The sequence below is a fragment of the Thalassospira sp. SM2505 genome (assembly GCF_054901115.1).
In genome coordinates this window covers 4,266,095-4,323,765 of the sequence record NZ_CM142731.1, presented here as the reverse complement: position 1 = coordinate 4,323,765, position 57,671 = coordinate 4,266,095, and the positions used below count along the sequence as shown (strand labels likewise).

Genomic DNA, 57,671 nt, shown 5'->3' with positions numbered 1-57,671 from the left:
GGCGAACGCCTTGTCTTCGCAGGAAAGAAACGCGGCATTATTTGGATCCTCCTGTTTTCAGGTATCGGGCCATCCAGGCAGCTTCGCTTTCACTGATGATTGCGCGCCACGGTGGCATCGCCGTTCCCGGCAATCCGTCAAGGATGATGGAGCTCAGATCTTCGACGCTGTAATTTTCAAGATTTTCGGGCAGCAATGGCGATCCGAGTCCGCCTTTGAAAGTCAGGCCATGACAGGAACCGCAATCCTGACGCACCATTTGTTCCAGAGCAGATGGCGTCCGGGCATGCTCCTGAAGCTCGGACGCGACAGCCGGGCCCGCGACAAGAAATGTCCATCCCGCCACAAGCGTGCCTATGGTTTTATGCCGTTTTCGCATAATGCAGGGCTTTGTCAGAAAGAACCGATATCGACTGATCGGTGTCATCAACCATGTATCTGGTAGCGGGCAATGACAGCCGGTCTGCCAGTGACAGCACCCGTCCGATGACAATCATGCAGGGCGGGTTTACATGCATGCGGTCAAGGTCTGTACACAGATGATCAAGCGTGGTTTGAAAATGCCGCTGTTCCGGGGTGGCGCCATTTTCGATGATCATTGCCGGGGTGTTTCCCGAAAGACCATGTTCCATCAGCTTGTCGGCGATGAGGGGCATTGTTTTTACCCCCATGTAAATCGCAAGCGTCGTGTTGGGATCGGCCAATGATCGCCAGTCATGCGTTGGCATTGCGTCGGCCTGCATATGTCCCGTAACAAAACGGACACCGGTTGCCAGACCTCTGTGGGTCAGTGGCAGGTTCAGCTTGGCCATACATCCGGCCGCAGCTGTAATGCCGGGCACAACTTCAAAGGGAATTTCATGAAGGCTGAGATGCTCTGCCTCTTCACCACCACGTCCGAAAATATAGGGGTCTCCCCCCTTTAAACGGACAATGTGTTGGTGGGAATGCGCCAGATGCACCAGCAATGTGTTGATTTCTGATTGTTTGAGGCTATGACGCCCGGTTGATTTGCCAACATAGATGCGTTCGGCAAACGGATTGACCAGATCAAGAATATCTTCGGAAACAAGCCGGTCATAAACGACAACATCCGCGCGGTCCAGAAGACGTGCGGCCTTGAGTGTCAGCAATTCCGGGTCTCCTGGCCCGGCCCCGACAAGATAGATGTATCCCGGTTTGCTCATGGCGGATTTTCCTTTTTACCGGATTGACCAGATGTGCAGAAATCCGGGGGCTTTGCAGCCCCCGGATACACGGTCAGTAGACGTCGTGCTGGGTGTTGTAGAGGTTGAATTTCCCGGTCGGGGTCACAAGACGATCATCCTTGATGACCTTCTTGAGCTTGCGGGTTTTGTCGTCAACGACAACGATAGCTGATTTCTCGGCTTTGCCGTTCCAGACAGAGAACCAGATTTCAGTTCCCTGCTTGTTGTATTCACCCTGAACGACACGTTTGGCGCCTTCACCGACATCGGCCCACTCTGCGATCGGGAGAATGTCATATCCGGCTTCAAGATCGTTGATGTTGAACACGGCAACCGACTGGTAGATTTCAGCATCCGAGTTCAGCGGCGTATCCACCCAAAGGTTGGTCGAATTCGGATGGGTCTTGATGAACAGGGAACCACCTCCTTGACCATCAATAGACGCTGCCATTTTCCAGGCACTGTCCGGGTGTTTTTCCGGGTCCGTTCCGATCAGGGCAATGGTTTCGTCGCCCAGATGGCTGGTAGCCCAGACCGGTCCGAGTTCAGGGTGAACAAAGTTCGCCCCGCGCCCCGGATGCGGCGTTGTTCCGACTTCAACAAGTTTGGTCAGAACGCGGTCCTTGGTGTCGATCACCGCGACGGTGTTACGGGCGTTGGCTGCAACAAGGAAATAGCGGCCACTGGCATCGAATCCGCCGTCATGCAGGAAACGTTCTGCATCAATTGCGGTGACCTGCAGGGCATCCAGATTTTCGTAGTTTACCAGAAGAACCTGACCGGTCTCCTTGACGTTAACGACGAATTCCGGGTTGTAGTGCGACGAAACGATCGCTGCAACACGTGGTTCTGGATGGAATTCCTTCTCGTCGGTGGTCATGCCACGCGTCGATACGATTTCAAGCGGTTCCAGTGTTTCGCCATCCATGATCGTGAATTGCGGTGGCCAGTAGGAACCCGCAATGGCGTATTTGTCTTCCCATCCTTTCATCTTGGATGTTTCAACAGAACGTGCTTCAAGGCCAACCTTGATGGAGGCAACCACGATCGGGTCTTTCATCCACAAATCGATCATGTCGATTTTGGCATCGCGGCCGATCACGAAAAGATAACGTCCGGATGCTGATACGCGTGAAATGTGAACAGCGTAGCCAGTGTCGATTACATATTTGATTTTGTAATCGTTACCATCAATCAGGGCGATCTGACCGGCATCGCGCAATGTTACCGAGAACAGGTTCTCGATATCGAGATCATTCATCTTTTTGGTCGGACGCTGGTCAACCGGAACGACGACTTTCCAGCTTTCCTTCATTGCGGCCATACCCCATTCCGGGGGCTGCGGCGGGTCCTGCATGACATAGCGTGCCATGATATCGACCTGTTCTTCGGTCAGGTCACCCGAGGTGCCCCAGTTCGGCATCCCGGCTGGTGATCCATAGGTGATGAAATCACGAAGATAATCGTACCCCAAATCACGGGTCCGATCGGTTGTCAGTGCCGGTCCGGTTGCGCCATTGCGCAATACACCGTGGCACCCTGCACAGCGCTCGAAGAAAATCTTGCGCCCCTGATCGAATTCATCAGATGTCATGGTCGGCACGCCTTCATGAACACCGGGTTGATCCCCCGTGCTTGGAATGGATTCCAAGCTTGGTTCATAAGTACTTTCGCCTTCCGGATGTTTGTCCTGTGCAAAAGCCGCTGTTGTCAGAATAAGGCCAAAGCCAAATGCAAGCGGCGCTGCAGTACGTCTTAGTCGGGTTGTGAGTGTCATGCGTCCCTCCTTAGGAAAATGAAAGCCCTCGCTCCCGGCTGCGGAGAGTTTACCTTTCGAGGATGGTCAGCCTTGACGATGATCAAATAACCATACGGACATTATGGGTTTCGGTGGTTCGATCCTTGACCGGAATCAATACGGGACCACCAAAATCAAAGAAAATCGGGAAAAGAGAGATCAATTAATGAGGTGACGGCATGTTGATCCGTGATCCGGTTCTGATCATTGTTGCTCACGGAACGCAGCGATCAGGTGCATTGCCAGGAGAAGTCTTTCAGGGACGTTTGCAACAGCTCTTGCCGCATTTTGAGGTTCGGCTGGCATTCTTGCACAGCTCTCCGGATATTCAGGCTGTTCTGGAAGATGTTCTCAAGAACCAGCCGGCAGATATTCTTCTGTTCCCGCTTCTGTTTTCTCAGAGTATTGACACCGTCAATCTCTTGTCTCCGACGACAGAAAATATTGAAGGCAGTCGTGCTCAGATATTGCCCGCTGCCGGATGTTTGCCGGGGTTTGGCCGGATGCTGACTCATCGAGCAGTCGACTCGACCTTGCCCTTGAATGGTAAAGTCAGAAACCCTGCGGTTTTCTTGGTCTCGCACGGACGCAAAAGCGATAGGCGACCGGCGCGAAACTTCCTTGAAATCAGAAACGCAGTTGCCCGATCTCTTGGGCATAATGAAGTATATAACGTGCAGCTCGAAGGCTGTTTCCCGCTCGATCAGTGGCGGGAAAGGACGCAAAACCGCAAGGCTGTTTTCATTCCATTGATGGCGGGGGATGGCTTCCATTGCAGGGTCGATATTCCGGCTGCTGTTGATATGCGTCCAGACGAAAATCTCCGGATACTTTCTCCTGTTGGAACCTGGTGGGAACTGTCGGTATTGCTGGCCGAATATGTCAATCTTCGCTGGCTCGATGGTGGCTCTGAATATTCTGGGCCGATATCCCGCAAACTGACGAGGACGTGCAGATGTCTTGTCGAAAAATAACCAGTGCGGATATTGATCTGATCTCAAAAATTCCGGTGATGTCCGCATTTGCGCGCACCGAAATTCCGGCCATTGTCCGCGGCTCCTTTGTAACTATTTATCCGCATCGGGAACTGCTGTTTAGCGAAGGAGAAGACGCTGATCAGTTTTTCATTCTGTTAAAAGGGCAAGTGCGTCTGTTCCGGGTTCTTGATGATGGTCGGGTTCCCTTGTTCCATCTGGTCGGGCCAGGAGAATCCTTTGCCGAAGCGGTGGTACTGGCAGGTGTGCGTTATCCTGTCTCGGCCGAATGCGAGGCAGGATGCGAGATTGCGGCTGTCAGTCGCTCGCAATTGATCAGCCGTCTGAAGAATGATCGCTTCATGATTGGTCGAATGATGCAGTCCCTGATCGAGCGTGAGCGATTCTTCTTCAAGGAACTGAACGGTTTGCGGCAACTCAATCCATCGCAGCGACTGGCGGAATTTTTGCTTTCCCAGAATGATCAGCCACAGCATGTACCAAAACATGTGATTGCCAACCGGATCGGGGTGACGCCAGAGACCTTCTCACGGGCATTACGGAAGCTTGAAGAAGACGGGCTGATCGCGCGCGATCCCAAAATGAGCATTCTTGATCTCGACCGACTGCAACAGTTCACCCGGCAGTAGATATTTTCGGTCGCCATATTGACTTGGAGCAAATCTAACCCCTCCATCAGATGTTAGATTGGTTCCAGTAAGTAACTCACTGCTCCGTTATCACCATGGACAATGCCATGACGAACGATATTGAGCGCATTTCGGGCGTCCTTCGCTTTGCGCGTTATTTCAGAACCTGGCCACAGGAAGATATTCTTGAGTTGGCAAGTCTATGCCAATGGGTTCGCCTCGATACCGACACTGCGATGATTACGGCAGGGGAACCTGCCTCGGCGCTTTATCTGATCGTCAATGGTCATGTCGAGCTGTCTTACAAGGACGGGGACGGCAAGGATGGCGTCATTGATCTTATGGGCGACGGACAGCTGGTCGGGGAATGCGCACTTGTCCCGGACGGTTATTATGCCGTGTCACTCAGAACGCTGGAGGCCACAACGGCGATTCGCATTGATGGCCTGGCATTTTCGGAATTCCTTTCGGCCCATTTCGACAGAGCCCTGACCATGATGTCTGCCATGACCGAGCGGTTGTGTCAGATGTTACGTCAGGCCGAAGAACTCAAATGTCGTTCTGCGGCTCAGCGATTGGGTATTTATCTTCTGGCGGATGCTGTCCCGATTGATGGCGTACATGAAACGCCGCTGACCATCGAAAAATCGGCCCTTGCGCGCAAGCTTGGCATGACGAGTGAAACCATTTCCCGGGCACTGAAAAAGCTTTCCGAAATGGGTGTGTCACAGCATTCCAATGGTCATATCATCCGGATTGCCGATGCTGAAATGCTTGCTGAATGGTGCGGTCTTTCGAGCAATCAGGGCAAAGAGGAGCAGGAAGATGCGTTCAAAGCCGCTGTCTGATTCCGACCGCGAAATCATGATGAATGTGCCGTTGCTTTTTGCCCTTGGTGAAGACCGCATTGAAGGTCTGATCGCGAGATGCAGGGTTGCATGTCATGCGCGTGGCGAACATCTTTTCCGTGCCGGTGATGTCGCAGAGAATTTCTATATATTGTTGTCCGGTCATTTGCGGCTTGTGAAAACGTCGCCGCTCGGGGAAGAAACCGTCATGCATTTTCTGACCCAGCCGGGCGCATTTGCCGAAGCGGTTTCATTTGCCGGTCGCCCCTATCCTGTGGATTGCGAGGTGATGGAAGATTGCGAGATTGTTGAAATTCCGCGCGCAGCCTATCTGTCCATATTGCGAAGTGCCCCGGATGTTCTGGGCGATGTATTGAGCGGTCTTCTGCGGTGGGAACGTTTCTTCCTTGAGGAAATCTACAAGATTCGCCACACACGACCATTACAAAGAATCGCATCCTTCCTGATCGATTTCGAAGAACGCAGTGGTGAACCTCTTGATGATCAGGGAGGCACGAGCTTCCCGGAAAAACGTCAGATCGCAAGCCGGATCGGCATCACACCCGAAACCTTTTCGCGTTCCTTACGGAAGTTGGAGGCATCTGGCGCAATTGCTGCTGGGCCTAAACTTCAAATTCTTGATCGTGCTGCGTTGATCGAACTGTCGCGCTAACAGGTTGTCAGAAGATCGGCATGGAGATGAGACATCAGGAGCGGATCGATACGTATCCGTCCGGATCAGTTTGTCTTTTTGAACCGCCATATAAGGGCGATCAATGTGAAGACAAATCCGGCAAATGCGAGTTCCCAAAGTAAGGCTGACATGACCAGGAGCTCAGTTGTGCCTGTATCCTGAATTGCCGCCATTCGGGTAAGGGAAGCAACCGCCACACAGGCGCAGGAAATACGCATCGAGACCGGCAAGCTAAGAGAAAAGCGAAACCGTTGTAAAACGGTGCGGCACATGACGGTGATGGAAAGTAGCGCAAAACCGCCGATCATTGCGCCATGAAATCCAATCAGCCCCTGTCGGCCAAGGATAAGCGTCAGGACAGAGTTAAAGCACAGTCCGACCGCCAGCATCGCATATCCCAAATGCAAGGATGTCAGGTCAAAGCCATCTGCGACCAGCCAGACGCGCCAGTTCCAGAGACGACGCATGATGACCATCGCCGCCAGCAGCCCGAGCAGCGCGCTGAGGGGGGGAGGCAATCCGGCAAGGTCACTGACGGCTGCAAGAATCAGAGCTGAGAGACCATAATTTTCCAGTCGGCCTTGCGCCATATAGGGGCGGTACATATCGCGTTTTTGCAGCGCCCCTGATGTGGCGGCGGCAATTATGCGTCCCCCCATCAGGAACAGCAACACAATCAGCAACCATATCATTGCAAGCAAGGCTGTTTCTGAAAGGGCCCGGTTCGCAAGAATCCCGCCCGCCTGAAAAACGGCTTCGGAAGAAAGAAGTAGAAATATGATCAATCCTGGCAGGGCAGATTTCAGACGCTTGGCGGCACGGAAAAATGCAAGCCCGGCGTAAAAGAACAACAAGCCGAAGGTCGCAAGGTTTCCAAAGGCACCAAGATAAAGACCGGCCAGACCCGGGACAAAGATCGAAATACGGGCGACAAGCCAGAGCATGATCAGAAAGCGGATGGTTCGCTTTCCCGGACGCGTTAGCAAATAGCCGCCCAGAACAAGTTGTCCGTAACCTGCCAGCAATTCATGACCATGCCAGAAATCCCGTTGCGGAACGGGCAAAAGGGTCAGGATTTCATCGCTGCCAGGAACCCAGAACAATAATTTTAGCGGAACAGCAACAAGGGCAAGCAACCCGGCCAGTATGAATAATGTGACAAAGTCTGAGCGGATTGTGCGCATATCATGCCTTACCAACCCGGCGAGAGGCAGGTTCCTTTGTTGCTATGCTGGGCTTCAACAGGCTGAGGTATCTCCAGGCAAGGGGAAATGCCCCGCCTAGACCAGTTTTGCAGCCGGAAACTGCCCAAGAAGTTGTGCGCATTCTTCATCATTCATCAGGCACATGGCCGTGCTTAATCCATCTGCGAGGGCGGCCTTTGGTGCGGTGACCGTGATGCTTTGGCGACGTGCCTGTGCGGGCAGGCCGGAGCGGGGATCAAGAATGTGACCGATCAGGCCTGCCTGATCAAAAAACGTTCCGGTTGGCAACGAAGTGGCCAGAGCATTATCACGCAACATTTCCCGATCTTTTCTGATACCCGAACCGGTATCAATGGAAATCGGCCAGGGATTGCCGTCAGGATGGCCGCCAATTGCGTAAAATTCTCCGGTATTGACGAGCACGTTGGTCAGTCCGTTGCTGCGAAGCAGTGATGCAATCCGGTCGGCAACATATCCTTGGGCAATGCCGTTCAGGGTCAGGGCCATGCCAGGACGATCAAATGCAATCCGGTTTTGGGAGATCGACAGTTTTTCCCAGCCGGTCAGGGTAAGTGTGTCTTTGATCGCAGAAGTTTCAGGCCCGTGACCTTGCGCATAGCTTGTCGCATAGAGCTGCCACAACGGCTGTATCGTCGGATCGAAAAGCCCGTTGCTTGCACGGTTGATGGTGCCGCAAATCCCGAGGCATTCCAGAAGTTCGAATGGTGGGGTGTCAAGGCTTCCTGCACTGTTTAACCGGGAAAGTGTCGAGTTTTCGCGATAGAGGCTGAAAATATTTTCCAGTCTGTCGAGCTCCCGGGTCGCACTTGCAAGGATCTTGTCGGCATCAGGATGGGACAATGTGATCGATGCAGCAGCACCCATTGCGATCCCTTTCCAGCTTTGGACCGGAGTTTGCGCATGGGATATGGCAAAAGGCATACTGCTGATTGCGCCAGCCGCAGCAGAAATGGTCAGAAACCGGCGTCGTGAAATAGCGGGCATGGCGGACCTCATTTTTTGCGAAGACTTTCAAGACGGCTGCGATAGTCGGTGTCTTCGGGCAGGTTTGCAGTTTCAGGGACGTTTACTGGTGCATCAGGGGTGGTGTTGCTAAAGACCAGCGCATCATCAACATCACCAAGCGTCATGACCTGACCCCCATACTGATCGGCAAAGGCCCGGGCATCATCCGGGCTCGAAAAGGGAACAAGTTCCGGTGATCCCATCCCCCCGGCCATGCGCGATCCAACGACATAATGTGCCGACACCGCCGGTATCCAGTTCTGCTCCCCGACATTGTCCCAGTCGGTGGTCTTTGACATGTCCGTGACATATATGACGCGGATTTTATAATTCTGTTCGGGCATGCGTTCATAGGCAATGCCGTCGCGAACCTGACTGAAAAACAGGGGATAAGGCAGGCCTTCAAGATGAATTTGTGCCTTGGGGCCGGGATGTTCGAGAATATTCATCTGGCAAAAATGCCCAACTGATTCCTCGGTCATTGCGAGCGGGGGTGGCAGGGTTTCTGCAACCTGTTCCTGACAGGCAGCCAGTCCCAAAAGACCACCAGCGACCACAAGTACAGACAGGTTAAATTTACGGGGTTTCATGGTGTAACCCTCCGAAACGCCAAGAGCGCGATACCGATGGCAGCAACCGGCCATGCCAGAATGGATATCAGGGCATGGACAGGCGGGATGCTGTTGGCGGCCCCTGCCAGTCCGGCGGCAGCCGCGGTCGCATCAGATGCGGCAAGGTTATATAAACGAAAGGCATCGGCGGGATTGCCAAGCAGCAACCACTGGAAATAGTCATTGGTAAAGGTGCCGCCATCATCTGCAACAATGGCAGCAAGAAGCCCAAGATCGTAAAGCACGATCAGAACAAGCCACAATCCAATGACCAGTCCGGCTGCGGCACCGGGCCGTCGTGCAAAGGCCGAAATCCCGTACCCGATACCGATAAAGGTCGCCCCAAGCAGAAGTGACGACCAGAACAGCCGCAGCAATGCCGGCAAACCCAGAACCGCATTCTGATCGGTTGCAACAGCCGCAATGGCTGCGATGCCGTAACCAGCCGCAATCGCAATGGCAAGGATGGCAAGATGTGCGGTGAATTTGCCCAGAACTAGCTCGCCGCGTTTGACGGGATAGGTCAGAACAAGGGGCAGGGTGCCACGTTCAATCTCACCGGCAATGGCGTCAAAGGACATCAAAAGCGCAACCAGTGGCACCAGATATACGGCAAGCGATGTCAGGCTTGCGACTGTGACGGAAAGCTTGTCTGCGCCAAGTGCGCCGGTCGGGGCACTTCCGGCCGCAGAAAGAACAAGTGAAAACAGCACCATCATCGCGACGGAAATGGTGATCCAGCGATTGCGCAAGGCAATGATAAATTCGGTACGGGCCGATGCCAGAATGCGGTTCATGCGTCACCTCCCTTGCTGAAATGGCTGTAAATATCTTCCAGACTGGGCTGAATGACGTCGACATCCTCGATCAGGGAGCCAAGTGCGGAAATATCGCCAAGACGTGCGAGTTTTTCATCGGATCTGCAAACCAGATCGACCATCACCCCGTTACGGCGATCCCCCGAAAGCTTGCTGGCGACTTCATCGGCCTTGCCGACAGACGCAGAAACCTGCAAGCGGATCGGCAGGGATGCCTGCCGTCGCAAACTGGCCAGCGTGTCGTTTGCCACCATGACCCCGGATGAAAGTATAACGATACGGTCGGTTCTGGCTTCAACTTCGGTAAGGGCATGGGAAGACAGCAAAATGGCAGTTCCCTGAGCCGCAAGTTCATCAAGGATGACATAGAATTCCCGCCGCGAAACAGGATCCAGCCCGCTGGTCGGTTCATCAAGGATGAGAAGTCTGGGTTTGCCAATCAAAGCCTGTGCCAGTCCGACACGTTGCCGCATACCTTTGGAATATGTGCCGATCCGTCGTTTTGCGGCCTGTGCCAGCCCGACGCGCTCAAGCAGCGGCATGGCCTGATTGGTGTTTTCGCCACGCAGACGAAGATAGTAACAAAGCTGTTCATAACCGCTTAGCGCCGGGTGAAAGGCGGCATTTTCCGGAAGATATGCCGTGCCTGTTTTGGCGATATTGCTGCCGGGTTCGGTGCCAAGCACCTTTATCGTCCCCTTGTCGGCCGGAATAAGGCCCAGGATAATCTTCATTAAAGTCGATTTTCCTGCGCCGTTATGGCCAAGCAGAGCGACACGTTCACCGGCCGCGACGTCAAATCCGACCGCGTTCAGAACGGTATGATCATCGTAGCACTTAGTGACTTGCGAGAGGGTCAGACACATCTTCAGTCCTTTCACGCAGCCAAACAGGGTTGGTGCGAGCAGCCATTTCAAGTGTTGCGATCTTATCGGAAACGGGAATGTCTAATGGTTCCATCAACGGATAACTGTCGATGACGCCACCGGGCAGGGTTGCGGGAAAATGTGCCTGGCTCCACCGGATCAATTGCACGGCGGGTGACCCCAGCAACATTCCCGCTGCTGGTTGTGACCATAAAATATGGTCCATCAGATCGTTGGGACGGAACCGGCTATCGGCAATCCCGTTGCCATCAAGATCAAATGCCGGATGATCCGACCAGAAGTTTCCCTGCCCATCGAAACTCCATTCCACGTCGCGCGTGCCGACATATTTGACCTGGGTCTGATTGGCGACAAAGGCATTACCGGTAATGGCATTGCTTTCAGAACCGGCTGTAAAGTGAATGCCGATGCCGCATCCTTCAAATCGGTTGTCGCTGACCAGATTGCGATGGGCATTATAAAGGAACAGGCATTTTTCCCCGGTGCCGCGGACGAGATTTCCGACCAGATCGGCATTGTTGGTGTAATTCAGCATCAGCCCCTGATCACGGTCGGCAAGCGACATATTGTCGCGCACTGTGATCCGCTTTGAATACATCAGCGCAAAGCCAAGATGATTGCCAACCGATATGTTTCCCGACACTTCTGAATCGTGGGCATACATGTAATGCACGGCAAAACGCAGATCGCGCATCAGGTTGTTGCGGAATGTTCCGCGATTGGATGTGTTTACGAAAATGCCGTCACGACCATATTGAATGTCGTTTTCTTCGATCAATGTCCCGGGCGAATTCCAGATATAGATACCATTGCCGCGCGAATTCATTCGGTGATCACGACGCCCGACAATGATATTGGCACGAACGGTTGCGTTGCGGGCACCATGAACGTCGACACCATACAAGTTGCCCAGAAGCCGGTTTTCCTCGATCAGGATACGGGCAGCAGTGCGTTCAAGCTGAATGCCTGAATCAATGGTTTCATGTGACGATCCGGAGCCGATAACTTCAAGGCCACGAACGGTAATATCCTGTCCGGTGATCGTAATGACGCTACCGGTTTCATTGCCGTTCAGTGTCGCCTTGTTCTGACCGTCAAGTGTGATCGGTTTGTCGAGTAATACCGGACCCTGATGTTGTCCGGGTTCAAGGACAAGCACATCGCCGGGGGCTGCCCCGGCGATGGCTGAGGCAAGCGCCCCGTTCGTTGCGGGCACGGATCGGGTTGCCGCAAAAACATTCAACGGCAAGAAAATCAGGGCCAGTACTATCAGAACGGGACGCAACATGATGGTTAACTCCGCGGTTCAACAATCATGCGACCGCGCATTTCCATGTGCAGGGCATGGCAGAACCACTGGCAATAGTACCAGTAGACACCGGCTTTCGACGCAACGAAGGTTGCTGATGCCGTTGCCTGCGGGGCAATTTCAAAGGCAACCCCGTGATCGCCCATGGTAAAGCCGTGGGTAAGGTCGTCGATATCATCCATGTTGGTGATAATGACCGTGACCTCGTCACCTTGTTTCACAGTAAAGGATTCAAGGCTGAAAGTCGGTGCCGACGAACTCATATAGACGCGGACCTTGTTGCCGTCGCGAACAATGGTATCGGCCCAGTCGTCAATATTGACGCCATCAGCTTCGGCTTGTGCACGGGTTTTTGCCCACATCGGGTCCTGACGGTTCCAGACGCTTAGCGGGTTGACCACAGAACGATGAACAATGATCGAGTCATGAGGTTCGGCAAATGTCGGGCCATCATGGACCAGAACAAGATCATCGCCTTCCATCGAGAAGAGCTGTTCGTTTTCCGGCTTGAGCGGGCCGACATTGAGGAAGCGGTCCTTGGAGAATTTGTTCATCGAAATGAACCATTTTCCGTCGGCTTCCAGTGTTTCACCCATCGAGGTCGAGTTGTGACCCGGCTGGTAATGGACGTCGACCTTCTTGATGATCGGATCAACGTTTTCACCGGCATAGGCCCGAACGGCTTTTTCGATATTCCACTTTACGACCTGGCTGTCGAGGAACAGGGTGGTCAGAGCGTTACCCTTGCCGTCAAAGGCAGTATGTAGCGGACCAAGACCCAGTTCCGGTTCGGCAACAACGGCTGAACGCGGTTCAGCACCGTCATAGAACACGGCATCAAGTTTGGTGACATCAATCACCGAAACGGTCGGGGACAGTTTGCCCGCGATGCAAAGGTGTTTTTTGTCCGGTGCCATGTTGCAGCCATGCGGGCTGTTGGGGATCGGAATATAGCGGGTGTAGTTCTTGTTCTGACCTTTGCGGCCGTCAATGACCTTGACGCCGTTCAGTTCAATAAAATCGCCCGCAGCAATGCCTTTTTCGATTTCCTTGATGTTGAAAACAACAACATGGTCGAGCTCGGATGCGGTCATTTCCGCAAGGTTCATACCCATTTCCGAGTTGTAGCTGGTCGAGAAGGCATATTTGCCTTCATAGTCGGCATCGGTATTGTCAAGGTTACCCGAAACCATAACCTGCCAGGCAACCTGCATCTTGTCCGCGTCAATAGCGGTATAGAAGTTGACGTATTTTGACGGATCATCGAGCACCGAACCATCATTGACCATCGGGGTCTCGTCTTCGCCATTGGCAAAGACATAGTTGGTGCGCGGCCATTTTTGCGGACGCAGACCGTGGATGGCCTTGGCATTCGGAATTTCAAGGATTTTATCTGTTTTCATGACGTCGCAGCGAACACGCGCAACACGGGTGTTTGCCTTGTCATTCATGAACAGATAGCGCCCGTCATACTTGCCCTCGGTAAAGGACATATGAACGTGGTGCAGGTCGCCATTGTCGTGGACTTTCTTCCCGTTTGCAGCGAGAAAATCCTTGGTTTTCGGCAGCATGTTCTCGGTCAGAACTTCCAGACTTTCGTTGGTTTGACCCCAACCGGTTGCTGAACAGCGGTTGAAAACCGGGACGCGCATCAGTTCGCGCATCGACGGAATGCCCAGAATACGCATTTCGCCGGTCTGGCCCGATGACCAGAAACCGTAATATTCATCAAGCTGCCCAGGGGCAAGGTTCACTTCCGAGCCGGCTGCAGCCTGTGCACTTCCAACAGAAAGCGCGGTTGCAGCACCTGTTGCCCCACCAACCATGGCCAGACGTGCTGCACCAGCAGCGCCGGCAAAGGCAGCACCACCTGCGGCGGCAGTCAAAAGGCCACGGCGGGTTACGCCGGTTTTTTCTGTATTGTCAGACATCACGAATTCTCCTTGGGATTTTGCTTTGTCGTCTGGGTCCGGTTCAGTGCTTTTTTCGCACCTTCCATGCTCGCCAAGAGGCTTTCTTGCCGCTTGAGTTTCTTGATCACGACCGGACAAATTGTTTTGCTTTGATACAGCACCTGGCAGTGAAGACAGTTGTGACACTCGTTCGGGTTGATTTCTCCTGTTGGGTGGATGGCCTGGACCATGCATTCATGCGCGCAACTCTGGCAGGGGCTGCCGCATTCCTTGTAGCGTTTGAGCCAGTCAAACATCCGGATGCGTGCCGGAATTGCCAGCGCTGCACCCAGTGGGCACAGATAGCGGCAATAGAAACGCTCGACGAAAAGTCCGGCACCAAGAAGGACAAGGGCATAAAGAACAAATGGCCAAGCCCGGTCGAATTTAAGAATGATGGCGGTTTTGAAGGGTTCGACTTCGGCAAGTTTTTCGGCCTGGTCAATCGAAGCCAGCATGGTGCCGAAAAGGCCGAGGAAAATGATGTATTTGACCGCCCAAAGACGTTCATGCAGGCCCCATGGAAGGGTCCATTGCGGCACATGGAAGAACTTGGCAATCCGGTTGGTCAGTTCCTGCAGGGCACCAAACGGGCAAAGCCATCCGCAATAAGCCCCGCGTCCCCAGAAAATAAGTGCAGCCGCAACCGAGAACCACAGAATGAAGGTCAGCGGATCAAGCAGGAAGGCTTCCCAGGTGAACCCGGTCACCAGTGAACTTGTCAGCGCCATCAGGTTGACGACGGAAAGTTGGGCGTTTGCATACCAGCCGAGGAAAACAAGGGTGACTGTCAGGAACGAAATGCGGAACCAGAAGGTAAATTTCGCAGAGCGCGTCAGAATCCCCTGGAAGAAGAAGGCCGTCGTCAAGGTCAGCAGCATGATGCTGAGAACGATGATTTCGAGCGACTTGTCGCGCCAGATCCGCTGCCACAGCGCTGTTTTGGCAGCCTGTTCGTCGCTTTCAAGCGCAGGTTCTTCTGTTGGTGCTGCGACCTGTGCCGGGGGGGCTACTTTTTCAAGATAGTTTTCTGGCGGCTGCCAGCCCATGTCAAAGGTCGTATAAAGACGCTCGATAGCCCCGATATCACGATGGACAAGAAGCTCCAGCCGCCATGGTTGTGTCGGGTCAAAATTGTTCGAAGCCGGAATCTTGAACAGATCCATCTCGGTCAGTTCCGGTGCACCATCGGCCATGATGTCACCGACACGCCGATGGTTACGATCACGGAAACGTACCGACATGTCGCCCTGGATCAGCTGGATACGATCAAACAGGCCGCCACGGACATAACCGGATCCCTTGAAGGAATATTGTCCGCGTGCAGTCACAAGAATGGCCTGCTCGCCTTCCTTGAGCCAGTTGCGCAAGTTATTGTAACCGCGCTCGCCCAGCGTTGCCTTGCCAATTGCGGGGATGCTGACAAGGGTTGCATACATATCGATAAAGGTGTCTTCGGCCAGAGCGGTGATCGGACGTTCGGTTGCGCGTGGATCATCCATCGCGGCAAAGGCATCATTGATTTGCCCGACATCCAGAGACATCCGGCGAATGGTGCCGTCCCCGACCAGTGTTAGCCAGTCGGCCGGTGCGGTGGCGTCAGGATTGATTTTGAATTGTTGGGCTGTCGAGGCCTTAGGGGCAGTAAGTCCCCCCAGTCCAAGCGCGCGCGCAACCTTGATCCCGGAACGAAGGATCGAGTCATCAATCACCATGATGGTGACAGTCGCACCGGAAATAATGTTCAGGTCATGGTCGGCATTTTGGGTCGCCGCAACAAGGTCAAATCCGACATATCCCTCGGTCAGGGCAGCGATGCGCGCTTCGGGGATACCGATCAGAACAATCGGTTCAGAATGCTTGACCAGTTTGACACCAATGATTTTGGCATCCTGACCAACAGCAACCATGACATGAATGGGTTTTCCGGAATAACCGGTTGTGCCGACGAAATCCGATGTGATGAATGCCCAACCGATCTGATTGCCCTGTTTGAGAATCGGTGCAACGGGAAGATCATCGCGAACAGGGCCATAGGCCTCGGCGCCATTTACAAGCGATGCGGCAGGAATTTTGTCGATGAATTGGGCAAGGACGGGTTTGTTTTGTGCCCATGCCGGAGATGCCGACAGAAGAACTGGCAGAAGACAGACAATTGCCAGAATCAGTAGTCTTGTCAGACGGGCACGCGGGCGACGCGAACAAGTGATTGTTTGAGGACAGCATTGGTAAGATGGCGTTTTCATGAATTCAAACCTTGTGCGGGGGGCGCGCGTGCTGTCGCAGGCGCAGTCGAAGCTGCGCCTGTGATGTCAAATGACTGCGGGATGACGGTCAGAATGACTTTGCGGTCATGCCCGATTTCACCGATTGGAAGCGGAAGTTTGAATGCAGATCCGATCAGACAGTTCGGGCATGTTGGGCAGTCGCATTGGGCAGGTTCGGGAACCTTGTTTCCGTTCTGATCAATCAGTATCGTTTTAGGAGTTTGTTCCGCGGAACAGATCGTGATTTCAACAAGATCTGCACGAGAAGAATGCTTCGCCGTTTGCGCAAAGGCCTGATTTGTCCCGGTGCCGATCACGGACAGGACAATCAGAAGCGACAGGAGTGTGCGAAGCATGTTTTTCATAGTTTTTCTCGTACTACAACGAGGAGGGCAAACTATTGATAGTGATCAAGTGGAGGCTTCTTTTTATTTTGATGGTTGGCACCCGGCCCGGGGCCAGGTTGAGTGCACTCAATGATGCGATATAATTACGCGATGATTTTCTATCAAGGGTTGAATTTTATGTTGCAGTTCAGCCTGACTTTGTTGTTGAGGTATCCGCAAGACAGCATTGGCCGCACGTCTTGAGGAAGGCTTTTGATTTGACTCTGCCAAGGACAATCCTTAAATAAGAACAAATAGTGAACATTTGTCTTGTGTAGGTATGATGCTGGCGGAACGACTTCATGATGCCCGTGTCGCTTTGGCGCAGGCAGAGAAGCAGTGGAAAATAAGTGCCTCCTGTTTTTCTGATGCAGCAGGAGAAGCAATACCGCGTGTGTTCGGACACATCGTGTTATCTGGAAATATCAGTCTGGGCGGTTTCGCACCGGTTGGTCTGCATGAGATTATTTGCTGTCATGACGCGGGTGCTGCATCTGTTTTGGCCTGGTCTCTGGCCCAGATCGATCAGAGAAATCAGGATGGTAAATCAGCAGGACGGTCTGTTTTCTGGATCCGGCAAAGACGGGCCATTGATCAGGGGCGATTTTATCATCTGAGCTTTCCTGCCCGATCCGGGGGGGAATGTTGCCCCTTGATGATGACAGTTGATCAGCAAGCAACAGCAATGTGGGCGTGTGCCGAGATCGCCAGAACCGGGCAGATCGCATCAATCATTCTTGAAACCACGGATTACGATTTGACGGTTGCGCGGCGCTTGCAGCTTGCGTGCGAGGCCGCGGGGACGCGAATCATTGTGTTACGTCAGGCTTCACGGATCGGACGGTTGATGCCGTCAAGTGCGCTGACACGCTGGAAGATCGAGCCGGAACTGAACACGCAGCAGAATATGACAGGGAGCATCCATCATCTCAGCCTGATCGGGGGACGCGGGGTCCGACCGGGAAGCTGGAAAGTCAAAACCGATGCAGCAACGCTTTCTTTATCTGTGGTTGACCCACTGGAAAACCGACTGTCAGACGATCAGCCTCTCCACGGCTGATCATCCCCGTGAAATCGGCAGCGCAGCCATATCTGAAACCGCAACCAGGCCCAAGGCAGATCGTGCGCATGTGGTGACACGTGTCGATCATAAGGGGGTCTTTGTCTGCGGGCTGAATCATGCGGCGCGGATGGCTGGTCTGCACGGGGGCATGCGTTTGTCCGATGCCCGAAGCATCCTGCCTGATCTGATCGATACCCCCGAGGATGTCGATCTTTATCAAGCCCATCTGGCGCGCCTGATTCGCGCGATGGATCGATACAGCCCGTGGGTTGCCCCGGATCGGGAGCTGCATGACAACAGCCTGCAGGGCGATGGCGGATTGTGGTTGGAGATCACCGGGGGGAGCCATCTGTTTGGGGGCGAAACTGCCATGATCACGCACATCCTGCGTGATGTGAAAGCACGTGGTTACGCGGCCCGGATTGCCATTGCCGATACAGCCGGGGCTGCATGGGCCTGCGCACGCCATCATCCGGGGAATGTTTCTGAACGTACCCTGTCACTTCCAAATGATCACGCGACTGCGGCCGGATTTCCGGTCTCGGCCCTGCGTCTGTCTGATGACATCATCACATTGCTGTCGCGTCTTGGCCTGAAACAACTGGGCGATATTACCCCCTTGCCGCGTGCCAATATCACCACCCGACTGGGGCCTGATGTGTTGCATCGGCTTGACCAGTTTTATGGCCGTTTGCCCGAATATCTGAATTTCGAACTACCCGATAGCCCATGGCTGACAAGGCAAAGCTTTGGCGAGCCACTGGGCGATGCAGACAATCTGGCTCTTGCGATCCGGACCATGACCGAGAAACTCTGTGACAGGCTCCAGACTGATAACCTTGGTCTGCGCCGGCTTGTAGTCCGGTCGATCCGGGTTGATGGCCATGCCCATACCATCACGACCACAACCGGCGCCCCCTGTCAGTCAGCAGCCCATGTCTTGCGGTTACTGGAAGAAAAAATGCCTGGTGTCGATACCGGGTTTGGGATTGAACAGGTCATTGTCTATGCCCCTTGGGTCGAACATGTTGCCTTTCGTCAGGTGCGTCTTGACCGTCAGCAGGATGAGACCGGTGATGCTATCGCGCTCGCCCAGCTGATTGACCGGATCAGTCATCATCTGGGCCCCAACGATATCCTGTATCGCCCTGCCCATCATGCAAGCCACTTGCCCGAACGGGCCGCTATTCGACAATCCCCGGTCGGCCCGGCAAAAACGTCGCGCCTACCCGATGTCACCTTGCCCAGACGACCGGTCCGGTTGCTCGATCCGCCAGAACCGGTTGAGGTGATTGACCGTAACCCGACCGGCACTCCGACACGCCTGCGCTGGCGAAAAATGATTGTGGATATTTTACATGCCGACGGGCCGGAACGCCTCTGTCCTGAATGGTGGGGGCATCTTGATCGGGATCATTACGCCCTGTCACAGATGACCCGCGACTATTTCCGTATCTGTGATCAGAAAGGGCGGGTGTTGTGGCTGTTTCGTACCAGACCTGCCGGTCAGGATATCTGGTCGGTCCACGGGCTTTTTGCAGGGTGATGCCATGACGAAATCCCAAACCGGTCATACCCCGAACGCCCCGGAACCAGCCTATGCCGAACTGCAGGTCAGCAGCAATTTTTCCTTTTTGCGCGGCGCATCGCATGCCGAGGAACTGGTGCTTACGGCTGCGACCAAGGGGCTTCATGCCATTGCGATTACGGATCGCAATACGCTGGCCGGGGTCGTACGCGGTTACTCGGCACACAGTAATTATGCTGACCGGCTCAATTATATTGTCGGCTGCCGTCTTGATCCGATGGATGGGCCATCCATGCTGTGCTATCCGACGGATCGGGCATCCTATGCCCGGCTGTGCCGGTTGCTAACCCTTGGCAAGCGCCGTGCCCCCAAGGGATCGTGCGAGATTTACCAGAGCGATATCATCAATCATGGCGACGGCCTTTTGTTCATTGCTATCCCGCCGCAGGTTCCCGATGACGGGTTTCGCACCGAATTGATCAATCTGAAAGCCCGTTTTAATGATCGGCTTTGGCTTGCTGTCGGGCGCTTCATGGACGGGTTTGATAGCGAACGCCTTGCCTTTACCGAAGACGTCGAAACCCGTCTTGGCATTCCTGCCGTGGTGACCAATGACGTGCATATGCACCTTCGATCCCGCAAACCCTTGCAGGATGTATTGACCTGCATTCGCCATCATTGCCGGATTGAGGATGCCGGATATCGGCTGTTTCCCAATGGTGAACGCCACATCAAATCCCCGCAGGAAATGGCACGGCTGTTTCCCGATCATCCCCACTGGCTTGCGCGCACGGTCGAGATTGCCGATCAGTGCACATTCAGTCTCAGTGACCTTCGCTATGAATATCCCGATGAAAATGACGGATCGGGGGAAGGCACGCAGGAACGCCTGATCCGCCTGACCTGGGAGGGAGCACATAAACGCTATCCCGATGGTGTGCCTGACAAGGTCAAAAAACTGATCGAGACGGAGCTTAAACTGATCGACGAGCTGGGTTATGCCCCCTATTTCCTGACCGTGCATGACATTGTTGCCTTTGCCCGGTCAAAGGACATTTTGTGTCAGGGGCGTGGATCGGCGGCCAATTCATCGGTCTGCTTTTGTCTGCATGTCACATCGGTTGACCCCAATGAGGTGGAACTTCTGTTTTCGCGCTTCATCAGCAATGCGCGCAATGAGCCGCCCGATATTGATGTCGATTTCGAACATGAACGCCGCGAAGAAGTCATCCAGTTCATCTATGAACGTTATGGTCGCGAGCGCGCCGGTCTGACCGCTACGGTGATTTCATACCGGTCGCGCAGTGCCATTCGCGATGTCGGCAAGGTTTTTGGTCTGTCCGAGGACACCATCGTCAAGCTGACCAAAACCATCTGGGGATCAAGCAGCAAGGGCGCGCATGATACCATGATGCGCCAGTCGGGCATTCATCCAGACGAACCGCGCCTCAAAGCTATTCTTGATCTGGCGGGGGAACTGACCGGGTTTCCCCGCCACCTGTCGCAGCATGTTGGCGGCTTTGTCATTACGCGCGGACCGCTTTGTGAATTGTCGCCGATCGCCAATGCGGCGATGGCGGATCGCACCACTATTGAGTGGGACAAGGATGATATTGATGCGCTTGGTATTCTTAAGGTCGATGTGCTGGCCTTGGGAATACTCACCTGTATTCGCAAGGCGTTTGAGGAACTGCGCAATCACAAGAACATTGATTACACGCTTGCAACCTTGCCCAAGGAAGACAGGGCTACGTATCGGATGCTCGAAAAGGCCGACAGTATTGGCACCTTTCAGGTGGAATCGCGTGCGCAAATGAGCATGCTGCCCCGCCTTCAACCCAAAAGCATTTATGACCTGACCATTCAGGTGGCGATTGTCCGCCCCGGACCGATTCAGGGCGGTATGGTTCATCCGTTTTTGCAGCGGCGCATGGGCCGGGAAAAGGTGGAGTATCCTTCAAAGGAACTGGAAGCCGTATTGAAGCGCACCTGTGGTGTGCCGCTGTTTCAGGAACAGGCAATGCAGATCGCCATTGTTGCTGCGGGCTATTCCGGTGGCGAGGCCGACAATCTCAGACGTGCGATGGCAACATTCAAACGTACCGGTACGATTGGCGAACACCGGACCAAATTCATCAACGGAATGCTGAAAAACGGCTATGACATGGATTTCGCCGAACGCTGTTTCAAGCAGATCGAAGGCTTTGCCGATTACGGTTTCCCCGAAAGCCACGCGGCAAGCTTTGCCATTCTGGCCTATGCGTCATCCTGGCTGAAATGCCATCATCCCGATGTATTTTTATGTGCACTTTTAAACGCGCAGCCGATGGGGTTTTATGCCCCCGCACAACTGGTTAATGATGCGCGCAATCATGGGGTCAGAGTTCTTGAAATCGATATCAATCACAGTTTCTGGGACAACCAGCTTGAACGGGAGCTGGGCCGTGCCAGTGGCTATCATTCCGTGCGACTTGGTTTTCGCCAGATCAAGGGATTTGGCGAACTTGATGCCCTTGCCCTGATTGCCAATCGTCCGGCAGGCGGATTTCAGGATGTCTATCTGATGGCGCGCCAGACCGGTCTGTCACCTGCAGCCTTGGAAAAACTGGCGGAAGCCGACGCCTTTGGTTCCCTTGGCCTGTCGCGGCGAGAAGCCCTTTGGGCGGTGCGTCGCTTTGGCAAGGGGCGCAAGGCCCCGGTTGCATTGCCTTTGTTTGAAGCCGCCCAGAACTTTAACCATAATATGGGTGTCTCTGCCGAATTCGGGGCCGAAGCACCGGTCGATTTGCCCATCATGGAACCGGGCGAGGAGATCATCGAGGATTACGCCAGCCTGCGTCTGTCGCTTAAAGGTCATCCGGTCAGCATGTTGCGCAATGCGCTTGAAGAAGCGGGGATCTGCAAGGCAAGTGACCTGCCCGGTGTGCGTGATGGTGAACGGTTAACTCATGCCGGTCTTGCCATCGTTCGGCAACGCCCGGGAACATCATCGGGGGTGGTTTTCATCACGCTTGAGGATGAAACCGGCATCACCAATCTGGTGGTCTGGAACAAGGTGATGGAAAAATATCGCCGCGAAGTCATGACGGCCACGGTTCTGGGGGTTACCGGCAAGCTTCAGCGTGAAGATGGCGTTACCCATATTATTGCCGACAGACTGGTTGATCTGACCGGGATGTTGCAAGGACTGACGGATAATACCAAAATCGCCCGCAGCAACCACAATCACCCCCGGAATTTGCAATGGGCCAGTGGTCTGAATGCTTTGGAGGCGGAGCATGTCTCACAAACGCAAAAGGCTCCGGTCCTTAAAATTGACAGTCACGATTTCCATTAAGCAGTGACTGGTTTCTGTCCGGTGTAATTGCATTTTAGTCGACCTTTCTCGGGATTTCCGAACGTGTTTCAGAACTCGCTATCTCTAAACGAGCGGGAATGTGCATCCCATGTGCCTTTGGATGGGGGAATACGGAGTTAGTTCTAAGGATTGGGATGGAAGGCCAGCGGGATCGGGGCTATACGGCCTTGCAATGATCTTAATCATGGTTAGGGATGCAGTCCCCCGGTCATGAGGGCTGCGACGGATGACGTTAATCAGCAAGTTGCGTTAACCGGAACTTGTTGCACGTGGTTTAGTCTACATGCCTTGCAAGGAATTCAATCGTACGGGCATGGGCCAGATCGGCAGCATTCGCGACATAGGACAGGCGTGCATCATTGGCAAAGGCGTGACCGGCTTCGTACATATGAATTTCCATATCCGGGAAATAAGTCTTGGCTTGATCAAGCATTTCGGCCGGAACATGGTCATCCAGGGTGCCGAAGTGACCAAGGAATGCGGCCTTGAGTGGCCTATCAAGATATTGCGGTAAACGCGTGCCATAGAAGGCAATCCCGGCTGCAACGTCAAGATCCTGTGCTGCGCGCAGGGCAAGACCGCCACCCCAGCAAAAACCGATAACTCCGACTTTGCCACCATTTGCGGCAAGGGCCTTGACCGCGGCATCAATGTCCAGGGTGGTTTGTTCAAGATCGGATGCCAGCATCATGTCGCGGCCGCGCAGTGCCTGATCAAAGGGAACAACCGCATCGCGTTCCTGACGGTCAAACAGGGCAGGTATGGCGACTTCGTAACCAAGGGCAGCATATTTTGAAGCCACACCTTTGAGCTGGTCGGTCACACCAAAGATTTCCTGCAGGATGACAATCCCGCCACGGCGTTCGCCAACCGCTGGTTCAAACCAGCAATCAAGCGCATGGCCATCTGCTGCGGTAATGGTTTTCATCATGTCAAAATGCTCCTGTCGCTTTGCGTAAGGAAGTGCATCAATCGTCCATCATGCCGATGCCGTACCAATCAAGCGTTCCTTACTGGTCAACCGGAATTCCGGCTTTTAAAATAATTCACAGCGCCCGGATGAAAGGGCATCAGTTTTTTTGGGTGCCATTTTCCAGGAATATGGACCCCAAAAGGCACCAAGGAACGACTTCATGGCATCGCGACCTTCGGCGATTGTCTTGATCCGTTTTAAACAAGATCATCACCGCATCAGCAACCATTAGTTTGAGAAATGCCACTTTCCACCCAAGCGGCCAGAAATGATTGAATATTTCTTGGGACAGGACAAAACAGGGCAAGAGCATCAGAGCAAATTTGTTTGTCTGATTGCGTTTGACAAATTTGGGAGCGGCCCAACCAAATGCCACGTACTCCTGACCAGTTGATGTTCGGGCCAAGAAGAGTGTTTGGGGAGTGCCGGGCAATGTCAGGGGAAAGCCGAATGACGGCTTCGAGCGACATTTGGCACCTCAAACAAACCGGCGGCCAAGCGACCAAGCAAGCCGCCGGTTTGTAGACGAGGGTGCTATGTGAGAGCACCCTCCGGGCTCAGTAGACTTCGCGATAGATCGCTTCGATATCGCTTGCCGTCATATCGCGCGGGTTGCTTTCAATCAGGCGATAGATTTTGCTAAAGACTTCCTCGGCCATTTCGGACAGGGAGTCTTCGGTTACGCCAAGATCGCGCAGGCGGGTTTCAAGGCCGCTGGCCGGGACCATTTCCTCGATCCGGCGAACAAAGGCCTCGGCGGCTTCTTCCTCGGATGCAAAATCGCAATCTTCGATCAGGCACGGGGCCAGTTCGGCATAAAGTTTACCCGCTGCTGGCAGGTTAAACCGCAGCACCTGTGCCATGACCAGTGCATTGGCGTGACCATGCGGAATATGGAACCGTGCGCCCAACGGATAGGCCAAACCATGAATGGCGGCAACCGATGCATTGGCAAAGGCCATCCCGGCAATCAATGATCCCTGAAGCATCGCAGAACGTGCTTCCTTGTCGCCCGGATTTTCAATCACCTTCATCAGGTTCTTGCCCAAAAGCGACAAGGCCGTCACCGCCATACCATCGGCAATCGGGTTTTTGCGCGTACGGCTGGTGTAACCTTCAATCGCATGCACCATAGCATCAAGCCCGGTTGCTGCGGTGACTTTCTGTGGTAGGTCATAGGTCAGTTCCGCATCCAGAAGCGCGATATCGGGCATCAATTGCGGGGTGTAAACAACCTGTTTGAGACTGTTGTTATCGGTAATCACCGACACCCATGTCACTTCTGATCCGGTCCCGGCGGTGGTCGGGATCTGGATCAGGGGCAAACGGTCACCCGTTGCCTTGTCGATGCCGTAAATGCCTTCGATGGTCTGATCGCTATTGGCAAGCAAGGCGACAAGTTTGGCACTATCAAGCGAACTGCCGCCGCCAAGACCAATCACGCCATCTGCCTTCCAGTCCTTGGCGCCATCAATGGCCTGCTGGACGATATTCTGGGGCGGGTCGGCCTGAACATCGGCAAAGATCTGGACAGCAATGCCGGCGGCTTCCAGTGATTTCTGCACCTTGTCGGCATAGCCAAGTGTGACAATGCCCGGATCGCAAACAACGGTGACGCGGGTTGCGCCCAGTTCTTTCATCAGGGTGCCGGTTTTAGTAATGCCGCCTGCCTCGCAAACGATGCGCGGCACACTACGAAACATGAAACTCATGGTGGGGCTCCTCGTTTCCGGTTAGATGGCTTTCCCGGCGAGACCGCCGAGGCACATGTATTTAATCTCGACAAAATCATCGATGCCGTATTTCGACCCCTCACGACCGATACCGGACTCTTTCACGCCACCAAACGGGGCTGATTCTGTGGAGATGATCCCTTCATTGATCCCGACGATGCCGTATTCCAGTGCTTCGCCAACGCGCCAGATGCGACCGATGTCACGGGCATAGAAATAGGCCGCCAGTCCAAAGGGCGTGTCATTGGCCATGCGAATGGCCTCGGCCTCGTCACTGAATTTGAACAGCGGAGCAACCGGACCAAAAATCTCTTCGGAGAAGATCCGCATTTCTGCGGTGACACCGGTCAGAATGGTCGGGCTAAAGAAATTGCTGCCCGGTTTGGCGCGTTCACCGCCAAGCACGACTTTGGCACCGTGGTTGATCGCGTCATTGACAAGGGTTTCGACCTTTTCAATCGCCTTGGTGTTGATCAATGGCCCCTGTGTTACGCCATCCTCGGTGCCTTGACCGACGCGCAGTTTGGCAACTGCGGCGGCCAGTTTTTCGGCGAAGGCATCATAAACGCCTTCCTGAACCAGAATGCGGTTGGCGCAGACGCAGGTCTGACCGGCATTGCGGTATTTGGATGCGATGGCACCGGCAACGGCCTCGTCAAGGTCGGCATCGTCAAAGACGATAAAGGGCGCATTGCCGCCCAGTTCGAGACTGACTTTTTTGACGGTATCGGCACATTGGCGCATCAGAAGTTTGCCGACCTGGGTCGAGCCGGTAAAGGACAGTTTGCGAACAATCGGATTGGTCGTCAGTTCATTGCCAATATCCGCACCGTGCGATGCGGTGACAACATTGATCACACCATCGGGGAAACCGGCACGTTTCGCCAGTTCGGCAAGGGCAAGGGCGGTCAAGGGAGTATCTTCGGCCGGTTTGATGACAACCGTGCAACCCGCGGCAATCGCCGGGGCACATTTACGGGTGATCATCGCCATCGGGAAGTTCCATGGCGTAATGGCGGCCACAACACCGATCGGCTGTTTGACGGTGATGATGCGTTTATCTGCACCATGTGACGGAATGACATCGCCATAAATGCGTTTGCCTTCTTCGGCAAACCATTCAAGGAAGGACGCGCCGTAGGCCACTTCACCGCGTGCTTCGGCAAGGGGTTTGCCCTGTTCACGGGTCATCAGTAACGCAAGGTCTTCCTGCGCTGCCATGCAAAGGTCAAACCATTTGCGCAGAATATTGGCCCGCTCCTTGGCGGTCTTTGCCCGCCATGCCGGAAGGGCGGCGTTGGCGGCATCAATTGCTGTCCGGGTTTCCGCCGCCCCCATATCGGGGACATCGGCAAGATGTTCGCCGGTGGCCGGATCGGTCACGGCAAAGGTTTTGCCATTGTCGGCCGACACCCATTTGCCATCGACATGACCAAGGGTTTGCCAAAGACCGGTATCATTGAGTTCAATCGTCATGGGGCTATCCTGTGGTTAAAGTACGCTGGCATAGATGGCCCGCGCGGCCTCAAAGGTCATCTCGCGCGGGTTGTTGATCAGAAGGCGTTCGACCTTCATCGCATCGGTCGCAAGCATGTCGAGATCGGCCTCCGTCACGCCAACATCGCGTAACTGACGGGTAAAGGGCATCCGTTCGACCATGTCAGTCATGTAGCTGATGAAACGATCACAGGCGGCATCATCATCGGCAAACCGTTCACCGGGCAGAACCGCACGGGCCAGTTCCGCATATTGCGTACAGGCCGCATCGCGGTTGAACTTCAGAACCTCGATCAGGACAAGTGCGTTGCTGTGACCATGGGGAACATGGAAATGCCCGCCCAGCGGATAGGCCAGAGCATGCACGGCTGCAACCGGGGCATTGGCGAATGCCATACCGGCCATCATCGATCCCTGCAACATGGCTTCGCGGGCTTCACGGGACGGGTTTGCCGAAACCGCATCATCAATATGGGCAGTCATCAACTGCATGCCACGAATGGCCAGACCATCAGACAACGCGTTTTTCTTGTGCCTGGTGGTATAGGCCTCGATGGCATGAACCATCGCATCAATACCGGTCATTGCGGTAATCGATGCCGGAAGACCCATGGTCAGTTTAGCGTCAAGCAAAGCGACATCCGGATAAAGAAGTGGCGATACAACGCCTTTCTTCTCCTGGGTCGGGGTGGTGACGATGGAAATCGGGGTGACTTCCGATCCGGTGCCTGCGGTGGTCGGAACCTGAATAAGCGGCAATCTTGGACCATTTGCCAGACCGATCCCGTAGATCGCATCAAGTTGCTGGGGATTGCCACACAGCAAAGCCACCAGCTTGGCTGTATCCATCGATGATCCGCCGCCAAGGCCGATAATGATGTCTGCACCAAAATCCTGGGCGCCCTTGACCGCTTCAAGGATGGTGCTTTCAGGCGGGTCGGCTTCAACCCGGGTCCACAAAAGGGTATCGATCCCGGCATCAATCAGGGCCTGATAGGGGGCATCAATCAATCCGACTTTCTGCAAGCCCGGATCGGTGATGAGAACGGCGCGTTTTGCGCCGAACTCGTTACACAGGCTGCCCAGCTGAAGTGCGCCATCAAATTCGCAGATGACGCGGGGCGTGGTTTCAAATGTAAAATCTGACATGGTGATCCTCGCTTTGGCCGGGCTTATGCGGGCTGGGTGTTTGATGAGGAAACAGTGCCGCGTTCGATGCGATAGCTGCCTGTCACCAGATCGGCGGAATGGGTGTCATCCGATTCTGAAATCAGAACACACAAGCCACTGCTGCCAAGGTTGGATATGACCTCGGACAGACGGCGCGACAGAACCGGGGCAACGCCCTCGAACGGTTCATCAAGAAGCAACAATTTCCGGCCCGGCATCAATGCGCGGCCAAGGGCCACCAGTTTTTGCTGACCACCGGAAAGCTGCATGGCGCGCCGGGCACGGAACTGTGCAATTTCCGGAAGCAGGTCATAAACCCATTCCAGACGTTCCTTGGCATCTGCAATGCCGTTGGTCCATGCCGGAAGAAGAATGTTTTCCTCAACCGTCAGGGACGGGATCAGGCGGCGGTCTTCGGGCATATAGCTGATACCGCCTTTTGCACGACCGAAATCAGCCGTCTTGCGCAAATCCTTGCCATCAAAGGTGATGGAACCATCATCGGCCTCAAGCAATCCCATGATGGCACGCATCAATGTGGTTTTGCCCGCACCGTTATGTCCGATCAGACCAAACATCTGTCCGGACGGAACAGTCAGGGAGACATCACGAAGGATCGGGATATTGCCGATCGAGACATTCAGATTTTTGATTTCCAGGGTCATGATGCGCCATTCCCTTTTTTGTGGGTGGGACGATGGCCGGTGACAAGATCACGTACGCGTTCATCGGCAAGAACCGCCGAAGGCTGCCCGTCGGCGATGATCTCGCCGCTATAGAACGCCAGAACACGTGATACGTAACGTTCGACCACATCCATGTCATGTTCAACAAACAGCACGGTGACACCATGTTGGCGGACCGCATTCATCACGGTGTCCATCAATCCGGTTTTTTCATCCATGCTGACGCCACTGGTCGGTTCATCAAGCAACAGCATCTGCGGATTGCCGATCAGGGCCATGGCAATATCCACCAGTTTGCGGGCACCTTGCGGGACCGCGGTTACCAGTGAGTCTCGATAGTTCTCGACACCGAATTCACGCAGAATGTCTTCAGCCCGTGCGATGCGTTTGTCACTGCGAAGCGGGCTTAGGAAACTTGGACGCGGGCTTTCGGCAGCGGCAAGGGCAACGATCAGGTTGTCGAGTACCGTCATTTCAGGAAACAGCTGTGCTACCTGAAATGAACGAGCCATGCCTGCGCGTGTGATGGCACGCGGTGAATGACCAAGGATTGATTTGCCGTTAAACAGGATTTCACCACGGGTCGGCTTCAGATAACCGGTCACCATATTGATGAAGGTTGTCTTGCCCGCGCCGTTGGACCCGATGACGCCAACGATTTCACCTTTGGAAATCCGGACATCAAGATCCTTTGCGGCGATGACCGCACCAAATTCCTTGTTTAGCGATTTGGTTTCAAGAATGACAGTCATGCGCGTTCTCCTGCTTTTTTACGCGATACCAGGCTCCAGAGGCCTTTGGGCAGGAAGACGATGACACCCAGAAGGGTAAAGCCGAGGATCATCTGCCAGGTATGGGGAACCAGTTCGATGGCATAGGTCCGCACGACCGAGAAAACCACGGCGGCAATGAACGGTGCAGCGACATGACCCAATCCACCCAGAAGCGCGATAAAGATGAATTCGCCAGACGTGGTCCAATAGGCCATTTCCGGGTCAACGTGCCCGGTGGCAAGGGCGGTTAATCCCCCCCCAAGGGCGGAAACCGCGGCCGCACTGACATAGTTGCCATACAGCAACCATCGCGGCGAAAGACCAAGATATTCAACACGAACTTCGTTTTCGCGAACGGCTTCGCAAATCACACCGATCCCGGCCTTGGTGTAACGATGGATCAGAACAGCAATCACCAGACCGGCCAGAATGGTCAGGGTAAAGACCGTGTGCTGGCTGCTTTCCCCGCCGTCGGGAGCCCAGCCAAAGATTGTCCAGTTATGAACGTTAAAGCCGTCCGTGCTGCCCAGTTCCGGGCTTTTGACCAGAATGCCAAACAGGATCATCGAAAAGGCCAGCGACAGCATCGCAAAGAAGATATCGCGATAACGTGTCAGCAGCAGGCCCAGCACCATCGCAACCGCAATGGCGACCAGCATGCCAAGCGAAAGGGCAGCAATCGCATCATGGATGCCAAAGAACTGGCCTCCCATGCCGACGGTATAACCGCCGATGCAGTAAAACAGTCCCTGACCGAAAGATACCAGACCGGAACGCATCTGCATGACGACACCCTGCACAACAAGGGCCTTGGCAAAGGCGATGGTCAAAAGGAAGATCAGCCAACCGGGCGACACAAACCCGAACAGCACTAAGGCAATCGCAACTGCCGCAAGCGAGATTTCAGTTTTATCAAAACGCATGTCAGATTTTCCTCGCCAAAGTACGGCCAAACAGACCTTCGGGGCGGAACGCCAGAACCAACGACATCACGCCGTAAATGACGAAAAGTTCGAACTCGGGGGCATAATGGACAGCTGCGGCACGGCTTAATCCGACAAGCAGTGCGCCAACGGCGGCACCGCCGATACTGCCAAGTCCGCCAATCACGACCACTGCAAAGGCCAGAACGATGACTTCGATCCCGATACCCGGCACGACCGAAATGGCCGGAGCAGTCAGCGCACCGGCAAGCGCGCCAAGGATGGTGCCGATGACAAAGGTGATGGTGAACATCAGGCGGACATTCACACCCATCGCAACCGCGATTTCGCGGTCATGGATCACCGCACGCAAGACCTTGCCGGTATTGGTACGTTCAAGCAGTCCCCACAAAACAAGACCGATGACTGCCGAAACCCCGACCAGTGACAGGTCGTAGTTTGAGACTTTCAATAATCCAAGCGACGTTCGACCAAGTTCGGAATAGGGCTGATAGGCGAAATACGGGTTGACCCCCCAGACGATTTTCATCGTGTCTTCAAGGATCAGCAAAAGCGCATAGGTAATGATCACCATCAGGATTTCATCGCGGCCATACATCAGGCGCAGCAATCCACGTTCAATGATCACGCCAACAATCAGTCCGGCAACCAGTGCCGCACCAACCAGCAAAAGATAACTGATCCAGGCCGGGCCAATACCGTTATTGAAATACCAGCCGACAAGGGATGCTGCGGAATAGGCACCGATGGCATAGAAGCTGCCATGGGCCATATTCAGGATGCGCATCACCCCGTAAATTACGGTCAGGCCAGCGGCCACGAGAAACAGCCACGATGCATAGATCGAGCCATCAATCAGGACGGCAAGAAGACTTGTCATCACAAATATCCAGTGTGCAGGGAAAAGGGCGGGCATCCCGCAAAAGAGATGCCCGCATCGCAGGAAGATTGTGTGTGCTTAGTTACACTGAGCACCCGGGAAGCCCTGGGCAATCCAGTCTGCGGCAGAAACACCTTCTGGCGGGGTTACGCATTCGCCAGAGAACGAGACGGAATTGACGATGGACGCCTTGCCGTCTTCATAGTGGTATTCGCCGTAGGAAATGCCCTGCATTGCCTGATGACCATTGCCGCGTGCCATTTCAACAGTACCTGAAACGGACGGGAAGGAAGCGCCTTTCAGGCCGGCAGCAAGCTGATCTGCGGTCGGGATTTCCTTGTCTGCCAGACCGGCATTTTCAGCAGCAAATTTCAGGCCGAGGATCGCCTGCGCCATCTTGGTTGCCGGGTAAACCGGATCAAGATCATAGGCGGCGTTATAGACACCCTTGAACCAGGTGTTCAGTTCGTTTTCCGGTGCGAACGCGCCGAACGGACCACGTGCACCAATGATCATGCCATTCGGCGCCTGATCCTTATAGGTCGCAAGGCTTGCTTCACCGCAAGTCAGAAGACCGGTGGCATCTTCAAGCAGGCCACGGGCATTTGCCTGAAGAACCAGTGCTTCCATGTCGCCACCCCAGAAGGAGCTGTGAACGATTTCCGGACGCTTGACCGACAGGGCAGAGATTTCTGCGCCATACTGGCCCTGATAGATTTTCGGGAACTGTTCTTCGACGATTTCAGATTCCGGCAGAAGTTTCGCCGCAGCAGCGGTGAAGTCGGCCCAGCTGTCCTGACCCCAGGAATAGTTCTGCTGGATGCCCGAAAGACGGGTTACATCCGGACGGGTTGCTGCGAGGTAACGTACGGCACCGATATTGTCGACCGATGCATCAAGGCCGGTACGGAACATGTATTTTGCGTCGCTGTTTTCAACGAACAGGCGGGAGGTCCCGCAATCATATGCGATGGTGAAGGTTTTCAGTTCTTCGGCAACCGGTGCGACAGCAAGGCAATCACCCGAAGAAACATAGCCGATCACGGCATCAACTTTCTGGCGCTGGACAAGGTTGCGATATTCTTCAACCTGCTTGGTCGCACCACCGGCCTCATCAATGATGACGGCTTCGATTTCTGCGCCATTGATGCCGATCTTGTTGTACGGAGCGGGCAGTTCACCCTTGTTCAGTGCTTCAACAAGAACCTTGGCGGCATTGGCAGATGGAACACCAAACGGGCCGGCCGCAGGACCGGACAGGAAGGTAACAATACCGATGCGGAACTTGCCGTTTTCGGCTGCGGATGCACCCGATGCAAGGCCAGCCGTCAGGGCAAGGGCAGCGACGCCCGAAACCAGATATTTGCTGAAAGTTGTTTTATTGTTCTTCACTTTTTTTCCTCCCTTGGGAAAGGTCTATGGAGTTGGCGGTGGAACAGCCTCGGACCCGCCAGCCACGGCATCGCGGCGGCGTTTGACCATCTCTTTTGACGGTTTGAGGTCTTCGGCGTCGTAGATCGCCCAATTCCCCACCATCAATTTTGAAGGCGGAAAATCTTCGTTATGGACGACCGTGCCCACGGCTTGCGCCTGGACAATCTGGTGAGTGTCGGGATCGATATAGGATGCAAAGCCCGGCGGATCTTCGGGCAGGGCCAATTGCAATCCTTCAAGCGCCTTGATCAGTGCCCTGTCATCATGCGCGCCACCGGCTTTCTCGATGGCGCGTGCTATCGCGATGACGCCGGTATAGGCACCTTCGGCAGCATAGGTCGGATAACGACCGGTCAGGTCATGGAACTGTGCGACAAATCGTTTGTTACGCCCTGTTTCCGGCCAGTTATTGTGGTGACGAGCGGACAGGATCAGGCCGGGATAGGGCTGATCGCCCAGCGCCATCATCACATCGTAATTGGCACCGGTATCGAAATTTGCCAGACGGGTGGTTTCAAAGAAACGGGTCGTTGATGCCTGTTTGATAAAGGCAATGAAATCACCGCCCCAAAGTGCAGTCACCACGACATCGGGTTTGGCCGATTGCAGGGCATTGATATAGATCGAATAGTCCGGTTCATACAGCTTGGGCCACAGGGCACTGACGGTTTCATACTCAACGCCAAGCCCATCAAGGGCGAGCTGCAAGTCAGTCCAGGAAACATGCCCATAATCATAATCCGGTCCGACAAAAGCGAGACGTTTCCAGCCGGTTTCCTTTTGCAGATCGCGCAGATAACGCGCGCCTGCTGCCATGCTGGTCCAGCTGTCATTCGTGACCCGGAAATAATAGTCGTGTCCGGCTTCGATGCTCAGCCGCGATGATGCATGGTCGGTTCCGACCATGATGATCTTTTCCTGACGTGCAAGATCACTTACCGCATGAGCAACGCCTGATGAAACGATCCCGCAAAAGAACCGGGCGTTATCCTTTGCGACGAAATCCTGTGCCAGACGGACGGCATAGGATGCCTTTGATCGCGGATCATCGGCAATCACGCGCAGTTTTGGTGGTGTCAGTCCTGCCTTGGTTTCTGCCGCCAGATCATCAAGTGCGATTTGAATGCCGACAATGCTGTCGCGACCATATGTCGCCGAGCGACCGGTCATCGGGTACAAACAGCCGATCACCGCATCGGCTTCGTCCGCCGATGCGCCCAGCTCAAAACGTTCGGCCTGTGCGCCATTGGCGACAAGCAATGTGAACGCGGCAATAATAATGGTGATGCACCCGGAAACCGGGCGTGTGAGCATCTCCATGATGTATCCTCCCTACGAATGGTTGTTCCATTCGTGTTTGTACCTTTGTCCGGGTAATTGGCAAAGGCTGTGCCAACTGTTCCGCTAAATGAAAAAGGCAGGGAGATCGGGGCTTTGCGCAAAAGATGTGTGGTTTGTGTGCGAGGGATGAGCGCAGAAATGAGCGGTTGGCGCTCCAAATTGAAAAAGCCATTGAGCGAAAACCGCTCAATGGCTTTTGGTTTGTGAATGCGAGATCGCTCAGGACGACTATTGCAGGCCCAGCCTTTGCAGTCTGCGTTTCAGGGCGTGACGTGAAATGCCAAGAATCTCAGCCGCCCGGCCCTTGTGACCGTCCGCCTGGTCAAGCGCATCCTGTACAAGATTGCGCTCAGTGTTATCCAGGCGGTCTTGCAATTGCGGCCCGTTTGAATTTGCCATTTGATGGACTTCCCGTTCGCCTGAGATATCGGTTTCATGAAACTCGGTTGGCAGTAATTCGGGCGAAATCGTCTTGGCAGGATATAGAATTGTCAGCCGCTCGATCAGGTTTTTGAGCTCGCGCACATTGCCGCGCCAGCGATGGGCCAGCAAAATATCAATTGTTTCCGGTGCAAAATTGATCGGATGGCATCCTTCTGCCTTGGCTTGTTTGTCCGCGAAATGTTCGACCAGCTTGATGATGTCCTCACCGCGTGCCCGAAGGGCCGGGATATCAATGGTGATGACATTCAAACGATAAAACAGGTCTTCACGGAAGTTACCCAGACGGACTTCTTCGGCAAGGTCACGGTTGGTTGCCGCGATCACACGCACGTCTGCCGACGCCGAATGTTCGCTGCCAACCGGTCGATAATCTCCATTTTCAAGGAAATGCAGGAACTTCGCCTGCAACGCCAGGGGAAGTTCACCAATTTCATCAAGAAACAGGCTGCCGCCATCGGCAAGCTTGACCAGACCGGTGCGTTTCTGATGGGCGCCGGTATAGGACCCCTTTTCCGCGCCAAAAAGCTCGGACTCAATAAGTTGTTCTGGCAGTGCTGCGCAATTGACCTCGATAAAGGCGCGTGATGATCGCGGGCTTTCGCCATGGATGGCGCGTGCGACCAATGCCTTGCCGGTTCCGGACTCACCCAGCAACAGAATACGGCTCGCACTGCTTTTGGCGACGCGTTCGATGGTGGTGCGCAATTCGCTCATGGCGGCACAATCACCAATCAGTCCGTTGGCGGGAACATCGCGTTTGCGGTGATATTCCAGTTCCAGAGCTGTCCGGTTCTGATCCAGCACGCTGTTGATCGTGTGGATCAGTTCATCAAGTTCGAACGGCTTGCTGAGATAATCCGCAGCACCGAGCTTGACGGCCTTGACCGCTGCACGGGTGTCGCCATGTGCGGAAATCATGATCACGGGGACATCGATATCAAGATTGCGGATGCTGTTAAGCACCTCCATGCCATCGGCACCGGGAAGGCGCAGATCAAGCAGGATGATATCAAACTGGTTTTTCCGAACTTCGAGAAAGGCATCTTCGCCGGAATGAACGCCGGTGACGTCCATGCCTTCGGTCCTGAGCGCAAAGCTCAGGGAACGAACGAATGATTCCTCATCGTCGACGATCAGTAATCTGATCCTCTTGGACATCTTCGGGGGCTTCCTCCTGGGCGGTTCCCGTCTTTGTGGCCGGGAACTTCAGTGTGATTGTCGTGCCCTCTTGCGGGGCACTTTCAATATGAATTTTACCATGATTGGCTTCGACCAGCTGTTGACTGATCGTCAGGCCAAGACCAGTTCCTTTGCTTTTCATGGTAAAAAATGGCTGGACCACGTCAAGCAAATGCTGTTTAGGGATGCCCGCACCATCGTCTGTGACGCGGATTTCCACCCACGCTTCGTTCTGTTCAGCACGCAAGCCGACCGTGCCGCCCGCCTTGCAGGCCTGAATGGCATTGATGCCAAGATTAAGTAAAACCTGCAAAACCTGATCCGGGTCGATATACAGTTTCAGGCCGGAATCGCCACTGGTGTAGAACCTGACATTTGCATCCTTCGCAATCGGTTCCAGCACGCGGGCTGATTGGCGGAACAGGTCGCGAATTTCAGTGTTTTGCGGGGCAGCTTCACCCGGACGGCCATAGGCCAGAAGATCATTCACCACACGTGACAGGCGATCAATCTGATGACCCATGTCATCAAGCAACACCTTGCGTTCAACATCCTGTTCCTTGCGAGTCAGGGCCTGAACGGTGGTTTTCATGGTGGCAAGCGGATTGCGAACCTCGTGGGCAACACCAGTGGCAAACTGACCGAGAACTGCAAGTTTTTCGGCACGCACGGTCCGGTCGATCAGGTCTTTGAGTTGCCATGCCATGGTGTTGAACGCCTTGGCAACCGTGCTGATCTCATCACGGCGACGACCTTCGGGCAGGCGATAGTAAAGATCACCTGATGCGATGCTGTGTGCACCCTGAACCAGCGTATCAACCCGTCGGCGCAGACTGCGCGACAGGGCAAAAAAGATCGCCAGAATAACCACGATGATCAAGGTCGCCGTGACATAAAGCCAGAACCGCGTCTGATCAATCGGCTGCAAAATGGTGCCGGGGTGGACACTCATGACGATGTTCCAGCCCGGAAGAATGCTGGGACCTTCGATCAGCTCGCCGGTTACCTCGGCCGGACGCCCTGTCGGGTCGAGAACAATACCGCCCGGGGTGCGCAAAAGCGGTTCAATAACCCCGGCCACACCGGCACTGACCAGAAGTTCGGTCAGGGATGACAGGCGCACATGCAGGGCAACCGATGTATTCTGCCCAAATCCGGTGTCACGAATATGCTGGCGCATCAAAAGCCAGCCGGAATTGCCATTTTCAGGCAGTTGCGGGCCGATAAATTCGATACCTTCATGTTCGACCCGCGGAAGGCCGCGAATATCCCATCCGGTTTTTGACCAGTATGGGGGGCCAGATGCCGCTTGCCCGGCGACCAGACGATCCAGATTGTCGTTCCAGTCAAAGAACAGCACGCCATAAAGATCAGGTGAATCTGCCTCAACTCGAAGCAGGGTCAGGGCTTCTTCTGCTTGTGGCGAATTTGGTGCTTCGATGAATGCAGGGAGCGCAGGGTGATTGGATAGCGTCACCAGTTGATAAATGCGCGCATCAAGAAAGGCAGACAACTTGTTCGATGTTGCAGCAACCTGGGCACTAAGGCGTTCGCCGGTCAGGCGGTCGATCAGTTCATTGGAAAAACGCTGATAAAAGAAGCTCAGTGCGACAAGCGCGCACACGACAACGCCGACCGATAATAATGTATATCGGCCCACAAGGCTCAGACGTTGATTGCGTGACCAATGAAAACCGGACACAGACGGGCTCCCTTACGTTGAATTTTTCAACGCGTATTCTTTATTTGTCATAGTTCTGAAGCAAATGTTGCACGGCAGCAAGTCAAACCTGATTGTCTCAGTCAGGTTGACATGTGGTACATTCGGCAAAAGCAGGGCTCAAAAAGCAGGAATGCCCAAGACAAGTGCCTTGGGCATTCCGTTCATTCTGCATCAGAAAAGCTAGGCTTGTTATGCCTTGGCTGTCGCCGGACCACCGGTCGATTTTGCTGTTGTCTTCCCGCCCTTGACGAAATCGGATGCCTTACGCTTGCCTTCGGCAAATTCGTCTTTGAAGCGATCTTTCATTTCGTCTGCGTCGAAATCACTGACCGTACCGCCCTTGGCGAAATGCCATGCAAAGACACGGCCAAGCGCGTAGGTGCAAGCAGCGGTGAAAGTCGGCATGGCCACAACACCAAACACGGTTCCGACGACCGGCACGCGACGGATCAGGTTCGCCGTCGCAATACCGATGCCGGTAACCGGCAGAACCGTTGCAACAAGGGTCGCGACCGAGTTCTTGATGGCATTTTCCGAGAAGGATACACCGTAAATGTCACAAAGTTTGGCAATCATGCGCAGCTGAATTGTGCTGCATGCGGCCATCTCAAGGAAGGGGATCGGAACAAGTGCGCCAACAGCAGCATAAACGCTGTGGCGATGAATGCAGTCGCGCGACTGTGCACGGATCTCATCCGCCTCTGCAACGGCAACGTCATCAGTCTCTTGTACGTTCTCTGCTTCTGTCATTCTCGCCTCTTGATAAGAACTGTTGATCTTTATCCCGAAATTCAATCTTCAACTCAAGAATCAGACTATCTCAACTTGGGGTTGGTCGCAACAATCAGAAAGCTTTATTGTTTCAGGTTGCTCTTGGGTTCTGGCGTTGCTGCCGGTTCATGTTGGGATGTCATGGTATCGGCATTGGGGGTGTTGCTATTTGCACTGCCACCGGCTGTTTTGTCATAGTTTGGCGAAACAGCCTTAAGCAATTCGCTCATTGTTCCCGGCGATGAGGCCTCATTCCCTGACTTTGTCTGATCTGTCTGTTGGGAGTCGGTTTGTGCGCTGGTTGCACTATTTGTGCCTTTGGATGGTTTGCCCGATGGATCGGTGGGCATTTTCAATCCCGGAGAAATCGCATTCTGTGGCGCAAGTTCCTGTGAACGTGCATTGAATTGAGTGGCGTCGGGCAGCGTATCATCATTGTCATCAACCATTTCTGCACTGGTCCGGGCAACCGGTGCGTCTGCAGTATTGAGGATAACCGGAAGGCCATCCTTGCCGCCGATGATGATGGTTTTGCTGTTTCTCGATGTTGCAAGCGACATGGTCGCTTCGATCCCGCGCAGGCGCAAATATTCCTCGGTAATTGTTTTGGCAACGATGTCCTGGAACTCGCGGATACCTTCTGCCTCGATCTTTTTGCGTTCTTTTTCTTTCTGTTCGCGTGCGATACGGAAATCATATTCAAGCATGGCCTGATACTGTTCTGCCTTGCGCTCGATCGCGTCGGCAACGCGCGGGGGCAGGGTGACAGAACGAATCAGGACATCTTCAACCGTGACCAGACGCCCGCGGAAACTTTGATTAACCAGCGACGACCCAAGTTCATTGACCATCCGTTCAAGGATTTCGGCCTGAATGAAGGCACGGGTTTCCGTATAGAGCTGTTCCGGGGTGTAGCGCGAAATCAGTTCACGGGCATGCGACCCGATTTCAGGATAGACGAGAATTTCCGCATAGTTCGGGCCAACAAGTTTATGCAGCATACCCGCAGCTTCGCGGTTGATCCGGTAACGCACCGCGATATCGACTTCCATAGACAAGCCGTTTGACGAAATGGTGTCATAGACGCGGGCCTGATTTTGCAAGCGGGCGTCATAGACATACATTTCATCCCACGGGAAGATCATTTGAATGCCTTCACCATAGGTCCGGTCAACAACCGTTCCCCCAAGGAACCGGTACCACATGACACCGACATGGCCAGCAGGGATGGTAATGAATATTTGCGGTGCAAGGGCAATCATCGCGATGATGATAAAGAACAGGGTGATCAGAATTCTGGTCTGAAAACGCTGAACCAGACGCCGCAGCCAGGACACCAGCCGATGACCAAAGCCACGCTGTTCCGTGGCGCTTTGCGCAGGATTGCCCTGAGGCCCGCTATTTGGCGCTGTCGTGCTTTCAGCCATTCATCATCTCGTCTTCAGGTGTCGTTCGGAAAATGGTGTTTGCACGTCAGTAATCGTCCAAGTTGTTCATTTTTTCGCGGACATCACGGGACGGGCGCGCGATGAGCTGCACGAGAAAATCACCGATCGGAGTAATGATCAGGGCCACAATAAAATGGCCAAGGAAGCCAAACGATGTCCGGCGGCCAAGCAAGCCGCAAATCACTGCGGCCAGGATATAAAGTATAGCAATTACCAGATGCATGGATCGTGGCCCTGTAAGTAGCATACGTTAAATTCGCGCATCTCAGACAGCCTGTGCCTTGTTGCCGAACTTGAAACCTTCTTTGAACTTTTCCTTGAAGTAGGGTTCAGCCGCTTTGGGATCAAAGTTGCTCATTGTGCCGCCTGCTTCGTAATGCTGCTGAAAGACCTTGCCCAGCGCATAAGTGAAGGCTGCATTGAAGCCGGGCATCGTCAGAATGCTCAGCGCAGAGCCAACCACAGGAAGCGCCTTGGCGACATTGGAAAACAGCCCCGTCGCCAACAGGGATTTGCCCAAAACACTGCTGGTGAGGCTGGCAACGAAACTGGCGATCACCGATTTGCCGCTGTTTTCGGTAAAGGGCACCTCGTGAATGCTGCTAAGCTCGGCCAGCATTTTCAACTGTACGGCGACGATCGCAGCAGAATCCAGTACGGGTATCGGGATCAGTCCGGTACCAGCTGCCCAAAGTGTGTTTTTCCGGATTATGGCATCGGACCTGCGGTGAAGCTTTTTGCGTCTAAGCAGTTCAAGACGTTCACTGTCCATATTGCCCCCCAGTTTCATTCCTCGTGAAACCATAAACACTAAATATAGACACTGCAATTTGTTTCAGAGGGTTAGAAGCCATTCGACGCTGTTACATTGGTAATCAACGATATAATATCCATGCGGGAAATATGTTATGAACGGGTGATGCTTTGCATTATTCGATCAGGATGCACCTTGGGGGAAATCACTTGAGCTTAACGGCCAAAATAGCACTGGCGATCATTTTGATCTTTGTCGCAGCACTCGGCATGACGACGATGCTCAACTATATGCGGTTTGAACAGACGCTTCGAACCGTCCTTACCCAGCGCATCAATGTGATCGCCAATGAAACCGCTCAGGATCTCAGGGCTGCTATTGATATCGGGTTGCGCCTTGAGAACATGGAAAACCTTGATGGCATCCTGATGCGCCGTCTGGGCATGTCTGACGAGATTGCCGAAATGTCGGTACGTGATTGCACGGGAAATCTGATTTCGGGTGAATTATCCAGGCAGGGCGGGACTGTTTCCACAACGCCGGTTCAGACCGGTGGTATCCAGTTCAATGATGCGATCGCATTGCTTGATACGAAGCTCGAAGACAGTCTTGGCAAATGTGCCGGCAGCCTTCGTCTGACGGCCGATCTGTCGGTGATGAACGGGCGCCTTGAAAGCGCTTTGGCTGAAATGATGAAGTCAGCCGGGATCGGCATGGTCGCGGTTCTTCCCATCCTTTGTCTGTTGCTATGGCTGATGAACCGGCGGCATCGGGTCTTTGTCAGTCTGAATAACGATGTCAAACGCGCCATTCTTGGTCAGAACTCCACGGATGATTTCCATGATCGGGACCTGTTGACGGAAAGCGAAATCGAAATGGTCGCGCTGTATCGCGATATCCGTAAAAACCTGCGCGATGGCACGTCATCAGATGCTCCGTCACCGACCAATAACGAGAAGCCGCAATGACCCATCCCGATAAGCAGACTTTGTTAACAGATCAGGCCAAGTCCGGCGCGCCACGTGGGCGTATGTTGCCCAAGGGGACGGTCTGGATTTTGTCATTGTTCAGCATCCTGATGCTGTGCGTTGCACTGATCGGTATTTCCTGGCGGGCTGCGGAACTTGCACGCAGTGACCTGCAACTCGAAATCAGTCAAAAGGCCGAGATCGAGGCCGAAACACTGGCAGGCAAGATCAATCGCGCGATCAATCTGGGTATTCCACTCGCGGAAATTGTCGGCTTCTCTGATGTTCTTGTTCAGTTAAAGCAAGCAGACCCGGATTTGCGATTTGCAGCTGTTGTCCATGATGGCGATCTTCTTCATACGGGCGGCCTCGGCAAAGGTGCCTTGGAAAGTGCGCTTGCCGATCAGCATGACGGGCTGAGCAACGATTACATCATCACCCAAATCAGTCTTCCTCACGAGATCGATAATACCGACGATATTGAAATTATAATCGGGCATGACCGGGCCGCACTGATGCGGCCCCTGACGGATAATCTTTTTGATATTGCGGTGATCCTGATCATTTCGCTTGCCCTGTCGTTTGAGCTGGTCCTTCTGGTTTTGACGGTAAATGTCGCCTTGCCGGTGCGTGTGGCGCAGCGGGTTTTGACCAGTGTTCGCGAAAAGCAGTTCACGCTTCTGCACGGGCAATCGTCGCGGGACGAAATCGGCAAGTTCATGGAAAACATCAATGCCGTCGTCACCCAGACGGCAAGGAAGCGCGGAACAACCCCGCGGTCCGAACGCGAGGTCAAGCTGATCGGTGTCAGGTTGCTGGCATTCCTGTTTGTTCTGGCCGAGGAACTTGCACGTCCGATCATGCCAACCTTCTTTGGCAAGGTGACGTCGAGCATGGCCGATGGAAATATGGCGGCCGGTATCATCATGGCGGTTCACTTGCTGATGGTGGCGATTGCCATGCCGGTTTGCAGCCTGTTTCAGGAACGTGTCGGATCGCTTCGTATGTATCTCACGGGGGCGTTTCTGGCGACGATTGGTCTTTGTGGAACGGCCTTTGCCACCGGCATGTGGGATTTGCTGATCTGGCGGGCATTTTCGGGTATCGGCTATGCCACGACGTTTGTCGCCTGTCAGGCCTATGTGATTGATGCAACAACCGAGCGCAATCGTACCCAGGGTACAGCGATGATGGTTAGCGGGATCATGCTTGCAGATATTTGCGGGCCGGCAATCGGCGGGATTTTCGCGGGGCATTTTGGCGAGGCAACAACATTCATTGCCGGTGCCGTTGTCGCAAGTCTTGCTGTATTTCTGGCCTTTTTCCTTCTTGATACGCATGTGCGCGGACAAACACCGCTCCCCGTTCCGACACGTAAAGCCATGAAGGCATTACTGGCAAACCGGCAGTTCCAGGTGCTTATCCTGTTTGCTGCGGTTCCTGCCAAAATGATCCTTAGTGGATTTTTATTCTACCTGACCCCGCTGATCCTGATCGAACAGGGGGCAACAATCGCTGAGACCGGCCGGGTGATCATGCTCTATGGTCTTGTCGCATTGCTGACGGGATGGAGTGTCGCGCGCTGGACGGATAGCAAACAGCGCGAAACCCGGGCGGTCGGAATTGGTGGTGGATTGACAGCACTTGGTCTTCTTCTGGCGGGTTTCATGCCGCTTTACGGTGTGTTTGCGGTGGCCGTCGGATTGCTGGGACTGGCACAGGCGACGTCAATTCCGGCTCAGGTTTCGGCAAGTTTGAAGATCAGCCGCGACTTTACCGAAGAACACGGTACGGGGGCTGTGCTTGCGGTGTTGCGGTTGGCTGAACGTCTGGGGGGCGCGACCGGACCATTGCTTGCTGCGGGACTTGCCTTGTGGCTTGGAACGATTGGTGCCGTGACTGTTTTTGGCGTGATAGCACTTGTTTCGGTTTTGTGTTTCGAATTGTTGATCGGGCATGTTGACGCAAGCCCCAAGAAACAGTCCGAACCGCTAGAAGAAGGGGCGTCATCGTGAAACACATTCAGTTTGCGCGAAATGCTGCCCGGTCTTTGAGCAGTGTTGTCTTGTTTTTGCTGTGCCTTGTCGCCGTGAACTTTTTTAGTGCTCAGGCAGTCCAGGCCAAGGGCGAGAAAGACGATCCCCTGAGGATTGCGATGATCCTTTGGCGCGGAGAGACCCGGGTCGAGGAAGGATTCCGTGCCTACTTCAAGGACCGCGACATTGCGATTGATCTGCAAGTTCATGATATTGCCCGCGATCTTGACAAGATACCTGCGATCATCGAGAAAATTCGCAAAGACCCGCCTGATCTGGTTTACACTTGGGGAACTGGCGTAACCTCGCGGGTGGTTGGAAAATATAATGACTTTGATCCGGCCAAGAACATCACCAAGCTGCCGGTGGTTTTCGTCATGGTGTCTGCACCCTGGAAAACAGGCATTGCTGCGCCTCGCGGCCAATGGCGCCCCAACGTCACCGGGGCAGCCCATATCGCACCGCTATCGGCGCAAATTCAGGCCATTCGCGCCTATCGTCCGATGACGAAGCTTGGCGTGGTTTACAATGCCGAGGAAGACAATTCCCTGTCCAATATCAGCGATCTTAAGGTGCTTGGCGAAGAAATGGGGTTCGAAGTCCTTGAAGCACCGTTGGGCCAGAATGCAAAACCCAAACCCGAAGACATTGCCCCGGCGGTCAAAATGCTGGCGGAAAATGGGGCTGATTTCCTTTATATCGGGCCGGATAACTTCATCGGGACGTATCGTGATGAACTGACCGAGGCAGGATTTGTCAATGGTCTTGCTGCCTTTAGTGCCACCGAACTTGAAGTCCGTGACGGTCAGGCGATGCTGGGGCTGGTCAGTCGATATGAGCTTGTCGGGCGACTGGCCGCCAGCAAGGTTGAAGACATTCTGGTCAACCAGATTTCACCCGCCGATATACCGGTTGAAACGCTTGATCGGTTTTCCTATCTGATCAGGCTTTCATCGGCACGCAGGCTTTCGCTTTATCCGCCTTTGTTGCTTCTTGATTATGCGGAAATCATCGAATGACGGCGGTCATCAGGCGACTGGATGAAACGCATCTTGATGCGGTGATAGCACTTCATCATGACGTTATTGCCGATATGCCTGCCGGAACGGTTGCAAGCGAAACAGACGCATTTTTCCAGTCCCACATGAACGATTGCGGTCAGATTTTTGGTGCTCTGTCGGACGGTGACCTGATTGCCTATAGTGTATTGGGTCTACCGCGTATTGGGGATCCGAATTTCGGGATTGATCATCACTTGTCAGCCGGGGACTTGCAACAGGTCGCCCATATTGACGGGGTCGCCGTTCGCAAGGACCATCGCGGATCAAAGTGGCAGCAACGCATGGTGATACACCGGCTAGAAGCCGCACGGGCATGCGGCCGGGCCATTGCGCTAAGTACGGCGGCACCCGGAAATGTACCAAGTGTGATTAACCTTCTGGCCGCCGGAATGCGGATTTGCGGGGTGAAGGAAAAATTTGGCGGTGTGCGATATTTGTTTCGATGTGACCTGACGGGCGATAAACCGGCAAAGTTACAGGAATCGCTCCACATGGATGACTGGTCACCGGTTTCAGATGTCACATCTGGCAAGAACATGATCGCAGATGGAATGGTTGGTGCTGGGTATCGTCAAGGGCAGGCCGGGAATAGTGGTCCGGATATTGGTTGGATGCGCAGAGAGCGGGTTTGATCCGTTCCGGCCCTATTGCATTGTCCGGCGATAAGCAGGCTGGTTGCTGCCATTAACAGCAACCGGTTGCTGATAATGCGATTGCCAGTCACAGGCATGCGGATCGGTTTCCCAATAGCATGCTGCACCTTTGTGGAAGGTTAGAAAGTTACCCTTTTTAAAGAGATCGTCGCCATTCACACTGCGGAAGGTCGGGTTCTCGGCCTTAAGCTGTTCAATATTTTCGTGGATGATGCGGGTGATCCAGTAAACCACATAAGGGTCGGCTGGTTCATAGGCGATCAGCGATGCCTTGAACCCGTAAGATTCAATATCGGCTTCCTGTCCGGCATAGGTGCGCGCAGGAAGAACCTGATTGAAGAAATAATTGTTGGCTTCGACCAGTTTCTGGGTCAAAGGGCCACCCATGCCGACAACTTCGGCGTCGCAATCAAGGCTTTCCTCAATCAGGGATGCCGGGTGACCGATCCACAACCCATAGGCATCGATATAATTCTCGCAGATGCCAAGCCGGTTGTAGTCCTGTGCAACATTATAGACGGTTTCGAGGTCGTCTTGCGCAATGCCATATTGCTTGAGAAGTTCCAGCCACAACTCACGGGTTGCGGATCCTTCCGGCCCGATATTGATGCGCTTGCCCTTAAGGTCGGCGACACTGTTGATACCTGAATCTTTTCGGACAACCAGCAATCCCATTTCATCATGGAGCGACATGACCGATTGCGCACCGGGGATCGGATTGATGTCCTTGAAGGCTTCCCAGTTATTATTGGACTGCACCAGTGCCAGTTGGACGCGGCCTTCCTTCATCAGGCGGATATTGCTGCCCACACCTTGCGAGCGCAACGGAACACAATGAATTCGATGCCGCTTGTAAGTACGTTTCATCATGTCACAGATGGTAGCGGCTACCTGAAAATAGACGCCATTGGTACTGCCGCTATAGATCGCTGCGTAATAGGATTTTTCACGTGACCCATTTCCGGTGATTTCCGCGTTATTGCTGAAATTGGCAAGGCCATCTTCCACCAGCGAATTCCGTCGATACTGTGATAAGGGAATGGCGTCAGGCTTATAAACATAACCATCGACGATATCCTGCGGTAACGCGACATTCGCCGGGCTATCGTCAAAATTGTCGATATCAAGTTGATCCCCATCATAAGCCTCTATGGCCTCAGTCGATGACAGGGACTGTGTGTTTTCCATATTCGAGGGATTGGGGGCTTGTGCGATGGCGGGCCTTCCGGCAAGCGTGGCCAACAACGTCCCGAGAACGAAACATCCAGTGAGCGATGCAGATCGACGGGCGGAGCTTTGCAAGTTGATAACGTCCGAAAGCAGTTTGCGCGATAGTGGGTAGTCTAAAGGATTTGACACACGCCCGTCGAGATTCAATATCGCTTAAACATACGTTTCTCAGATAGTTGCGTCTTTTTGCAGTATGCCTCGCCACCTAAACCAATCATTATGCGCAGGTTGATCGGCGGGGTGACCTGCCCCTACCATAGAGATGCCGTTGTCGGCCGTCAGGAGTAAAGCATGAGCCCAAAGGACACCTTCGAACCGACAGGGGCAGAAATCGCTCAGGCATTTTCCCTGATTTCGTCCTGGCCGGAATATGGTGAAAGCCCGCTCATCTGTGCGCAGGGGCTGGCAAAGGAACTGGGCGTGCGCACCATCTGGATCAAGGACGAAAGCAAGCGTTTCGGGTTGGGCGGGGTAAAGGCACTGGGGGCGCCCTATGGCCTTAAGAAACAGCTTTTGCAACAGGGGCTGGAGCCGGGTAGTGCCGCGTGCAACGCATTTGTCGCTGTGGCGGCAACCGACGGCAATCACGGTCTTGCCGTTGTCTGGGCGGCAAGAAAGTTTAACTGCCGGGCCAGGATTTTTGTCGGGGAGGATGTCGATCCGGCTCGCATGCGCAGGATTGTTGATTGTGGTGGTGAACTTGTCACCATCAACGGAACCTATGATGATGCCGTGCTTGCCGCCGAGGAATATGCCAGGGCCGATCATGTTTTGCTGATCACGGATACCGATTATCACGGTGATCTTGTGGTGACCCGCGATATCATGGCGGGCTACGCCGTTCTGGGTGTCGAATGTGCCCGTCAGTTACGTGCTTTTGGTGCGGATATCGACAAGTTCTATTTGCAATGTGGTGTGGGTGGCATGGCGGCCGGCTGTGCGATTGGCTTTTGGCATGAAAGTGGCACCAAGCCACAAGTCTGTAGCGTCGAGCCGGAGACAGCTGCCTGTGTTAAGGCAAGTATTGAAAATGGTCGGCCAACGCGCGTGCCGGGAAAGTTGCTGACACGCATGGTCGGGCTTTCTTGCGGATATCCCAGCCTGCCGGCTTTGAGAATTCTTGAAGATGTCTGTTTTGACAGCATCGCGATTGACGATGCCTGCGCCAAGGAAGCGCAAGACGCGCTTATGTCGGGTATCGGGGGTGATGATCCTGTGGATACTTGGGATACCGGTATTTCAGGCCTCGCGGGGCTTTGGCATGTGGCGCGCGATCCGGAACTTCGTCGCAAACACGGGCTTGATGCCGATAGTCGTATTCTGGTGGTAAATAGCGAAGGCCGAATACCGCCCGAATATCTTTAGGTCACCGTGTGTTCATAAAAGTGAAGCGTCGCTGGACACATTTCATACCGGTGGTTACAGTTGAAACGGTCGACAATCGGTCGGTTCTTGGGGGCTGTTAAATCAATGAAGTTGCTGGAATTGTTATCTTTGGAAGATAACAAACTAAAGCTCCGGCTTGCCGTATCCGGGCTGCTTTCCGGATTGGGAAGTGCAGCCCTTCTGGGGCTGGTAAATACCGCCGCCCAAGAAATCAGTGACAATGGTCTGGATCGTGTCAACTGGGTGTTGGCAGGCAGTTTTGTCGCCATCACACTCATTTACTTCTTTGCCGAGGTTTTCCTTCTGAGCAACATCGCGCGCCAGATCGAACAGGGCATTGACCGCATTCGTCAAAGATTGTTCACCCAGATCGCCATGGCCGACTTCGTCAAGCTTGAGGCAATCGGGCAGGAACGACTGTTCAAGAATATCACCCAAAGCACACAGGTCATTTCGCAAAACGCGCATCTGATCGGCATGTGTTTCCGCAGTGTGATGTTGCTGATTGCGGTGATGATCTATGTGTTCTGGATTTCAAGTCTGGCCTTTTTCCTGATCATTGGTGTGATCGGGATTGGGATCGTCATTTATTTGCGGATGGGGCGTGCGCTTGGTGAATGGTTTGGCAAGCTGCTGCAGGTCGAAGCCGAGATGTTTGAAAAGATTGCCGATCTGTTCCGGGGCATCAAGGAAGTCCGGATGTGGTCAAAGCGCAGTGACAGGCTTTACGCAGCATTTGATGCTTCTTCGACGAAAAAGGCAGAATATGGTCATAAGGCCCACGACCTGATTTCGCGTCAGATGATCATGGGGATGTCGGCATTTTACATTCTGCTGGCCATTGTTGTTTTCATTGTCCCGGTTTATTCCAGCAGTTTGACCTCTGATATTCCCAAAATCAGTGTTGCGATCCTGTTCATGATCGGCCCGATTTCGGTGATGGTTCAGTCGATGTCGGTTTTTAGCCAGATCGAAGGTTCTGCATCGCGGATGCTGGCATTGTCCGATGATCTGGCCGAGATCCGTGAAGAGGCCGACGAAGAAAACGCCAAGGAACTTCCCGCGGAATTCGGGCATATCGACTTCGAAGCTGTGACATTCACCTATCCCAACCGCGACCCGCGACACGGGTTTGTCCTTGGGCCGATTGATCTTTCGGTCAAATCCGGCGAACTTTTGTTTGTGACCGGCGGGAACGGTTCGGGGAAATCGACCCTGGTCAAACTTCTGACCGGTCTTTATCGTCCGGAAAGCGGGAAAATCAGTATCGACAAGACCCAGCTTGGTGTGCACAGCATTGCGCCGTACCGCAATTTGATTGCGACGGTGTTCTCCGACTTCCATCTTTTTGCTGAATTGCACGGCGTCGATACGCTTGATACGGACGAGGCAAATTTCTGGCTTGAACGGTTTGAAATTTCGCATGTTACAGCAATCCGTGAGGGCCGGTTTGTAACAACGGCCCTGTCATCGGGGCAGCGTAAACGTCTTGGCCTGATTTCGGCCATTCTGGAAAAACGGCCGATCCTGGTTCTGGATGAATGGGCCGCCGATCAGGACCCGTATTTCCGCAAAAAGTTCTATACAGAAATCCTGCCGGATCTGAAAAAGCGCGGCATCACGGTAATTGCTGTGACCCATGACGATCACTATTTCGAAATGGCAGACAGAAGACTTCATCTCGAAAACGGCAAGCTTTCTGAAGTCACCCTTGATGATCCGCGCGGGAGGATCTGAGCCATGTTGATGTTCCGTCTGCTCAAATCTCGTGTCGGTCTGAACCTTCGGACTGTTTTTGCACTTTCATCCATGTCGGCGATTGCCACGACACTTGTGCTGGTGGTGGTCAATCTGGCCTCGGATCAGGCGCAGGAACATAAGGTCAATCTACAACTGTTGCTGATGATGGTTGTGTCGCTGGGCGGCTATATGTGGGCACAGCACAAGTCCGATGTGATGGTTTCAGACGAAGTCGAAGCCATGCTGCACGAATATCGTGTCAGGCTGTTTGATCAGGTGCGAAAAGCCGGCCCCGATGTTCTGGCAAAGGTCGGGCAGGGATCGGTTCATGCCGCCATCACGTCGGAAATGCAGACGATCTCTAACAGCTTGCCGATTATGCTTAACGGTGCACAGCAGATCGTGCTGGTCGTTTGTGTCGGGCTGTATCTGGCATGGTTGTCTATCTTTGCCTTTGTCATGCTGGCGGTGCTTGTTGTTCTGGCAGGCTTTATCCATGTGCATCGCATCAACCGGGTCAATGCTGCGACCCGTGCGTCCGAAGACGACGAAGCCAAACTGTTTGACGGCCTGAATGATCTGCTTGCCGGGTTCAAGGAAGTCAAAATGAATACCCGGCGCAGGAATGCGCTCGTCGAACAGCTTGGGGAACGCTCGAAACGGGCGTGTAGCGCAAAGGCGCTGTCCAAGGCGCAATGGTCGCGCGAAAGCGCCAGCATTCAGCTGGCCTTCTACGCGATGATGGCGGCCATGGTGTTTATCGTTCCGATCTTTACCTCGGATTATCATGATGTTGCTGTGCAGGTCACAACCGCGACCATGTTCCTGATCGGGCCAATCGGCACCGTAATCATGACATTCCCAAGTTTTAATAATGCTGAAACATCGCTTGGCCGGATTGTTGAACTTGAAAACAATCTGTCGGGGGTCATTGATGCGCAAGAAGCGGAAATGCGCGATAAATCAGGATCAATGCCACAGGAAAGCAGTCCGTCAGCATCGTCAGACTGGCATGAGAAGATCGATGAAATTGCCCTTGAGGATGTGCGCTTTGCCTATCGGTCTTCGACAAACGGATTTGCGGTCGGGCCACTGGACGCTGTGTTCAGGCGGGGTGAAATTACCTTTATCAGTGGTGGGAACGGGGCCGGGAAATCAACGATCATTTCCTTGCTCACCGGCCTTCGAGATGTCGATAGCGGATCGATCCGGATCAATGGTCATGCGTTACGACCCGACGACATGCAGGCCTATCGCGACAGTTTTGCCACAGTGCTTTCGGACTATCATCTGTTTTCCGAGCTGTATGGTATTGAGCAGGTTGACGAGGAAAAGGTCAACGCGCTGCTGCGCGAAATGGAGGTTGATCACAAGGTCACCCTTGATGGCCTGTCATTCTCGACCACAGCGCTTTCGCAGGGGCAACGCAAACGTCTGGCACTGATTGCAGCACGCCTTGAAGGTAAGCCTGTTCTGGTTCTTGATGAATGGGCCGCCGATCAGGATCCGCATTTCCGCAAGGTGTTTTACGAGGAAATCCTGCCCGCCATGCGCAAGCTGGGCAAGGTCATCATTTGTGTGACCCATGATGATCGCTGGTTCCATATCGCCGATCAGGTTTGTCACGTCCGCGACGGCATCATTGATGCGGTGCGCAGCCAATAATATTCCGCGAGAGTACGTCATCCATGGCGTGAAACTGTAATCGGCCCGGACTTGAAGTCGGGCCGATTACGTATCAATGCGTGTCACGTCAGATATTTATTGAACCAGTCGATGGTGCGTTGCCAGGCCAGCTCGGCAGCATCCTTGTCGTAACGCGGCGTGGAATCATTGTGGAAACCATGATTGGCCCCGGGATAGATATAGGCCTCATAGACCTTGTTATTGGCCTTTAGCGCCTCTTCATAGGCGGGCCATCCGGCATTAATCCGTTCATCAAGCTCGCCATACTGCAACAGGATCGGGGCCTGAATGCGTGGCACGTCCTCGACCGCAGCCTGACGTCCATAAAACGGAACGGCCGCACCAAGTTCGGGATAGGCAACGGCTGCGGCATTTGCCACGCCGCCGCCATAACAAAATCCGGTAATCCCGGTTTTCTCGGTGGTGGCTTCATGCGCAGTCAGGAATTCGATCGCGGCAAAGAAATCATTCATCAGTTTGGTCGGATCGACAGTACGCTGGAGTTCGCGCCCCTTGTCATCATTGCCCGGATAACCACCAACCGATGTCAGGCCATCCGGGGCAAGTGCAATGAAGCCCGCCTTGGCGACGCGGCGCGCGACATCTTCGATATAGGGGTTAAGGCCGCGGTTCTCGTGCACCACGACAACACCGGGAACCTTGCCGGCAAGATTGGCCGGTTTGACCATATAACCACGTACTTCGCCATGACCATTGGGCGAAGGATACATGATATATTCAGCGACAATGTCGGGATCGGTAAAGTCAACCTGATGTGCCATCGCATAATTCGGGCTCATGGCATTCAGGATCGCAAGTGCGGTCATGCCCGCCACTGCATATCGACCGGCACGATCCAGAAATTCGCGGCGATCAATCATGCCATGGGCATAGAAATCATATAGCTCAAGAAGTTCAGGCGAAAAATCCTTGGCAGTCAAACGTTCCATCATGCGCTCCTGTCCTGAATGACATGGGGAATGGGGGGGCTGGTGGTGACGGTATCAATGGCAAGTAAGTGCAAGGCAATGCACGTCGGCGCCACCCGCTTCGCGGCGCGCCAAGATGTGCGAATGAGTTTCATCCAAGCCGGACTTTTCGCAAATCACAAACGCGCTATTGGCCTTGATTAAGTAAACGAGTTCACATACGGCCTGCGAATGCCGGGTGGATCACCGGAAAGGTCGGGTTGGATCAGAAAATACCCTCGCGGGTGATCTGATAATCCTTGAGTGCAGTGGCAAGTTGCATGGCAAAACGTGCAGAGGCCACAGGCAGAGTACGACCACGCATCTGCCCAAGGATCAGATTTCCCGGTGGTACGTCGCGTTCCGAAATCGGTCGAAAGACCAAGGAGCCATCATCAGGTATTTGAAGGCCAATCGGGATTTGGAAGCCGATGGCGTTTTCATGCAGAATATAGTGGCGAATAAGTTCGAAACTTTCGGTTTCGACCACCGGGGAAACCTGTCGTGATCCGCGCCGGGCTGCAAAATCAAGGAGATGGCGTACGCCAAACCGGTGTGTCGGTGCGACATGCGGAACATCCAGACAATCCCGCAAGCGGATTTCGTCGCGTGCGGCCAGCGGATGGTCGGCGCGCATGACAACATCAACTGTTTGCGGGATGGCATGAATGACTTCGAAATCCACCAGATAGATCGGCTCGAACACAAGTGCCAGATCGCTTGAATAGCTGGCAAGTTCCTGTTCTGCCTGTGCGCGGTCCCGGACATTGACGCTAAATGTCACACCCGGATGGGCCGCACGATAGATCGCAATCTGTTCTGGTAAAAAATAGGGCAACATTGCCTGCGAACAGGCGATTGATACGTGACCGCGCCGTTCGCCGCTAAGATCGGCGACCTGTCCCTGTACGCGCTCAAGGTCGGACGCCATGGCGCGATAGTGATGCAGCAAAAGTTCGCCTGCCGGATTAAGACGCACACCACTGGGCAGACGTTCAAAAAGTTCTGCGCCGAATTCTTCTTCAAACCCGTTGATGCGGCGGTTCAACGCCGACGCCGTCAGGTTCATATCCTCGGCTGCTTTGCGCATTGAGCCCGCCCGTGCAACAGCTTCGATCAGTCGGAAGGTTTGCAAGTATCTCATATCTCAACCATTTTCGATGGTGTTGCATTTTTTGCACCGGATTGGTGAAAACATAGCAGTTTTCGCGAACGCAAAATACTGCAAACTGACAGCAACGGATTCTAAAAAGCTGTTCATGGGGGTTTTCACGATGGTTACCAGACGTAATTTTCTAAAAGGTAGTGCTGTTCTTGCCGGTACCTTGCCTTTCGCCCGGACATTTTCCGCACTTGCTGCCGGAAGCGACACGCTGGTCGCCGTATCGTCGCAAACGGTCAATAGTCTCGATCTTCACCGCACCGGGACCAACCGTGCGTCCTATCAGATTGCGGTAAACTGCTATGACCGGCTGGTGTCGTTCGGCTCCAAACCGGCTGAAGGCGGTAGACTTTCCTATGATTATTCAACCATTGTGCCGGAACTGGCGGAAAGCTGGACCTTCTCCGAAGATGGCATGACCATCACCTTCAAGCTGAAATCCGATGCCGTATTCAATGATGGCAGCAAAGTCACCGCAGCAGACGTCAAATGGTCGTTTGACCGTGCCGTCAGTGTAGGTGGTTTCCCGACCGTTCAGATGAAGGCAGGCGGCTTTATCCGCCCGGAACAGTTCGAAGCCATCGACGATGAAACCTTTGTCGTGAAGCTTGATCAGGCATCAAAACTTTCATTACCCGATCTGGCTGTTCCGGTGCCCTTTATCATCAATTCCAAGGTCGCCAAGGAAAATGCGACCACCGATGATCCCTGGGCGATGGAATATCTGCACACCCACACCATCGGTTCGGGTGCCTATAGCGTTACCCGTTGGGATGCCGGTCAGCAGGTTGTCTTTGAACGCAATGACAAATGGGTTGGTGGTCCGACCCCGCCGGTACGCCGCGTGATCATGCGCGAAGTTCCGTCTGCGGCAACCAGCCGTGCCCTGATTGAACGTGGTGACGTTCAGGTTGCCTTTGATATTCCCGACAAGGATGCAGCCGAGCTGGCAGGGAAGGTCACCGTGCATTCAACCCCGATTGAAAACTGCATCCATGCGCTTTGCCTGAACACCAAGTTCGAACCGTTCCAGGACCCGGATGTGCGCAAGGCCATTGCCTTTGCCGTGCCCTATGAGGCGATCTTTAATGCGGCGGCCTATGGACGTGGTGCCCCGCTTTGGGGCGGTGAGCCAAAAGCAACTGACATCGCATGGCCGCGCAAGTCGCCATATGACACAGACCTTGAAAAGGCCAAGGAATATATGGCCAAGTCCGGCTTCGCCGACGGATTTGAAACCAAGCTTTCGATTTCGACCGATCTGTCATCATGGATGGAGCCCGCAGCCCTTCTTATTCAGGAAGCGGTTGGCAAGCTTGGCATCAAGGTTGAGATTGAAAAGATCCCGGGTGCCAACTGGCGTACGGCGGCACTGGTTGAAAAGCGCCTTGATTTCCATCTGGAAAACTTTGGCGGTTGGCTCAATACCCCGGACTACTATTTCTTCTGGGCCTATCAGGAAGGTCATCTGTTCAACTCGTCAAATTACTCCAATGCCGAGGTAGAACAACTGACCAATGAAACCCTGCACATGGCGATGGATGATCCGGAATATGCGCCGAAAATCATGCGCATGATCGACATCGTTCATGAAGACCTGCCGCGTATTCCGTTGTGGCAGCCTGCCCTTAACGTCGCGCTTAACGGGGCGGGTGGATATGAATTCTGGTTCCACCGGCAGCTTGATATCCGTGGCCTGACAACGGTGGAAAGCTAGGATCATGGCAGTCCGGGGAACCAGCGTTTTGACGCGCATCGCACAGGCTATTCCGGTCCTGTTCGGGGTCATCGTTATCAGCTTTGTCCTGACGCGCGCCTTGCCTGGTGACCCGGCTGTCCAGTTTGCCGGGATCATGGCAACGCCCGAAACCATCGAAGAAACACGGGCGAAGCTTGGTCTTGATAAACCCCTGCCAGAACAGTTCGTGGTCTATCTGGGTCAATTGTTTCAGGGGGACCTTGGGCAGTCGGTTTCGACCGGGCGACCGGTTCTGACCGAACTTGCAAGCCGACTTCCGGCGTCGCTTGAACTGACGTTAAGTGCGCTTTTGCTGTCCTGTCTGGTGGCGGTGCCGCTGGGTGTTCTGGCGGCAACGCGACCGGGAAGCTGGATTGACCAGATCTGTCGATTGCTGGTGACCATGGGGGTTTCGCTTCCGACCTTTTTCACCGGCGTGATGCTGATTTACATTTTCTATTATCTGCTGGGCGTTTCGCCATCCCCGCTTGGGCGGCTTGATTTCATCTATCTTGATCCGCCCCATGTGACCGGCTTCTTCCTGATTGATGCGGCACTGGACGGGGATTGGGAAACATGGTTCGGCGCGCTTAAACAACTGATCCTGCCTGCGGTGACGCTGGCGCTGTTTACGTTGGCCCCGATTGCCCGTATGACCCGTGCCGCGATGCTTTCGGCTCTGTCATCGGATTATATCCGGACCGCGCGTGCGGCGGGCCTTGGATCGGGTCGCATTCTTTATGGCTATGCGTTTCGCAATGCGCTTCTTCCGGTAGTAACCACGCTTGGCATGGTGTTTTCCTTTGTTCTGGGCGCGAATGTGCTGGTCGAAAAGGTCTTTGCCTGGCCGGGGATCGGATCCTATGCGGTCGAAGCTCTGATTGTTTCGGACTATGCCGCGGTTCAGGGATTTGTCCTGGCGATGGCGTTTCTTTTCGTCTTCCTTAATCTGGTGATTGATCTGGCCTATTCGCTGATCGATCCGCGTTTCGGGACATCTGGCAAATGAACAAGATCGTTTCATCCGCGTCTGATGCCGCATCGGTTCAAGTGGCGACGGCCAATGGCCCCGTGACCCCGGCAAAATCGAAATCGGGTGCCTTTGCCCATCTGATCTATGTGCTGCGTGAAAATCCGGTGACGGGCATTGCCTTTGCCATGTTCGGGATTTTGATCTTTGCTGCGATCTTTGGTCCGATGATCGTGCCCTATGATCCACTTGCCACCGATGCCAGCAGCGTCCTGCAGCCGCCATCCTTTGCCCACTGGTTCGGGACCGACAATCTGGGCCGCGATGTGTTTAGCCGTGTGGTGGTGGCAACCCGTCTTGATCTGGTGATTTCGGTGGCCGCTGTTGCCCTGTCCTTTATGATCGGATCATTCCTTGGCGCGGTTGCCGGCTATCGCGGCGGCTGGACGGATATTACGCTGAACCGTGTGCTTGATACCATCATGGCGTTTCCGCTGTTTGTTCTGGCGATGGGGGTGGTTGCGGCCCTTGGCAATTCGGTTGCCAACATCATTTACGCAACCGCAATCATCAATATCCCGTTCTATGCCCGACTGGTCCGGGCCGAGGTCAATATTCGCCGCAATGCGGGCTTTACTCTTGCCGCCAAGCTTTCGGGCAACAGTGATGCGCGCATTCTGGCCTTTCACATCTTCCCCAATGCGCTGCCACCGATGATGGTGCAGGTGTCGCTTAACCTGGGTTGGGCGATCCTGAATGCCGCAGGGCTCAGCTTCATCGGGCTGGGTGTCCGCCCGCCGACCCCGGAATGGGGGATCATGGTGGCCGAAGGCGCGAATTTCATCGTTTCGGGCGAATGGTGGCTGGCACTGTTTCCGGGGCTTTCACTGATGATTGCGGTTTTGACCTTTAACCTGATGGGCGATGGACTGCGCGATATCGTCGATCCCCGCCGGAGGACATGATCATGCTTTCGATCAAGGGATTAAGCGTTGCCTTCCGCACGCGAAATGGCGAAGTCAACGCAGTCAAAGGGATCGATTTCGAACTGGCAAAGGGCGAACGCCTTGGCATTGTCGGGGAAAGTGGCTCGGGCAAGTCGGTGACGTCCTATGCACTGATGCGCATTCTTGATGCCGGTGGGCAGATCAAGGCGGGGGATGCGATCTATAGCGGGATCGATCTTCGCAATGCATCCGAACGCGATATGCGTGACATTCGCGGGCGTGAAATCAGCATGATTTTCCAGAACCCGCGCGCAGCACTCAATCCGATCCGCAAGGTCGGCCATCAGATCGAAGACGTTTTGCGCCGTCACAGCCGGGCAACCCGCCACAATGCCAAAGCCAAGGCGATTGAAGCACTCGAAGCGGTTAAAATCCGCGATGCCGCTGCCCGTTATGAGGCCTATCCGTTCGAACTTTCGGGTGGCATGTGTCAGCGCGTGGTGATTGCCCTTGCGCTTGCGTGCGATCCGAAACTGATCATTGCCGATGAACCGACCACGGGGCTTGATATCACGACCCAAAAGGCGGTGATGGATCTGGTCGATGATCTGGTGCGTGCACGCGGCATGTCATCAATCCTGATCACCCATGACCTTGGACTGGCATCGCAATATTGCGACAGGATTGTCGTGATGAAGGATGGCCTGATCGTCGAGGCTGGTGATCCGGTGACCCTGTTTACCGATCCGCAACATGCCTATACCCGCAAACTGGTCAATGCCACGCCACGCCGG

General features: G+C 54.1%; 50 protein-coding genes (2 of these 50 running past the window's edge). 18 read left to right on the top strand and 32 right to left on the bottom strand.

Translation table 11 applies throughout. From position 1 onward, the window contains the following. The 4 genes from ACTU44_RS20210 to ACTU44_RS20195 all read right to left on the bottom strand — a co-directional run. A protein-coding gene (locus ACTU44_RS20210; RefSeq protein ID WP_462096225.1) for a cytochrome D1 domain-containing protein crosses the window boundary here: on the bottom strand, positions 1 to 38 show its start. Its footprint begins 1,186 nt before the window's first position; 38 of the gene's 1,224 nt are visible here — the first part of the coding sequence; it begins with the start codon at positions 36 to 38; its stop codon lies off the left edge, out of view. Continuing rightward, entirely contained in the window at positions 38 to 346 is a 309-nt protein-coding gene (locus tag ACTU44_RS20205; protein ID WP_258548684.1) for a c-type cytochrome, read from the bottom strand. Before ACTU44_RS20205 ends, ACTU44_RS20210 begins: the two co-directional genes overlap by 1 nt. Before the next feature lie 16 nt (positions 347 to 362). Further along, positions 363 to 1,187: a uroporphyrinogen-III C-methyltransferase gene (gene cobA, locus ACTU44_RS20200; RefSeq protein ID WP_462096224.1), complete on the bottom strand. Its 825-nt coding sequence runs from the start codon at positions 1,185 to 1,187 to the stop codon at positions 363 to 365. A gap of 73 nt (positions 1,188 to 1,260) precedes the next feature. Continuing rightward, a complete protein-coding gene (locus tag ACTU44_RS20195) occupies positions 1,261 to 2,985 on the bottom strand; it encodes a nitrite reductase (protein ID WP_114098080.1) in 1,725 nt (574 codons plus the stop codon). A 200-nt stretch (positions 2,986 to 3,185) separates the two neighbouring features. Here ACTU44_RS20195 and ACTU44_RS20190 point away from each other — a divergent pair, with 200 nt between their 5' ends. From ACTU44_RS20190 to ACTU44_RS20175, 4 genes are all read left to right on the top strand, one after another. Beyond that, the gene (locus tag ACTU44_RS20190; RefSeq protein WP_462096223.1) at positions 3,186 to 3,980 is read left to right on the top strand and encodes a sirohydrochlorin chelatase; all 795 of its coding nucleotides are present in this window, start codon (positions 3,186 to 3,188) and stop codon (positions 3,978 to 3,980) included. Next, on the top strand, positions 3,962 to 4,630 hold the full coding sequence (locus ACTU44_RS20185) for a Crp/Fnr family transcriptional regulator (RefSeq protein ID WP_114098082.1): 669 nt from the start codon (positions 3,962 to 3,964) through the stop codon (positions 4,628 to 4,630). Before ACTU44_RS20190 ends, ACTU44_RS20185 begins: the two co-directional genes overlap by 19 nt. 107 nt (positions 4,631 to 4,737) lie before the next feature. Beyond that, on the top strand, positions 4,738 to 5,478 hold the full coding sequence (locus tag ACTU44_RS20180) for a Crp/Fnr family transcriptional regulator (RefSeq protein ID WP_181850236.1): 741 nt from the start codon (positions 4,738 to 4,740) through the stop codon (positions 5,476 to 5,478). Continuing rightward, positions 5,456 to 6,151 (top strand): Crp/Fnr family transcriptional regulator, encoded by a 696-nt coding sequence (locus ACTU44_RS20175; RefSeq protein WP_181850238.1) that lies wholly within the window; start codon positions 5,456 to 5,458, stop codon positions 6,149 to 6,151. The genes ACTU44_RS20180 and ACTU44_RS20175 overlap by 23 nt, the downstream gene beginning before the upstream one ends. Before the next feature lie 65 nt (positions 6,152 to 6,216). On the opposite strand, the gene ACTU44_RS20170 is transcribed toward ACTU44_RS20175, so the two are convergent. From ACTU44_RS20170 to ACTU44_RS20130, 9 genes are all read right to left on the bottom strand, one after another. Continuing rightward, positions 6,217 to 7,356 carry an NnrS family protein gene (locus ACTU44_RS20170; RefSeq protein WP_462096222.1) on the bottom strand — a complete coding sequence of 380 codons (1,140 nt, stop codon included), beginning with the start codon at positions 7,354 to 7,356 and terminating at the stop codon, positions 6,217 to 6,219. 96 nt (positions 7,357 to 7,452) lie between these two features. Next, positions 7,453 to 8,382 carry an FAD:protein FMN transferase gene (locus tag ACTU44_RS20165; RefSeq protein ID WP_462096221.1) on the bottom strand — a complete coding sequence of 310 codons (930 nt, stop codon included), beginning with the start codon at positions 8,380 to 8,382 and terminating at the stop codon, positions 7,453 to 7,455. A gap of 8 nt (positions 8,383 to 8,390) precedes the next feature. Continuing rightward, a complete protein-coding gene (locus tag ACTU44_RS20160) occupies positions 8,391 to 8,993 on the bottom strand; it encodes a nitrous oxide reductase accessory protein NosL (RefSeq protein ID WP_462096220.1) in 603 nt (200 codons plus the stop codon). Continuing rightward, complete coding sequence (locus tag ACTU44_RS20155; protein ID WP_336084003.1) at positions 8,990 to 9,811, bottom strand: ABC transporter permease; 822 nt, start codon at positions 9,809 to 9,811, stop codon at positions 8,990 to 8,992. The genes ACTU44_RS20160 and ACTU44_RS20155 overlap by 4 nt, the downstream gene beginning before the upstream one ends. Next, entirely contained in the window at positions 9,808 to 10,698 is an 891-nt protein-coding gene (locus ACTU44_RS20150; protein ID WP_114098088.1) for an ABC transporter ATP-binding protein, read from the bottom strand. Before ACTU44_RS20150 ends, ACTU44_RS20155 begins: the two co-directional genes overlap by 4 nt. Then, the gene (locus tag ACTU44_RS20145) at positions 10,670 to 12,007 is read right to left on the bottom strand and encodes a nitrous oxide reductase family maturation protein NosD (RefSeq protein ID WP_114098089.1); all 1,338 of its coding nucleotides are present in this window, start codon (positions 12,005 to 12,007) and stop codon (positions 10,670 to 10,672) included. Before ACTU44_RS20145 ends, ACTU44_RS20150 begins: the two co-directional genes overlap by 29 nt. A gap of 5 nt (positions 12,008 to 12,012) precedes the next feature. Next, a complete protein-coding gene (nosZ, locus tag ACTU44_RS20140; RefSeq protein ID WP_114098090.1) occupies positions 12,013 to 13,959 on the bottom strand; it encodes a TAT-dependent nitrous-oxide reductase in 1,947 nt (648 codons plus the stop codon). Then, positions 13,959 to 16,226 (bottom strand): 4Fe-4S binding protein, encoded by a 2,268-nt coding sequence (locus ACTU44_RS20135; protein ID WP_462096219.1) that lies wholly within the window; start codon positions 16,224 to 16,226, stop codon positions 13,959 to 13,961. The genes nosZ and ACTU44_RS20135 overlap by 1 nt, the downstream gene beginning before the upstream one ends. Beyond that, complete coding sequence (locus ACTU44_RS20130) at positions 16,223 to 16,612, bottom strand: hypothetical protein (protein ID WP_462096218.1); 390 nt, start codon at positions 16,610 to 16,612, stop codon at positions 16,223 to 16,225. Before ACTU44_RS20130 ends, ACTU44_RS20135 begins: the two co-directional genes overlap by 4 nt. 676 nt (positions 16,613 to 17,288) lie before the next feature. Here ACTU44_RS20130 and ACTU44_RS20125 point away from each other — a divergent pair. From ACTU44_RS20125 to ACTU44_RS20115, 3 genes are read left to right on the top strand one after another with little or no spacing between them, the layout of a single operon-like run. Then, a complete protein-coding gene (locus ACTU44_RS20125) occupies positions 17,289 to 17,693 on the top strand; it encodes a hypothetical protein (protein WP_258548685.1) in 405 nt (134 codons plus the stop codon). Continuing rightward, on the top strand, positions 17,617 to 19,242 hold the full coding sequence (locus tag ACTU44_RS20120; RefSeq protein ID WP_462096217.1) for a Y-family DNA polymerase: 1,626 nt from the start codon (positions 17,617 to 17,619) through the stop codon (positions 19,240 to 19,242). The genes ACTU44_RS20125 and ACTU44_RS20120 overlap by 77 nt, the downstream gene beginning before the upstream one ends. A 4-nt stretch (positions 19,243 to 19,246) precedes the next feature. Then, positions 19,247 to 22,561 (top strand): error-prone DNA polymerase, encoded by a 3,315-nt coding sequence (locus tag ACTU44_RS20115; protein ID WP_462096216.1) that lies wholly within the window; start codon positions 19,247 to 19,249, stop codon positions 22,559 to 22,561. A 295-nt stretch (positions 22,562 to 22,856) separates the two neighbouring features. Here ACTU44_RS20115 and ACTU44_RS20110 read toward each other — a convergent pair whose 3' ends face one another. From ACTU44_RS20110 to ACTU44_RS20035, 16 genes are all read right to left on the bottom strand, one after another. Next, complete coding sequence (locus ACTU44_RS20110; RefSeq protein ID WP_462096215.1) at positions 22,857 to 23,513, bottom strand: dienelactone hydrolase family protein; 657 nt, start codon at positions 23,511 to 23,513, stop codon at positions 22,857 to 22,859. Positions 23,514 to 24,112: 599 nt separating this feature from the next. Continuing rightward, on the bottom strand, positions 24,113 to 25,267 hold the full coding sequence (locus ACTU44_RS20105; RefSeq protein WP_462096214.1) for an iron-containing alcohol dehydrogenase: 1,155 nt from the start codon (positions 25,265 to 25,267) through the stop codon (positions 24,113 to 24,115). Between the two features lie 21 nt (positions 25,268 to 25,288). Beyond that, positions 25,289 to 26,764, bottom strand: a complete 1,476-nt coding sequence (locus tag ACTU44_RS20100; RefSeq protein WP_462096213.1) for an NAD-dependent succinate-semialdehyde dehydrogenase — start codon at positions 26,762 to 26,764, stop codon at positions 25,289 to 25,291. A 15-nt stretch (positions 26,765 to 26,779) separates the two neighbouring features. Beyond that, positions 26,780 to 27,934 (bottom strand): iron-containing alcohol dehydrogenase, encoded by a 1,155-nt coding sequence (locus ACTU44_RS20095; protein ID WP_462096212.1) that lies wholly within the window; start codon positions 27,932 to 27,934, stop codon positions 26,780 to 26,782. A gap of 23 nt (positions 27,935 to 27,957) precedes the next feature. Beyond that, a complete protein-coding gene (locus ACTU44_RS20090; protein ID WP_462096211.1) occupies positions 27,958 to 28,620 on the bottom strand; it encodes an ATP-binding cassette domain-containing protein in 663 nt (220 codons plus the stop codon). Next, on the bottom strand, positions 28,617 to 29,393 hold the full coding sequence (locus tag ACTU44_RS20085) for an ABC transporter ATP-binding protein (RefSeq protein ID WP_462096210.1): 777 nt from the start codon (positions 29,391 to 29,393) through the stop codon (positions 28,617 to 28,619). Before ACTU44_RS20085 ends, ACTU44_RS20090 begins: the two co-directional genes overlap by 4 nt. Next, the gene (locus tag ACTU44_RS20080) at positions 29,390 to 30,337 is read right to left on the bottom strand and encodes a branched-chain amino acid ABC transporter permease (protein ID WP_114098099.1); all 948 of its coding nucleotides are present in this window, start codon (positions 30,335 to 30,337) and stop codon (positions 29,390 to 29,392) included. Before ACTU44_RS20080 ends, ACTU44_RS20085 begins: the two co-directional genes overlap by 4 nt. A gap of 1 nt (position 30,338) precedes the next feature. Further along, positions 30,339 to 31,238: a branched-chain amino acid ABC transporter permease gene (locus ACTU44_RS20075; protein WP_114098263.1), complete on the bottom strand. Its 900-nt coding sequence runs from the start codon at positions 31,236 to 31,238 to the stop codon at positions 30,339 to 30,341. 78 nt (positions 31,239 to 31,316) lie between these two features. Further along, complete coding sequence (locus tag ACTU44_RS20070) at positions 31,317 to 32,630, bottom strand: ABC transporter substrate-binding protein (protein WP_114098100.1); 1,314 nt, start codon at positions 32,628 to 32,630, stop codon at positions 31,317 to 31,319. 24 nt (positions 32,631 to 32,654) lie between these two features. Beyond that, a complete protein-coding gene (locus tag ACTU44_RS20065) occupies positions 32,655 to 33,992 on the bottom strand; it encodes an ABC transporter substrate-binding protein (protein WP_462096209.1) in 1,338 nt (445 codons plus the stop codon). 249 nt (positions 33,993 to 34,241) lie between these two features. Continuing rightward, positions 34,242 to 35,615 carry a sigma-54-dependent transcriptional regulator gene (locus ACTU44_RS20060; protein WP_462096208.1) on the bottom strand — a complete coding sequence of 458 codons (1,374 nt, stop codon included), beginning with the start codon at positions 35,613 to 35,615 and terminating at the stop codon, positions 34,242 to 34,244. Beyond that, complete coding sequence (locus ACTU44_RS20055; protein ID WP_462096207.1) at positions 35,578 to 37,338, bottom strand: sensor histidine kinase; 1,761 nt, start codon at positions 37,336 to 37,338, stop codon at positions 35,578 to 35,580. The genes ACTU44_RS20060 and ACTU44_RS20055 overlap by 38 nt, the downstream gene beginning before the upstream one ends. Positions 37,339 to 37,548: 210 nt before the next feature. Continuing rightward, positions 37,549 to 38,109 (bottom strand): YcjF family protein, encoded by a 561-nt coding sequence (locus ACTU44_RS20050; protein ID WP_114098104.1) that lies wholly within the window; start codon positions 38,107 to 38,109, stop codon positions 37,549 to 37,551. 104 nt (positions 38,110 to 38,213) lie between these two features. Further along, the gene (locus ACTU44_RS20045; protein WP_114098105.1) at positions 38,214 to 39,557 is read right to left on the bottom strand and encodes a prohibitin family protein; all 1,344 of its coding nucleotides are present in this window, start codon (positions 39,555 to 39,557) and stop codon (positions 38,214 to 38,216) included. A 46-nt stretch (positions 39,558 to 39,603) separates the two neighbouring features. Next, the gene (locus ACTU44_RS20040; RefSeq protein WP_114098106.1) at positions 39,604 to 39,801 is read right to left on the bottom strand and encodes a hypothetical protein; all 198 of its coding nucleotides are present in this window, start codon (positions 39,799 to 39,801) and stop codon (positions 39,604 to 39,606) included. 42 nt (positions 39,802 to 39,843) lie between these two features. Next, positions 39,844 to 40,350: a YcjF family protein gene (locus ACTU44_RS20035; RefSeq protein WP_181850240.1), complete on the bottom strand. Its 507-nt coding sequence runs from the start codon at positions 40,348 to 40,350 to the stop codon at positions 39,844 to 39,846. A gap of 191 nt (positions 40,351 to 40,541) precedes the next feature. On the opposite strand from ACTU44_RS20035, the gene ACTU44_RS20030 reads away from it, so the two are divergent. The 4 genes from ACTU44_RS20030 to ACTU44_RS20015 are packed head-to-tail and all read left to right on the top strand — an operon-like array spanning position 40,542 to position 45,029. Next, on the top strand, positions 40,542 to 41,300 hold the full coding sequence (locus tag ACTU44_RS20030; protein WP_462096206.1) for a hypothetical protein: 759 nt from the start codon (positions 40,542 to 40,544) through the stop codon (positions 41,298 to 41,300). Continuing rightward, the gene (locus ACTU44_RS20025) at positions 41,297 to 43,315 is read left to right on the top strand and encodes an MFS transporter (protein WP_114098109.1); all 2,019 of its coding nucleotides are present in this window, start codon (positions 41,297 to 41,299) and stop codon (positions 43,313 to 43,315) included. The genes ACTU44_RS20030 and ACTU44_RS20025 overlap by 4 nt, the downstream gene beginning before the upstream one ends. After that, positions 43,312 to 44,355, top strand: a complete 1,044-nt coding sequence (locus ACTU44_RS20020) for an ABC transporter substrate-binding protein (protein WP_114098110.1) — start codon at positions 43,312 to 43,314, stop codon at positions 44,353 to 44,355. The genes ACTU44_RS20025 and ACTU44_RS20020 overlap by 4 nt, the downstream gene beginning before the upstream one ends. Next, positions 44,352 to 45,029 carry a GNAT family N-acetyltransferase gene (locus ACTU44_RS20015; protein WP_114098111.1) on the top strand — a complete coding sequence of 226 codons (678 nt, stop codon included), beginning with the start codon at positions 44,352 to 44,354 and terminating at the stop codon, positions 45,027 to 45,029. Before ACTU44_RS20020 ends, ACTU44_RS20015 begins: the two co-directional genes overlap by 4 nt. Positions 45,030 to 45,041: 12 nt before the next feature. On the opposite strand, the gene ACTU44_RS20010 is transcribed toward ACTU44_RS20015, so the two are convergent. Further along, entirely contained in the window at positions 45,042 to 46,292 is a 1,251-nt protein-coding gene (locus tag ACTU44_RS20010) for a TAXI family TRAP transporter solute-binding subunit (RefSeq protein ID WP_147251974.1), read from the bottom strand. A 279-nt stretch (positions 46,293 to 46,571) separates the two neighbouring features. On the opposite strand from ACTU44_RS20010, the gene ACTU44_RS20005 reads away from it, so the two are divergent. From ACTU44_RS20005 to ACTU44_RS19995, 3 genes are all read left to right on the top strand, one after another. Further along, positions 46,572 to 47,645: a pyridoxal-phosphate dependent enzyme gene (locus ACTU44_RS20005; RefSeq protein ID WP_114098113.1), complete on the top strand. Its 1,074-nt coding sequence runs from the start codon at positions 46,572 to 46,574 to the stop codon at positions 47,643 to 47,645. A gap of 105 nt (positions 47,646 to 47,750) precedes the next feature. After that, complete coding sequence (locus tag ACTU44_RS20000; RefSeq protein WP_114098114.1) at positions 47,751 to 49,403, top strand: cyclic peptide export ABC transporter; 1,653 nt, start codon at positions 47,751 to 47,753, stop codon at positions 49,401 to 49,403. 3 nt (positions 49,404 to 49,406) lie between these two features. Beyond that, entirely contained in the window at positions 49,407 to 51,071 is a 1,665-nt protein-coding gene (locus tag ACTU44_RS19995; RefSeq protein WP_462096205.1) for a cyclic peptide export ABC transporter, read from the top strand. 83 nt (positions 51,072 to 51,154) lie between these two features. Here ACTU44_RS19995 and yghX read toward each other — a convergent pair whose 3' ends face one another. Together yghX and ACTU44_RS19985 are read right to left on the bottom strand one after the other, a co-directional pair. After that, entirely contained in the window at positions 51,155 to 52,045 is an 891-nt protein-coding gene (gene yghX / locus ACTU44_RS19990) for a YghX family hydrolase (protein ID WP_462096204.1), read from the bottom strand. A gap of 241 nt (positions 52,046 to 52,286) precedes the next feature. Beyond that, complete coding sequence (locus ACTU44_RS19985; RefSeq protein ID WP_462096203.1) at positions 52,287 to 53,204, bottom strand: LysR family transcriptional regulator; 918 nt, start codon at positions 53,202 to 53,204, stop codon at positions 52,287 to 52,289. A 130-nt stretch (positions 53,205 to 53,334) separates the two neighbouring features. Between ACTU44_RS19985 and ACTU44_RS19980 the strand changes: the two genes are divergently transcribed. The 4 genes in view from ACTU44_RS19980 to ACTU44_RS19965 are tightly spaced (at most 4 nt apart) and all read left to right on the top strand, a layout consistent with a single transcriptional unit that may run on beyond the window. Continuing rightward, on the top strand, positions 53,335 to 54,939 hold the full coding sequence (locus tag ACTU44_RS19980; RefSeq protein WP_462096202.1) for an ABC transporter substrate-binding protein: 1,605 nt from the start codon (positions 53,335 to 53,337) through the stop codon (positions 54,937 to 54,939). A gap of 4 nt (positions 54,940 to 54,943) precedes the next feature. Then, positions 54,944 to 55,969 (top strand): ABC transporter permease, encoded by a 1,026-nt coding sequence (locus tag ACTU44_RS19975; protein WP_114098118.1) that lies wholly within the window; start codon positions 54,944 to 54,946, stop codon positions 55,967 to 55,969. Next, on the top strand, positions 55,966 to 56,895 hold the full coding sequence (locus ACTU44_RS19970; RefSeq protein ID WP_462096201.1) for an ABC transporter permease: 930 nt from the start codon (positions 55,966 to 55,968) through the stop codon (positions 56,893 to 56,895). Before ACTU44_RS19975 ends, ACTU44_RS19970 begins: the two co-directional genes overlap by 4 nt. Positions 56,896 to 56,897: 2 nt before the next feature. Next, positions 56,898 to 57,671 carry the 5' end (the start) of a dipeptide ABC transporter ATP-binding protein gene (locus tag ACTU44_RS19965; protein WP_462096200.1) on the top strand. 855 nt of this gene lie beyond the right edge of the window, so 774 of the gene's 1,629 nt are visible here — the first part of the coding sequence; the start codon lies at positions 56,898 to 56,900; its stop codon lies off the right edge, out of view.

Coding starts and splice junctions, on each gene's coding strand:
- cobA (WP_462096224.1), bottom strand. CDS start 1,187: ATGAGCAAACCGGGATACATCTATCTTGTCGGGGCCGGGCCAGGAGAC.
- ACTU44_RS20195 (WP_114098080.1), bottom strand. CDS start 2,985: ATGACACTCACAACCCGACTAAGACGTACTGCAGCGCCGCTTGCATTT.
- ACTU44_RS20190 (WP_462096223.1), top strand. CDS start 3,186: ATGTTGATCCGTGATCCGGTTCTGATCATTGTTGCTCACGGAACGCAG.
- ACTU44_RS20185 (WP_114098082.1), top strand. CDS start 3,962: ATGTCTTGTCGAAAAATAACCAGTGCGGATATTGATCTGATCTCAAAA.
- ACTU44_RS20180 (WP_181850236.1), top strand. CDS start 4,738: ATGACGAACGATATTGAGCGCATTTCGGGCGTCCTTCGCTTTGCGCGT.
- ACTU44_RS20175 (WP_181850238.1), top strand. CDS start 5,456: ATGCGTTCAAAGCCGCTGTCTGATTCCGACCGCGAAATCATGATGAAT.
- ACTU44_RS20170 (WP_462096222.1), bottom strand. CDS start 7,356: ATGCGCACAATCCGCTCAGACTTTGTCACATTATTCATACTGGCCGGG.
- ACTU44_RS20165 (WP_462096221.1), bottom strand. CDS start 8,382: ATGCCCGCTATTTCACGACGCCGGTTTCTGACCATTTCTGCTGCGGCT.
- ACTU44_RS20160 (WP_462096220.1), bottom strand. CDS start 8,993: ATGAAACCCCGTAAATTTAACCTGTCTGTACTTGTGGTCGCTGGTGGT.
- ACTU44_RS20155 (WP_336084003.1), bottom strand. CDS start 9,811: ATGAACCGCATTCTGGCATCGGCCCGTACCGAATTTATCATTGCCTTG.
- ACTU44_RS20150 (WP_114098088.1), bottom strand. CDS start 10,698: ATGTGTCTGACCCTCTCGCAAGTCACTAAGTGCTACGATGATCATACC.
- ACTU44_RS20145 (WP_114098089.1), bottom strand. CDS start 12,007: ATGTTGCGTCCCGTTCTGATAGTACTGGCCCTGATTTTCTTGCCGTTG.
- nosZ (WP_114098090.1), bottom strand. CDS start 13,959: ATGTCTGACAATACAGAAAAAACCGGCGTAACCCGCCGTGGCCTTTTG.
- ACTU44_RS20135 (WP_462096219.1), bottom strand. CDS start 16,226: ATGAAAACGCCATCTTACCAATGCTGTCCTCAAACAATCACTTGTTCG.
- ACTU44_RS20130 (WP_462096218.1), bottom strand. CDS start 16,612: ATGAAAAACATGCTTCGCACACTCCTGTCGCTTCTGATTGTCCTGTCC.
- ACTU44_RS20125 (WP_258548685.1), top strand. CDS start 17,289: ATGATGACAGTTGATCAGCAAGCAACAGCAATGTGGGCGTGTGCCGAG.
- ACTU44_RS20120 (WP_462096217.1), top strand. CDS start 17,617: ATGCAGCAACGCTTTCTTTATCTGTGGTTGACCCACTGGAAAACCGAC.
- ACTU44_RS20115 (WP_462096216.1), top strand. CDS start 19,247: ATGACGAAATCCCAAACCGGTCATACCCCGAACGCCCCGGAACCAGCC.
- ACTU44_RS20110 (WP_462096215.1), bottom strand. CDS start 23,513: ATGATGAAAACCATTACCGCAGCAGATGGCCATGCGCTTGATTGCTGG.
- ACTU44_RS20105 (WP_462096214.1), bottom strand. CDS start 25,267: ATGAGTTTCATGTTTCGTAGTGTGCCGCGCATCGTTTGCGAGGCAGGC.
- ACTU44_RS20100 (WP_462096213.1), bottom strand. CDS start 26,764: ATGACGATTGAACTCAATGATACCGGTCTTTGGCAAACCCTTGGTCAT.
- ACTU44_RS20095 (WP_462096212.1), bottom strand. CDS start 27,934: ATGTCAGATTTTACATTTGAAACCACGCCCCGCGTCATCTGCGAATTT.
- ACTU44_RS20090 (WP_462096211.1), bottom strand. CDS start 28,620: ATGACCCTGGAAATCAAAAATCTGAATGTCTCGATCGGCAATATCCCG.
- ACTU44_RS20085 (WP_462096210.1), bottom strand. CDS start 29,393: ATGACTGTCATTCTTGAAACCAAATCGCTAAACAAGGAATTTGGTGCG.
- ACTU44_RS20080 (WP_114098099.1), bottom strand. CDS start 30,337: ATGCGTTTTGATAAAACTGAAATCTCGCTTGCGGCAGTTGCGATTGCC.
- ACTU44_RS20075 (WP_114098263.1), bottom strand. CDS start 31,238: ATGACAAGTCTTCTTGCCGTCCTGATTGATGGCTCGATCTATGCATCG.
- ACTU44_RS20065 (WP_462096209.1), bottom strand. CDS start 33,992: ATGGAGATGCTCACACGCCCGGTTTCCGGGTGCATCACCATTATTATT.
- ACTU44_RS20060 (WP_462096208.1), bottom strand. CDS start 35,615: ATGTCCAAGAGGATCAGATTACTGATCGTCGACGATGAGGAATCATTC.
- ACTU44_RS20050 (WP_114098104.1), bottom strand. CDS start 38,109: ATGACAGAAGCAGAGAACGTACAAGAGACTGATGACGTTGCCGTTGCA.
- ACTU44_RS20045 (WP_114098105.1), bottom strand. CDS start 39,557: ATGGCTGAAAGCACGACAGCGCCAAATAGCGGGCCTCAGGGCAATCCT.
- ACTU44_RS20040 (WP_114098106.1), bottom strand. CDS start 39,801: ATGCATCTGGTAATTGCTATACTTTATATCCTGGCCGCAGTGATTTGC.
- ACTU44_RS20035 (WP_181850240.1), bottom strand. CDS start 40,350: ATGGACAGTGAACGTCTTGAACTGCTTAGACGCAAAAAGCTTCACCGC.
- ACTU44_RS20025 (WP_114098109.1), top strand. CDS start 41,297: ATGACCCATCCCGATAAGCAGACTTTGTTAACAGATCAGGCCAAGTCC.
- ACTU44_RS20015 (WP_114098111.1), top strand. CDS start 44,352: ATGACGGCGGTCATCAGGCGACTGGATGAAACGCATCTTGATGCGGTG.
- ACTU44_RS20005 (WP_114098113.1), top strand. CDS start 46,572: ATGAGCCCAAAGGACACCTTCGAACCGACAGGGGCAGAAATCGCTCAG.
- ACTU44_RS20000 (WP_114098114.1), top strand. CDS start 47,751: ATGAAGTTGCTGGAATTGTTATCTTTGGAAGATAACAAACTAAAGCTC.
- ACTU44_RS19995 (WP_462096205.1), top strand. CDS start 49,407: ATGTTGATGTTCCGTCTGCTCAAATCTCGTGTCGGTCTGAACCTTCGG.
- yghX (WP_462096204.1), bottom strand. CDS start 52,045: ATGATGGAACGTTTGACTGCCAAGGATTTTTCGCCTGAACTTCTTGAG.
- ACTU44_RS19985 (WP_462096203.1), bottom strand. CDS start 53,204: ATGAGATACTTGCAAACCTTCCGACTGATCGAAGCTGTTGCACGGGCG.
- ACTU44_RS19980 (WP_462096202.1), top strand. CDS start 53,335: ATGGTTACCAGACGTAATTTTCTAAAAGGTAGTGCTGTTCTTGCCGGT.
- ACTU44_RS19975 (WP_114098118.1), top strand. CDS start 54,944: ATGGCAGTCCGGGGAACCAGCGTTTTGACGCGCATCGCACAGGCTATT.
- ACTU44_RS19970 (WP_462096201.1), top strand. CDS start 55,966: ATGAACAAGATCGTTTCATCCGCGTCTGATGCCGCATCGGTTCAAGTG.